The organism is Micromonospora sp. NPDC005205 (genome assembly GCF_040608275.1).
GTDB lineage: Bacteria > Actinomycetota > Actinomycetes > Mycobacteriales > Micromonosporaceae > Micromonospora.
The window spans coordinates 1-55,948 of the sequence record NZ_JBEXHV010000020.1; the positions used below are offsets into that span (position 1 = coordinate 1).

The window sequence follows — 55,948 nt, forward strand, 5'->3', positions numbered from 1 at the left end:
CGGATCTTGGGCGCGGGGCGCGGGGCGCGGGGCGCGGGGCGCGGGGCGCGGGGCGCGGGGCGCGGGGCGCGGGGCGCGGGGCGCGGGGGTGTCCAGACAGAAAGAGCTGACCGGAGGCACCCTCGGGGTGCCTCCGGTCAGCTATGTCGGTTTGCGGATTTAGTTCGCCATCAGATCGGCGCCACGCCAGCTGAAATCGGGCTCCGTTGCGAACCGCTCGGTGATCTTCACGAGATCCTCCGCGTACTTGTTCGCGTGGTGCCCGCAGAACACCAACTCGCTCCCACCCGCCAGAGTGATCCGGAGCTTCCCGGCAGCATTGCAGCGGTCGCACCGTTCATCGGCGGCTGGGGGAGCCGCCGTGACGGGCGGCGGCGTGAGGGTCGGGGTCATCGCCTTCCTCCTCTGGTCGTCACCGATGAACAATCTCTTCGGTCGTTGCTCACCTATCGTGCAACACCCTTACTAGGCACTGCCTTCCCTGTGTGCCCGCGGGGGACCGAGGTCACACCTGGAAGGGACAGTGTGCCGTGCACCCAGGGTGCCACGTCAACGATCACATTCGTGCATCCGGACGATCACCATCTGGTGTTGCACACCAGGTGGTCAAAACGACACGTTCGGTTGACGAAACCTGCTCAGTCCAGGTAATCCCGGAGGACCTGCGACCGGGACGGATGACGCAGCTTGGACATCGTCTTGGACTCGATCTGCCGGATCCGCTCCCGGGTCACCCCGTAGACCTGGCCGATCTCGTCGAGCGTCCGCGGCTGGCCGTCGGTCAGGCCGAAGCGCAGACGTACCACGCCCGCCTCACGCTCGGAGAGCGTCTGCAGCACCTGCTGGAGCTGGTCCTGCAGGAGCGAGAACGAGACGGCGTCGACGGCGACGACGGCCTCGGAATCCTCGATGAAGTCGCCGAGCTGGCTGTCGCCCTCGTCACCGATGGTCTGGTCCAGTGAGATGGGCTCCCGAGCGTACTGCTGGATCTCCAGCACCTTCTCGGGTGTGATGTCCATCTCCTTGGCCAGCTCCTCCGGGGTGGGCTCGCGGCCCAGGTCCTGGAGCAGCTCACGCTGTATGCGGCCGAGCTTGTTGATGACCTCGACCATGTGCACGGGGATGCGGATGGTGCGGGCCTGGTCGGCCATGGCGCGGGTGATGGCCTGTCGGATCCACCAGGTGGCGTATGTGGAGAACTTGTAGCCCTTGGTGTAGTCGAACTTCTCAACGGCCCGGATCAGACCGAGGTTGCCCTCCTGGATCAGGTCGAGGAAGGCCATGCCACGGCCCGTGTAGCGCTTGGCCAGCGACACCACCAGTCGGAGGTTCGCCTCCAGGAGGTGGTTCTTGGCCCGCTCGCCGTCGCGGGAGATCCAGCCCAGGTCACGGACCATCTCCCGGACGAGCTTCTCTTCGCCCTCGTCGGCGGCCCGCAGCCGCTCGGCGGCGTAGAGCCCGGCCTCGATCCGCTTGGCCAGCTCCACCTCCTGCTCGGCGTTGAGCAGCGGAACCTTGCCGATCTGCTTCAGGTACGCCCGGACGGAGTCGGCGGAGGCGGTCAGCTCGGCGTCGCGTCGCGCCTGCTTGAGGGCCTCGGACTCCTCGTCGTCCCACTCGAAGTCGTTGTCGGTCGCCGAGGCGGCGGCGTCGGTCTCGGCTGCCTGGGCCAGCTCGGCCGGCTCCTCGACCACCACGTCCTCGATCGCGGCGGCCAGCTCCTCCGGGTCGATCTCGCCCTCGGCGCCCTCGCCCTTGGCCTTGCCGCCAGCCTTGGTCGGCTTGGCCCCGGCAGCCGCTGCCACCGTCGCCTTGGTGGCTCGGGTCGACTTGGTCGCCTTCGTCGGCGTCGCCATTGCGGCCTCGGCGCCGGTCGCCTTGCGAGCGGCCACCTTGCGCGGGGCCGACGTCGCCGGGGCGTCGTCGCCGGCGGGTGCCTGCTTCGGAGCCGGCGCGGCGGCCTTCTTGGTGGTCTTGGCGGTGGTGGCCCGGGACGCGGGCGTGGTCGAGCGGGCCGCGGCGACGCGGCGGCGGGTGCTCGCCGAGCCGTCCACCACGACGGTCACTCCCGCCTCGGAGAGCGCCCGCAGGATCTTCTTGGCCTGGGCCGGAGTCACCTCGGCGGACTCGACGGTGCGCGCGAGCTGAGCCGACGTGAGCTGACCACCGGCGCTCTGGGCGTGGGCGATCAGGGTGTCGGTGAGCGAGCGAACGTCGGCGCCGGGCTGGCGGGGTTCTGTCACGAATGACCTTCCGGAGGCGAAGAGCGGGCACGGCGGGTTCGTCCAGCGCAGCGAGGGTTACCGTGCCGGGCGATGTGGTTGAGGGACCCTCGTGTCACGGTCCGGCCGGTGGTCGGCGGTCCGTGCCGCGTGGGCAGGGGTGAATTGTAACGCCGTCTGCGGCGATCATCCTGCTCCGCACCGCGTACCGCCGGTGGGGACCGTCGGTGGGGTGGAGATATGGGCTTCGCGGTAATGATAGCCGCGCCTCCGGCGAAGGGCTTCCGTCGTTGCGCCGGGTGGCGCGCAGAACGTGTCCGAACTGCCGTTTGAGCAGGCAGTACGTGGTCGACGTGGCGGTTGCGAGGGTGCGCGTGTGGATCACCGGGGTCGTTGTCGGCCTGGCCGGTGGCGTCCCCACCGGGTCGCGGTTGGGCAACGGTTGTGAGCCGAGCGTGGACGGGGCGGTAAGCACTTAAGCGACATTACCAACCGAAAGGGGCATATTGGCGGAGGTCGGCCGCTCAAGCTTCGAGGGCGGTGCGGTGCGCCCACGTCGCAGCGGATCCCGGCGCCGAAGATCCTGCTCTGGTGCCGTCGTACGGCGTCGGGAACGATGATCTTCCGAGGCTGGGTCGGTAGTTTCACCCACCCACATGCACTCGGAGTGCGGAAAGAGGCGAATCATGACCAACTCGGCTACGACACCGTCGGAGCTGTTGACCATCGCGGTGAAGGTGGCTCGGGACGCGGCGGACACCGCGTACCGGATGCGTGCCGAGGGGGTCGTCGTCGCCGCCACCAAGAGCACCGTCACCGACGTGGTCACCGCCGCCGACCGCGCGGTCGAGCGGCAGATCCTCGCCGCTTTGGCCGCGCTACGCCCCGACGACTCGGTGCTGGGCGAGGAGTACGGCGAGGAAGCCGCCGGTGCGGCGCACAGCGGAGTGCGCTGGATCGTCGACCCGATCGACGGCACTGTGAACTACCTCTACGGGCTGCCGTACTCCGCTGTCTCGTTGGCCGCCGAGGTGAACGGGGTGGTGGTTGCCGGCGTCGTGCGCAACGTGAGTACCGGCGAGGAATGGACCGCCACGGCCGGCGGCGGGGCCTGGCGCGACGGTGCACGCCTGCGCTGCTCCGGCGAGGTGGACCTGGGGCAGGCGCTGGTGGGCACCGGCTTCGGGTACGACGCCGGCCGTCGGGCGCACCAGGCGCAGGTGGTGGCCGGGCTGATCGCACACGTACGGGACATCCGCCGGCTCGGCGCCGCGGCGCTGGACCTCTGCCTGGTCGCCGAGGGGCGGCTCGACGCGTACTTCGAGAAGGGTCTTGCGGCTTGGGACCTGGCGGCTGGCGGGCTGGTGGCCGCCGAGGCGGGGGTCCGGGTCGCTGGCCTGGCCGGTCGGCCGCCGGGGCCGGACCTGGTGGTCGCGGCACCGCCCGCGCTCTTCGCGCCGCTGCACGACCGGTTGGCCGCGCTGGACGCCTCCGGCGGCCCCTGACCGGCGGACCAGGTCGGCCGGCTCTGAGCGGCCGGCTCCGGCCTTCCGGCACCCGGCTCCGGCCGGTGGGCCGGGTTCCCGCCGGTGGGCCGGGTCGCTACCGGTCGCCGGCCTGGCGCCGCGGGGGACCGGTTACGCCGTCACTTGGCGGGTGGGGACGGGCAGGCGCCCTTGGGTGCCTCCGGGGGGCCCGAGTCGCCGAGCGACTGGTTGACCTCGGTAGTGGTGGCGAGCTGCTGGAAGCGGTTGCCCAGCACCACGTCCACGGTGTCGTCGGCGCGCTTCGGGTCGTAGCCCGGCACGGCGTTGTTGAGGAAGTACGCCTGGAGCAGGTGCGCGGAACCGACGCCCTTCGGGCCGTACCGCAGCACCGCGACGCTGTCGACCTTCTTCTCGTTCCCGGTCTTCTTGACCTGGAACTGTCGATTGCTGAACTCGTCGGCGACGGTGTGGGCGAGGCCGGGCTGATCCGTGGCGTTGAAAACGTTGATCTTGACGTCCTTGCGCTCGCGCAGGGTCAGATCCGCCAGCGGCCAGCCCTCGGGGCAACCCGCCGCGGTGCCCACGTTGCCCTGGCTGTCGCGGACCACGGCCACGACGACGAAGACCAGGGCGATGATCGCCAGCAGGCCGACGACGACGAGTGCTCGCACGCGCGCAAAACTCATCAGGGCGCTCCCCGGAACCTCAGTGGGTGATGGCGGCCGGGAACGATCGCTCAGGCCGCCGGCCGTCGAATACGCCGCTGAGGTTAACGGTTGTCCGGCCGTCGCGTGGAAACAGCCCGACATGCCGGCGCGCCGACCGCGAACCGGGTACTACTACCCCTATCTTCGTGTCGCCTGAGTCACATTGGGAACAATCTCGCGTGCGGGGGCGTACATCTCAGCCGCAAGGGCGGTATACATGCCTCGCCCAAGGGGGGGTAAGGTTCCGCGCTCGCAGGGGAGTCTCCCCAGCGAGCTCGACCCGTTCGGTCCTCGGGTCGGGTGCCCGACACAAGTGATGGCCGGCCAGCGGAACCGAAACAGCGTCGTCCGGCGTTACAACCGGAAGCGACAACATCGATATGGGAGAGTGAAACCGATGGCCACCGACTACGACGCCCCGCGTCGCGACGAGGTCGACCTCGGCGAGGACAGCCTGGAAGAGCTCAAGGCACGGCGCGTCGACTCACAGTCGGGCGCGGTGGACGTCGACGAGGCCGAGGTCGCCGAGAGCTTTGAGCTGCCCGGTGCCGATCTGGCCGACGAGGAGCTCACGGTCAAGGTGCTTCCGATGCAGCAGGACGAGTTCCGGTGCGCCCGCTGCTTCCTGGTCCACCACCGTAGCCAGCTGGCAGTCGAGCGTAACGGCGAGCTGATCTGCCGCGAGTGCGTCTGACAAGCACGACAACACCGGCGGCGGCCTCCTGAACGGGGTCGCCGCTGCCGGTGTAGGCATGCGGCTGCGGTGGGTACCTGCTTGACTCGTAGCGGGTAGCCACAGCACCGGGAGGTCCGATGAGCGATCGAGGCGGCACCACCGAAGGCGGCACGGACGGCCTGGGTGCCACCCGTGGCACGGACGACCTCGGTGCCACCCGTGGCACGGACGACCTCGGTGCCACCGTCGCGGCGTTGACCGCGGACGACATCGCGCCGGCCCGACGCCGCCAACTACTGACCCGGATGGTCGGGCAGGCCCGTGCGCGGGGCATCTCCGACCTGTTCAAGCCCCGTGCCGCCGTGCGGTGGATGGTCGACGCCGTGGCCGAGATCGCCCCGCACGTGCCGGTACGGGACCTGGACACGTTGCGCCAGCACTTCCCCGGCCTGGACGACACCGCCCTGGCCGACCGGCTCATCCGTAACGCGTCGAGGACCACCGCCGCCATCGGCGCGGCCGGTGGGGGCGTCGCGGCCGTCGAGTGGACGGTGGCCCCGACCCTGCTCTCCGCGCCGGTGCTGCTCGCCGCCGAGACCGTGGCCGTGGTGGCGGTGGAGCTGAAACTCGTCGGCGAGCTGCACGAGATCCACGGCGTGGCGCTACCGGCCGCTGGCAGCCAACGGGCGGTCGCGCTGGTGCACTCCTGGGCCACTCAACGCGGCGTCAACCCGATGGTGCCCGGCGTGGGAGTTGGAGCGGTGCTCGGCACCGCCGCCCGCAAAGAGTTGCGGGACATGCTGCTGCGGCGCTTCGGTCGCAACCTCACCACGCTCGGGCCGTTCCTGACCGGGGCGGCGGTGGCCAGCTTCCTCAACCGTCGGGCCACCCAGCAGATGGCCGAGCAACTCCAGATGGACCTGCGCCGGCGGGGCATCGCCCGGCCCGCGCCACCGGCGGCCCTCCCAGGCCCGCCGACCGGCACCTGAGCGGGCCCTTCGGCGTCAGACCGGCAATTGAGCGGCTCTTCGCCGTCGGACCGGCACCTGAGCGGCCCTCGGCGTCGGGTCAGCCCGGCTCGCCCGCCGTCGGGTGGGAGACCGACAGGGCGTCCCGTGCGGTCAGCACCGCTTCGGCCAGTTCGACCGGGTGGCGGGTGCTCACCACCCAGAACGGGGTCGGGTCCGCGGGATCGTCGAGGATCACCTGCACGGCGCCGCCGATCCACGGTCGCTGCACCACGAAGGCGAGCGGGTCCGCGCCGACGCCGAGCACCTCACGTCGGCCGGCCACGTCCAGCGGCACCACGTCGGCCACGAAACGGACCGGCAGGCGGGCGTCGTCCACCCGCAGCTCGGCGTCGGCAACTGCGACCCGGATCCGGCCCAGCCACCACAGCCCCACCGCGGTGAGCGGCACCAGCACGGCGAACGGCAGCCAGGAGCGGACGCCGGGGGCGCCCATCCAGATCTCGACGGCCAGCAACGCGGCGGCCACCAGCCCGGCCAGCCACAGCCACCAGGGCAGATTCAACCGCTCGGTGTACGCCGAGCGGGCGGCGACCGGCGGCTGATCGGCGGACGGGGAGGGCGACATGCTCACTCCTGCGAGGGTACGGCGCACGGCGGCTCGACGAACCGGCAGGATGGCAGGGTCACCCCGCGAACCGGACGGAAGAGGGGACCCGTGACCGACGTCGTACCCGTGCCTGTGCAGTTGCTCGACCCGGAGCTGCCGTTGCCCACGTACGCGCATCCCGGCGATGCCGGGGCCGACCTGGTGGCGGCCGCGGACGTGGAGCTGCCACCTGGCGGCCGTGCCCTGGTGCCCACCGGCGTGGCCATCGCGCTGCCGGAGGGGTACGTGGGCCTGGTCCATCCCCGCTCCGGTCTGGCGGCCAGGCTCGGCGTGACGGTGCTCAACGCGCCCGGTACGGTCGACGCCGGCTACCGGGGTGAGATCCTGGTCAACCTGATCAATCATGATCGGGATGTGCCGGCGAAGATCTCCCGCGGCGATCGGATCGCTCAGCTCGTGGTCCAGCAGGTCGCGCGGGCGCGGTTCGAGCCGGTGGTCGAGCTGCCCGCGTCCCGGCGCGGGGCTGGTGGGCACGGGTCCACTGGTGGGCACGCCGGGCTGGTGCCGTCGCCGACGGGCCAGGACCGGGTCGAGCGGCGGCCGAGCGAGCCGGGCCGCGGGCAGACGGAAGAGGTGGCAGGGTGAGTGTGAACAGCGGAGGGCAGGCGCAGTGATCTTCTCCCGAAAGCGGGCCGACGCGGAGCGGCAGACCCGCGACGAGCGAGCCACCCAGGTCCCGGACCAGGGCGATGCGACGCCGACGTTGGAGCGCGGCCCGTACGACATCTCCGAGAGCTACGACGACGTGCAGCGACTCGACCTGGGCAGCCTGCACATCCCGGCGATCGCCGACGTCGAGGTGCGGGTGCAGGCCGACCCCCAGGGTGTGGTCCAGCAGGTGGTGCTGGTGCACGGCGACAACGCGCTCCAGTTGGGCGTCTTCGCCGCCCCCCGATCCGAGGGCATCTGGGACGAGGTGCGCGAGGAGATCCGGCAGTCGCTGCTCCGCGACGGCGCGAGCGCGCAGGAGGTCGCCGGCGAGTACGGCCCGGAGCTGCACGCACAGGTGAATACCCCGGACGGCGCGACGAACCTGCGGTTCGTCGGAATCGACGGGCCGCGTTGGATGGTCCGGGGCGTCTTCCAGGGCCCGGTGGCCACCGACCCGGCCATGGCCGGTCCGCTCGTCGAGTGCCTGGACGGCCTGGTGGTCGACCGTGGGCAGGAGGCGAAGCCGGTCCGCGAACCGCTGCCGCTGCGGCTGCCCCGGGAGATCGCCGACCAGGCCGAGGCCGAGGCCGAGGCGGGCGACGCCGCCGCCGCGCCGCGTCAGGTCTGACCCGCGCGCACCGGCCCGCCGGAACCAGCCCCGTCGGCGTACGCTGGCGGCACGGTTCCGGCGCCGCCGGGGCCGGCCGGGGACGGCGAGCGTGGAGAGGGTGACGCGGAGGTCATGACGACCGACGAGGGCCGGGTGTCGCTGCGGCGCATCCTGCAGAGGTTCACCGCCAGCGAGGCCGAGATCGACGCGCAGGAGCTGCGTCGGGAGAGCGCCCAGTGCGGTGGGATCCCCGCCCAGCAGTGTTCCCGGGGTCAGCTGGTCTCGGTCGCCGGTCGGCTGCGCACGGTGGTCTACACGCCGCGCACCAATCTGCCGACCCTTGAGGCCGACCTGTACGACGGCAGTGACGTGGTCACCCTGGTCTGGCTGGGGCGACGGCACATCGCCGGGATCGAGCCGGGACGGCATCTGACCGCCCGTGGCCGGGTGGCCGTGCGGGACGATCGCAAGGTCATCTACAACCCCTACTACGAGCTGGACTCGCCCAAGTGACGGCACTGCGGACGGAAGGCCGGCGATGACGACGGGACAGGACCGGGCGGCACAGCCGGATACCGACCCTCAGGACGAGGAGCCGCTGCCGACGATCGCCGAGCAGATGGCCGACCAGCTCGGCGGCTGGCGCGGGCTGGTCGAGTCCAGCATCCCGGTCGTGGTGTTCGTCGTCGCCAACGTCATCGGCGAGCTGCGGCCGGCGGTGATCGCGTCGATCGCGGTCGCCGTGTTGATCGCGGGGCTGCGGCTGGCCCAGCGTCGACCGATCCGACACGCCGTCAACGGGCTCTTCGGCGTCGGTGTCGGCGCGGCCATCGCGTGGCGCACCGGCGACGAGCGTGACTTCTACCTTCCCGGCATCCTCTACGGCATCGGCTACGGCATCGCCCTGCTGGTCTCGGCCGCGATCCGGCAGCCGTTGGTGGGCTGGATCTGGTCGGTGTTGGTGGCCAAGGGCCGTTCGGAGTGGCGGTCCGACCCGAAGCTGGTGCGGACGTTCACCCAGCTGACGGTGCTCTGGGGCGTGGTCTGGCTTGCCAAGGTTGGCGTGCAGGCCGGGCTCTACCTGGCCCACCAGGACACCGCGCTGGGCGTGGCCCGGCTGGCGTTGGGCTACCCGCCGTACGCGCTGCTGTTGCTGATCACGGTCTGGACGGTGCGCCGGGTCACCCGGGAGGCGCCGCCGGCCCCGCTGCCCAGCGCCTGAGCGACGTCGGGCGGCCGGCCCGCTCAGCCCCGTGCGGGTCAGCGTGAGCCGCGGGTCCGTTCGACGCTGTCCGGCCCGAGGATCACCGCGCGGACGGCGTCCTCCACCTCGGCGGTGCAGACGAAGATCAGCTCGTCGCCGGCCTCGATCGGGTCGTCCGGGCTGGGCACCAGGACCCGCTTGCCGCGCAGGATCGCCACCAGGGCGGCGTCTCGGGGCAGCGGCACGGCGTGGATCGGTTGACCGACGTATGGGGCGGTCGGCGGCAGGGTGATCTCGACGAGGTTCGCCTCGCCCTGTCGGAAGGTCATCAGCCGGACCAGGTCGCCGACGGTGACCGCCTCCTCGACGAGCGCGGCCATCACCCGCGGCTTGCTCACCGCGACGTCCACGCCCCACTGTTCGGTGAACAGCCACTCGTTCTCGGCCCGGTTGACCCGGGCGACCACCCGGGGCACCGCGAACTCGGTCTTGGCCAGCAGCGACAGCACCAGGTTGGTCTTGTCGTCGCCGGTCGCCGCGACCACCACGTCGCAGCCGGCGACGTCGGCCTCCTCCAGGCTGCTCACCTCGCACGCGTCGGCCAGCACCCACTCGGCGGCCGGCACCCGGTCCGGGCGAAGCATCTTGGGTTGACGCTCGATCAGCATCACCTGGTGGCCGTTGTCGATCAGCTCCTGGGCGATCGAGCGGCCCACGTTGCCCGCGCCCGCGATGGCGACCCGCATGGCTCAGTGCCCTCCTTCCGGCGGCGTCGCCGCCACCGACGTGACAGTCGCCACGATGTCATCGCTGACCAGCATGAACGCCTGGTCGCCCTCCTGAATGACTGTGGAGCCGGTGGGCAGTGTGCCGATGCCGAAGCGGATCAGGTAGGCCACCCGCGCTCCGGTCGCGTCCTCCAGCGTCCGCACCGGTCGGCCGATCCAGTCCTTGTGTACGGGCACCTCGACGATCGACACCGTGCTCGTGGGGTCGCGGAAGATCTCCACGTTGCCCTCCGGGACCAGGTGCCGCAGCATCCGGTCCGCCGTCCACCGCACGGTCGCCACGGTGGGGATGCCCAGCCGCTCGTAGACCTGCGCCCGGCGCTGGTCGTAGATGCGGGCGGCGACCCGGGACACGCCGAATGTCTCGCGGGCCAGCCGGGCCGAGATGATGTTGGAGTTGTCGCCGCTCGACACCGCCGCGAAGGCGTCCGCGCGTTCGATGCCGGCCTGCCGGAGCACCTCGCCGTCGAAACCGGCCCCGGTCACGGTGATCCCGGCGAAGTCGGGGCCGAGCCGGCGGAAGGCGTCGGCATCCTGGTCGATCACCGCCACCGAGTGCCCTCGGGACTCCAGGCTGTGGGCGAGCGTCGACCCGACCCGACCACATCCCATGATCACGACGTGCACGCTGTCCCTCCCAAGGTGCGTACCACTCCCGTTGCCGGTGGCCTTCGAGTGCGAGCCTGCCACGTCCCGGTGGCGAGCGGGGACCGACCGTACCCCGCCCTCGCGAGCAGCGGTGATCGCCCACCCCCGCGCCCCCGCCGTGGTGGTCGTACTCTTGGCGTTCGTGGCCAGTCCCACCTCGCTGCTGAAGCGGCTTCTTCTCGGTCGACCGTTCCGGTCCGACCGGCTCCAGCACACCCTCCTGCCGAAGCGCATCGCGCTGCCCGTGTTCGCGTCCGACGCGCTGTCCAGCGTCGCGTACGCGCCCGACGAGATCCTGCTGACCCTCTCCATCGCCGGTGCCTCCGCGTACGTCTTCTCGCCGTGGATCGCGCTGGCCGTGGTCGTGGTCATGCTCACCGTGGTGGCGAGCTACCGGCAGAACGTGCACGCCTACCCGTCCGGTGGCGGCGACTACGAGGTGGCCACTGTCAACCTGGGGCCGAAGTTCGGCGTCGGGGTGGCCAGCGCGTTGCTGGTCGACTACGTGCTCACGGTGGCGGTGTCGGTCTCCTCCGGGGTGGCCAACCTGGGCTCGGTGGTGCCGTTCGTGGCCACCCACAAGGTCCTGATCGCGGTGAGCGCGGTCGTCCTGCTGAGCGCGGTCAACCTGCGTGGGCTGCGCGAGTCGGGCACGGCGTTCGCCATCCCCACCTACGGCTTCGTGATCGTGATGGCCGGGATGCTGCTCACCGGTCTGTTCCGGGTCTTCGTCATGGGTGACGAGCTGCGCGCGCCGAGCGCCGACCTGGTGATCCAGGCCGAGCACAGTGTGACCGGTTTCGCGCTCATCTTCCTGCTGCTGCGGACGTTCAGCTCGGGCGCCGCCGCGCTCACCGGTGTCGAGGCGATCTCCAACGGGGTGCCCGCGTTCAAGGCGCCGAAGAGCCGCAACGCCGCCACCACCCTCCTGCTGCTCGGCAGCATCTCGGTGAGCATGCTGGTCGGGATCATCTGGCTGTCCCGGCTGACCCACCTCCAGTTCGTGGAGGACCCGGGCCTCCAGATCGTCTCCGGCCCCGAGGGGTACGTGCAGAAGACGGTCACCACCCAGCTCGGCGAGACGGTCTTCGGCTCCGGGTCGATCCTGCTCTACGTGGTGGCCGGGATGACCGCCCTGATCCTCTTCCTGGCCGCGAACACCGCGTTCAACGGCTTCCCGGTGCTCGGCTCGATCCTCGCCCAGGACCGCTACCTGCCCCGTCAGTTCCATACCCGGGGCGACCGGCTGGCCTTCTCCAACGGCATCGTCTTCCTGGCTCTCTTCGCGATCGTGCTGATCGTCGGTTTCCAGGCTGAGGTGACCCGACTCATCCAGCTCTACATCGTCGGAGTCTTCGTCTCGTTCACCGTCTCCCAGGCCGGCATGATCCGGCACTGGAACCGGCACCTGCGCACCGAGCGGGACCCGGAGGCGCGTCGCCGGATGCACCGCTCGCGCGCCATCAACACCTTCGGCGCGGGCCTGACCGGCGCGGTGCTGGTGATCGTCCTGATCACGAAGTTCCTGCTCGGCGCCTGGATCGCCATCGCCGCGATGGCGGTGATCTACGTGCTGATGCTGGCGATCCGCCGGCACTACGACCGGATCGCCGTCGAGCTGACCCCGCCGGACGAGGGCCGGGCCGTGCTGCCCGCCCGCAACCACGCCATCGTGCTGGTCAGCAAGCTGCACCAGCCGACGCTGCGGGCCATCGCCTACGCCCGCGCCACCCGGCCGGACACGCTCACCGCGGTGACTGTCAACGTGGACGAGAAGGACACCCGGGACCTGCAGGCCGACTGGGAGCGACGGGAGATGGCCATCCCGCTCACCGTGATCGACTCGCCGTACCGGGAGATCACCCGCCCGATCCTCGACTTCGTCGCCTCCACCCGCCGCAAGTCGCCCCGGGACGTGGTCACCGTGTTCATCCCCGAGTACGTGGTCGGCCGTTGGTGGGAGAACCTGCTGCACAACCAGAGCGCCCTGCGCCTCAAGGGCCGGCTGCTCTTCGAACCGGGGGTCATGGTGGTCAGCGTGCCGTGGCAGCTCGCGTCGACAGCGAGCAAGAACCTGGACCGGCTGGACGCCACACTGTCCCGGACACCGGCGCGTGGGCCACGGAGCGCCGTGCCACCGCCGGTCGCCGCACCGCCGGTGGCCGCCGCGCCGCCCGGCGAGGGCGGGCCCGAGAACAGCGCAACGATGGGGAACACTCGTGACTGAGCCAGGCGGTCAGCGGACCGCGACATCCGGGACGCCGTTGGCGTCGGCCTCACCGGCGTTCGAGCGGGGCCTGGCCGAGACGGACCGGGTCGAGCTGACCGTCGACGCGGTCGCGCCCGGCGGGCACTGTGTCGCCCGGGTGGACGGGCAGGTGGTCTTCGTCCGGCACGCGCTGCCGGGTGAGCGGGTCGTCGCCGAGGTCACCGAGGTGCACCGGGGGTTCGTCCGCGCCGACGCGGTGACAGTGCTGGACCCCTCACCGGACCGGGTCGAGCCGCCCTGCCCGTACGCGAAGCCGGGTGCCTGCGGGGGCTGCGACCTCCAGCACGTCGCACCGGCCGCCCAGCTGGCCTGGAAGACCGCAGTGGTCCGCGAGCAGTTGGTCCGCCTCGGTGGGCTGACCGACGTCGAGCTGGACCGCCTCGGCGTGCGCGTCGAGGCGTTGCCCGGTGGGCTGCTCGGCTGGCGCTCCCGGGTCCGTTACGCGGTCGACGCCGCCGACCGTGCCGGCCTGCTCAAGCACCGCTCGCACGAGGTGGTGCCGATCGACCGCTGCCGGATCGCCCACCCAGCCATCCAGCAGCTTCCGGTACTCACCCCCACCGGTGCGCGCTGGCCGGCCGCCGAGGCGGTGGAGACCGTCGCCAGCACTGGCGGAGACGTCACCGTCACGGAGATCCGCGACGGGGTGCCCGCCCCGGTCAGTGGCCCGACCGAGGTCCGCGAGGTCGCCGCCGGACGGGACTGGACGCTGCCCGCTTCCGCGTTCTGGCAGGTGCACCCGGCCGCCGCGGACGCCCTCTCCGCGGCCGTGCTGGAGTTGCTGGACCCGCAGCCGGGCGAGGTCGCCTGGGACCTCTACGGCGGCGCTGGGCTGTTCGCCGCCGGGCTGGCCGCACGGGTCGGCGCGACCGGCCGGGTGACAGTCGTCGAAGCGGCGGCGCAGGGTGTCGCCGCCGCCCGGGAGAACCTCGCCGACCAGCCCAGCGTCGAGGTGGTGTCGGCCCGGGTGGAGACCGCGCTGGCCCGCCGACGGATCACCGGCCCGGTCGACGTGGTGGTGCTCGACCCGCCGCGCTCCGGGGCCGGCGCCCAGGTGGTCCGCGCGCTGGTCGCCGCCGGCCCGCGGGCGGTCGCGTACGTGGCCTGCGACCCGGCCGCCTTCGCCAGGGACGTGCGTACCTTCGCCGACCTCGGTTGGCGACTGGCGGCGCTCCGGGGCTTCGACCTCTTCCCGATGACCCAGCACGTCGAGCAGGTCGGGCTGCTGCTTCCCCCGGACGTGCGGTAGAACACCCGCGTCGGCGCCTGACCGGGTGCTCAGCTGCCCACTCCCGGCCCGGCCCGGGTGCGTGCGGCTCGGGCCGGGCTGCGGAGTACCGGGGGGCCGATAGACTCTCCGTTCATGAGTGTTGAAGAGGACACGGCCAACCACGGCCGGCTGCTGGGGACGGTTCGCGGTCCGCAGGACGTCAAGCGGATGTCTGGCGAGGAACTGGACGTCCTCGCCGCCGAGATCCGGGACTTCCTGATCACCAAGGTCTCCCGCACCGGCGGGCACGTCGGGCCCAACCTCGGTGTGGTCGAGCTGACGCTCGCCATGCATCGCGTCTTCGACTCCCCCCGGGACCGGCTCCTGTTCGACACCGGCCACCAGGCGTACGTACACAAGATCCTTACCGGGCGTCAGGCCGGCTTCGACAAGCTCCGCCAGCGCGGGGGCCTCTCCGGCTACCCCAGCCAGGCGGAAAGCGAGCACGACCTCATCGAGAACTCGCACGCTTCCACCGCGCTGTCCTACGCCGACGGCCTCGCCAAGGCGTACGCCCTCCGGGGCGAGGCGCGCAGCGTCGTGGCCGTGGTCGGCGACGGCGCGCTGACCGGCGGCATGTGCTGGGAGGCGCTGAACAACATCGCCACCGCCGGCAACTCCCTCGTGATCGTGGTCAACGACAACGGCCGGTCCTACTCGCCGACCATCGGCGGGCTGGCCGACCATCTCTCCTCGCTGCGGCTCAACCCCGGCTACGAGAAGGTCCTCGACACCGTCAAGGACGCCCTCGGCTCCACGCCGCTCGTCGGCAAGCCGATGTACGAGGTGCTGCACGCGGTCAAGAAGGGCATCAAGGACGCGGTCGCCCCGCAGGCCATGTTCGAGGACCTGGGCATCAAGTACGTGGGCCCGGTGGACGGGCACGACGTGACGGCGGTCGAGGCGGCGCTGCGCGCGGCCAAGAACTTCGGCGGCCCGGTCATCGTGCACGCCGTCACCCGCAAGGGCTACGGCTACCGTCCCGCCGAGGAGGACGAGGCCGACTGCCTGCACGGCCCCGGCAGCGCCTTCGACGTGGAGACCGGCGCGCTGCTGGCGGCCCCGTCGGTGAAGTGGACGCACGTCTTCGCCGACGAGCTGCTGGCCATCGCCGACGAGCGCCCGGACGTGGTGGGCATCACCGCCGCCATGGCCGAGCCGACCGGCATCGCCAAGCTGGCCCGCAAGTACCCCGAGCGGGTGTACGACGTGGGCATCGCCGAGCAGCACGCGGCCACCTCGGCGGCCGGGTTGGCGCTCGGTGGCCTGCACCCGGTGGTCGCGGTCTACGCCACCTTCCTCAACCGCGCCTTCGACCAGGTCCTGCTGGACGTGGCGATGCACAAGCTGCCGGTGACCTTCGTGCTGGACCGGGCGGGCATCACCGGCCCGGACGGGCCCAGCCACTACGGCATCTGGGACATGTCGGTCTTCGGAGTGGTGCCGGGGCTGCGGATCGCCGCTCCCCGCGACGCCGCCACCCTGCGCGAGGAACTGCGCGAGGCGATGGCCGTCGACAACGGCCCGACAGTGGTGCGGTTCCCGACCGGTGCGGTCGCCGCGGACCTGCCGGCGCTGCGCCGGGTCGGCACTGTCGACGTGCTGGCCGAGTCCGCCCGTACCGACGTGCTGCTCGTCGCCGTCGGCTCCTTCGGCCAGTTGGGCATGGAGGTGGCCGCCCGGGTCGCCGAGCAGGGTTACGGCGTCACCGTCGTCGACCCCCGCTGGGTGCGTCCGGTCCCGGCGGAACTGGTCGACCTGGCCGCCCGCCACCGGCTCGTGGTCAGCGTCGAGGACGGCGTCCGAGTCGGCGGGGTGGGCGACGCGCTCGCCCAGGCGATGCGCGACGCCGACGTCCGGGTGCCGCTCAAGGACCTGGGTGTACCGGCCGACTGGCACCCGCACGGCACCCGCGCGCAGATCCTCGCCGACCTGGGTCTGACCGCTCAGGACGTGGCCCGCAACGTCACCGGTTGGATCTCCGGCCTGGACGCCACCCCGGACCGCCTCACCCCCAGCGACGCAGCCGCACAGAACTGACGAGACAAACAACGGCGGGCGTCCCTCGGGACGCCCGCCGTCGCATATCCACCCCAGTCCGCAGTCCGCAGTCCGCAGTCCGCAGTCCGCAGTCCCCAGTCCCCAGTCCGCACCCTCAGGCCGCAGCGCCCAAGCCCTCCGACTGCCCCGCCCCGCCCCAGCCCTGCCCCAGCCCCGCCTCGGCTGCGTCGATCAAGGACTTGTGGTGCCCCGCAAAAGGTGCGTATGGCCAGTAGTTGCCCACCACAACTCCATGATCGACTCTGCGAAGGGGTGGCGGGGGCGGCGGAGCGGCGGGGTGTGGTGCGGCGTGGCGGGGCGCGTTGTGGCGGGGCGCGGTGTGGCGCGGCCGGACGCCCGACGTCTCATATCCGCCCCACCGCCAACGCCCAACCCTTCCCACCCACCGCGCGCCGCCCGCGCCCTTCCCGCGCCGATCTTGCACTTTCGGTCGACGTAATGCGCCTTGAGCCCGTTTTGTCGGCACAGAAAGTGCAAGATCGGCGCGGGGTGAGCGGGGGCGAGGCCGGCTGTCAGCCTGTTCCGGCCCGGCCCGGCCCGGCCCGGCCCGGCCCGGCCCGGTGGGGTGGGCCGGGTGAGGGGTGGGGTGGGTGGGTTAGCGGGGGGAGATTGAGCGGTAGTGGGTCTTGTCGGTGTTGGCGAGGCTGTAGGTCTGGGAACGGGACGGGGTGGGGACTACCACCAGGCCGGGGCGCTCGACCAGCAGGGGAGTGCCCGGCGGAACGGACAGGGAGCTTTCCCGGGTGGCCCGCCAGCTCAGCACCACCAGCGGCTGACCGGGCACCGGCAGTTGGTACGCCTGCAACGGGGTGGCCCGGTCGGCGGGTGAGACGACGGGCGCGCTCCCGTCGGCCGGTCGATAGATCACCGCCGTCATCGCACCGGCGTCGGTGTCCCAGGTGAGCTGTTGCAACTCGGCCGGCTCTCCGCCGCCGAGGGCAACTTCGCCGAGCGAGCGCACGGTGAGTTTCGCCATCGGCCAGGACGTCGGCACCGAGCGCGGGGCGTCCCGGTCCCCGATCCGGCGCGGGATGCTGCCGAAGGGGCCCCGGTCGCCGGACAGCACGCAGGTGTCCAGACCGGTGAGCGCCCGCCGGCCCGTGCCGGACTCGTCGCGGACCAACGGGTAGCGCGGGTCGACGGTGCCGGTGCCCAGGTCGAGCAGCCGGTCGGCGGCCCGACCGCGGGGGAGCGACTCCGTGGTTCGCAGGGTCGCGGTCACGCCGACGGCCGTGCAGGACGGCACGTCGACCGGTGCGCTGAGACCGTCCGCGATGGTCAACGTCCGGTCCTTGGGCCCGAGGAGGCTCTGCACCCGGGCCGAGACCAGGTAACGCCGGCCGCTGGCCGTCTGCACCGGCAGCACGTCGGAGTAGACGAGGTAACCCGGATCGGTGTATTCGGTGGCGCGGGTCACCGTGTACCGGTCGCCCTCGCGAGTCAGTTGCAGAAGCCAGGACGCGCTTTCGCCGGGCACGTCGGCGGCCACCAGCGCCACCGGGGCGCCGTCGACCCGACCGGAGAAGAGGATGCCCGACGAGGGCAGGTGCGCGCGGTCGTCGGCCGGCGACCGCCAGCTCCGGACCGCCGCGGTGACCGCGGACGTCGCCGTGGCGTCGCTGGAGAGGTCGCCCCGGGGCGGCCACACGGCGAGGGTGCCGTCCAGGCTGTCGTACCCGACCCGGAGGTCCTGCGGCTTCCGCTCGGCAACCGGACCGCAGGCCGTGCCGGCCAGCAGCGCGCTCAGCAGGACGGGAAGCGCCCTGCCGTACCGACGGCCTGGAATCACCTGGACCGCCCCCGATCGCCTCGCCGTCGCTGTCGGAAAGCGCCATAGTACGAGATGTCCGATGCGGCCCCTCAGTTGGCCGGCACCCGAAGCACCACAATGGACACCACCGGGGGTTTAGGGCGTTTTGGTTGCTCCGGTAGACTCCGCCGACTGTGACGCCTGCCGAGTCCCGCGCCCTGCCCGCGCCGCACCCGGAGGCGGTAGCCGACTCCGCCGAGCTGGTGAGCTACCGCACACCGGCCGGTCTCTTCGCCGGCCCGCCCGCGCTGGCCGCCCCCACCACAGCGCCGGCCGATCCCGAAGCGCCGGCCGTCCCAGGAGTGCCCGCCAAGCCCGGAGCGCCGTCCGAGCCCGAGGCGCCCGCCGAACCCGGAGCGCCGGCCGAGAGCGCGGTGCCGACGCGAGCACGGTGGCAGCGGTGGACCCGGCGTCGGCAGCATCTGGCGGTGGGCGGGCTGTTTCTGCTCGCCGCACTCTGGGTGACCAGCCGGATCTGGCTGGACCCCTCCGGTCGGGTGGCCTCGCTCTACACCGGTGACCCGGCGCAGGTGCAGTTCTTCCTCGCCCACTCGGTACGCGTGGTGCTGCACGGCGAGTACCCGTTCTACACCGAGCAGTTCAACTACCCCGACGGCGTCAACCTGATGGCCAACACGGCCGTGTTGGCGCTGGGCATTCCGATGGTCCCGGTGACGCTGCTCTTCGGGCCGGCGGTCTCCTTCGTGGTGCTGGTCACGCTCGGTCTCGCCGGCACCGCGATGGCCTGGTACCTGATGCTCTCCCGCCACCTGGTGCGTACCCCGCTCGCGGCGGCGGTCGGCGGTTGGTTCTGCGGGTTCTCGCCCGCGATGCTCTCGCACGCCAGTTGGCACCCGAACATCATCAGCCAGTTCCTGCTGCCGTTCATCGTGTGGCGGGTGCTGGTGCTCACCCGCTCCGGAAGACCGGTTCGGGACGGGGCCCTGCTCGCCCTGCTGGTCACCGCGCAGGCGTTCATCAACGAGGAGATCCTGCTCTTCACGGCGCTGGCCTGCGGCGTCTTCCTGCTGGCGGTGCTGGCCCAGGAGCCGGCCCGGTGGCGAGCGGCCTGGCGGCCTCTGGGCGTCGGCGTGGTGACCTGCGCGCTGCTGGCGGGGGCGCTGCTGGCGTACCCGCTCTACGTGCAGTTCGCCGGACCGATGGCCTACCACGGGCTCAGCGACGCGGTGAAGGACTACGGCAACGACATCGCCGCCTTCTTCGCCCCCGGCTCGCCCACCCTCGGCGGCAACCAGCGAGCCAACATCAACCTGGCGCCGAACTACTCCGAGGAGAACGCCTTCTTCGGCTGGAGCCTGTCGATGCTGGCCATCGGCATCGTGGTCTGGCTGCGCCGGGAGTTGATCGTTCGGGCGCTCGCGGCGACCGGCGTGTTCTTCGCCGTGCTGTCCCTCGGCGAGCGGGTCTCCTGGTGGGACCGTGAGCTGATCACCGGACCGTGGCAGTGGTTGGTCCACCTGCCGCTGCTGGACGCGGTGGTGCCGACCCGGTTCGGGCTCATCACCAGCGTGGTGATCGGCCTGCTGCTGGCGCTCGCCGTCGAGCGGGCCTGGGCGCTACGCCCGGCCGACCGTCGTACCGTCCGGGTGCTGACCGCCGCGGGCCTGGCCTTCGCGCTGCTGCCGATCGCACCGATGCCGCTGCGGATGGTCTCCCGGCCGCCGGTGCCGGACTTCATCACGGCGGACCGGTGGCGGGCGTACGTCGGGCCGGACCAGACGCTGGTGCCGATCCCGGTGCCCAGCATGGGCAACACGCACGGCATGCGCTGGGCGGCGGCCACCAACCTCGACTTCAAGATCCCAGGCGGTTACTTCCTCGCGCCCCGCAACGGCAACACCGGCGACGCGGGCCGGTTCGGCGGTCGTCCCAGCGGGGTGGGTCAGATGCTGGAGGAGGTGGCAACCACCGGGCGTACGCCCAAGCTTGACGACCGGCAGCGTCGGCGCTTCGCCGACGAGCTGCGGCACTGGCGGGCGGCGATCCTGGTGCTGCCGGTGCGGCAGCAGAACGTCGAGCCACTGCGTCGTACTGTCGAGGAGCTGGTCGGTCCGGGTCGCCAGGAGTTGGACGTCTGGGTCTGGGACGTCCGGACGCTCACCGACCGTTCGGTCTGATGACCACCGGGACGACGTCCCCGAACATCTCGCCCCCGGCGACGGTCGGCGCGTCCCGCTCGGCCTGGCTGCGGGACGCGCTGGTGGTGGCCGGCTATCTGGGCCTCGCGGTGCTGGTGACCAGCGGGCAGTGGGGTCACCCGTGGCGGCTGTTCCACCAGGCGGGTGACCAGATCCTCTTCGAGTGGATGCTGGCTCACGCCGCGCATGCGGTGGTCGAGGGGGAGAACCCTCTTTTCAGCACCGGCTTGAACGCGCCCGACGGGGTCAACCTGATGGCGAACACGTCGGTGCTCGGTCTGGGTGTTCCGCTCACTCCGGTCACAGTGCTCTTCGGCTCCCAGGTGGCGTTCTGCGTGGCGGTCGTCTGCTGCCTCGCCGGGACCGCCGTCGCCTGGTACGTGCTGCTGCGCCGCCGGCTGGTCGGCACCCGGGCCCCGGCCGCGGTGGGTGGGCTGATCTGTGGCTTCGCCCCGGGCATGATCGCCCAGGCGGGGGCCCACCTGCACATCGCCGCCCAGTTCCTGGTGCCCGCGATCCTCGCCCTGGTGTTCCGGCCGGCTTCGAAGACGACACGGGACGGCGTGTGGCGGCCCGGCGTCGCCCTGGGGCTGCTGCTCGTCTGGCAGGTCTTCATCGGCGAGGAGGTGCTGGTCTTCCTGGTGCTCGCGGCCGGCGTCTTCGCGTTGGGTTACGCGCTCGCCGACCGGGTGGCCGCACGGCGGCTGGCGCCGGCCCTCCTCGGTCGGCTCGCGGTGGCGGCCGGCGTGGCGGGGGTGCCGCTGGCGTACCCGTTGTGGTTCCAGTTCTACGGCCCGCAGCACTACTCCGGGATGGCGTTCGCCACGCAGGGCTTCCAACTGGACGTCGCCTCGTTCACCGCGTCGGCCCGGCAGACCGTGCTGGGTGACGACTGGCTGCCGGGGCTGCTCTCGCCGAATCCGACCGAGGAGAACTCGTTCTTCGGCCCGGGCCTACTGGTGCTCGCCGTGGTGATCGTGATCTGGCAATGGCGACGACCGCTGATCCGGGCACTGGCCGCCTGCGGCGTGGTCTTCGCCCTGCTCTCGCTCGGCGACGAGTTGCGGGTGGACGGTGCGGCCACCGGCATTCCGGGGCTGTACCGGCTGGTCGGTGGGTTGCCGTTGCTCGATCTCGCGGTGCCGGCCCGGTTCGCGCTGGTCTGCGTACCGGTGCTGGGGGTGCTGGTGGCGCTGTCAGTGGACCGGGTCCGGGCCGCGCGGGGGCCGAATGTGGCGCCGGGCCTGCCGGTGCGGCTGCTGTGGGCCGGCGCGGTCGCCGCCGCGTTGCTGCCCCTGTTTCCGACGCCGATCCGCGTGGTGCCGGTCGCGCCGATGCCGGGGTTCCTCGCCGCCGGTGGCTGGCGTCCACTGGTGCCGCCCGGTCGGACGGTGGTCGCGGTGCCCCCGGTCACCGGTGCCGGGCGCAGCCCGGTGATGCTCTGGTCCGCCCGTACCGGTCTGGGGTTCGCCGCGCCGGGCGGTTACTTCATCGGCCCCAGTGGCCCGGACGACCCGGCGGCCCGTTGGGGCGCGCCGGACCGGCCCACGTCGGTGCTGCTGCGGCAGGTGGCCGAGACCGGCGTGGTGCCGGTGCTCGACGACGCCGACCGCCGCCAGGCGGTCGAGGATCTGCGGCACTGGCGTGCCGCCGTGGTCGTACTCGGGCACCTGGAGCACGGTGACCCGGTCCGCCGAACCGTCGACGACCTGCTCGGCCCGGGCCGACCGGTCGACGGCGGATGGTTGTGGGACGTCCGGGACCGGGTCGGCTGACTAACCCACCAGGGCGCGCACGTCCCAGACCCAGACGTCGTCGACCCGCTGCGGTGGCCCGATCAGGGCGGTGACCAGCTCACGGAGCACCGCCTCGCGGGGGTGCGCCCCGAGCACCACCACCGACGCCCGCCAGAACCGTAGGTCCTCGACGGCCTGGCGGCGGTTCTCGTCGGTCAGCGCCGGAACCGTGCCACTGTCCATTGTCGAGTAGATGAGGGTGCTGGTCGGTCGGTTCGGCGCGCCGAAGACCCCCTCACCCAGCTCGTTCGGGCCGATGAAGTAGCCGCCCGGAACGGGGAACTCCTGCCCGGTCAGCGCACTCCACCGCAGCGTCGGCAGACCGTGCACGTTGCTCGGGATCGGCACCGGCACCAGGGTGCGACCCGCCGGCACGTACGGCCGCCAGCCGCCTGCGGTGATGAAGTGCGGCGGCGGGTCGATCTGCTGAGCGGGCAGCGGGCGGGGGAAGAGCGGCAGCACGGCGAGGGCGACCGCCGCGTACCCCACCGGGCGCAGCCACCGGTGGCGGGAGGCGGTCGGCGCGGCCGGCTCGTCGTCGGTCGTCGCCGGGGTCGCGTCGTCGACGCGCTGGGCCGGCACCCGCGGCCGGTCGGCCACCGCGCGCCCCTGGCGGTGCGCGGCGTCCCAGGTCAACGCGAGCAGTACGCCCACCGCGGCCGCGACCACCAGCGTCAACCGGGTCGGCATCATCATCTCGACCAGCGGCAGGTCGTCCGACACGTACGACCACGGGCCGCGCACGCCGGTCTCCACACCGTTGAAGCGCACGAACGGCCCGATCGCGGCCACGCTGAACACCACGATGAGCACCGCGGCGATCCGGGCGGCCAGCGAGCGGCGTACGAGCAGCACCAGAGCCACCACCGAGAGCAGCACCAGCGGCCAACCGAACCAGGTGTTCTGCTCGGTCAGACCGATCGTCTTCTCCACTGCCGGGTCACCGGCCCAGGTGTCCCTGGCGAACGTGACGAAGGCGACCAGGTCCTCGCCCCAGTTGTGGAACACGCCACCCTGCAGGCCCCGGTAGGACTGCGGGCCGTTGAACTGGAACCAGATCGGGTACGCGGTGAGCACCAGCGCCAGCCCGCCGGCGACGCCGAGTCCGGCCAGGAAGGTGCCGGCGGCGGCCCGGGTGGCCCGCGGCCGCTGCACGGCGTACGCCAGCACGATGACCAGGCAGGCCAGCGCGGTGAGCAGCAGCATCTCCTCGTTGATGAAGATCTGGTACGCCACCAGCGCACCGAGCACGAGGCCGTTGCGGCGCCACCGGCCCGGTTCACCCAGGGTCAGCACCCGCACCACGATCAGCGGGAGCAGGAAGTTGGAGACGAAGTTCGGTTGGCCGTTGGCGTGGTGGATGATTCCCGGCGCGAAGCCGAGGAACGCGCCGCCGACGAACGCCGCCGCCCGGGAACGCACCAGGTGGCGGGAGAGCATCCAGTACCCGGTGCCGGCGGTGGCCGCCAGCGCCGCGCCCAGGTAGACGGCGTACATCACCTGGGGGCCGAGCAGCATGGTCAGCGGGGCCAGCGGCAGGGTCACCCCGAGCAGCGAGGTGTTGGCCATCATGTTCACCCCGTCCGGGGCGTTCTGACGGGCCGTGAACAGCGGGTTCTCCAGGTGCCGCACCGAGTACTCGCCGTGCGCGAACAGCCACTCGAACCAACTGTGGTCGGTGGGCAGGTGCGAGGAGACCCGGCCGTTGACGTCACCCCAGTAGTTGAGGCAGACGAAGACGCCCAGCAGCACATAGGCTCCGAGGGCCAACAGGTCGGCTCGGGCCGGACGGCGTCGAGGCCGCCGTGTCGACTCGGCCTCGACCGGGTCGGCGTCGGTCACGGGAATCAGCGAAGGGTCTACCACCGGCACAGCCACGACGCGCCATCGTACAGGCGGGGTTCCGTCACTTTTGCCGGGCCGGTGCGCTGTCGGTCGGTTTGCCGGACGGTGACTCGTCGGCCAGCCTTACCTGGTGACGGAAGGACGGTCGTTGTCGATCATCGAGCTGGGCGAGATCAGCGACGAGCCCGCGTCGGCACCTCCGGTTCGCCGCCCGCACGCCGTCGGTCGCCCGATGCGCAGCGCGACTGTGTTGCTTCTCAGCCTGGTGATGCTGGCCGGTGCCGCGCCGCCGACGCAGCGCACGGTGAGCGTGGTGCCGGGGTCGCGGATGGCCACCGCGTATCTGGCCGGGGACGGGGTCTACGTGGTCGATCCGCCGGCACCCGACGGGGAGCGGTACCTGACCGCGTACGCCCAGCCGGCACCGACCGGCGTCGGGGTGCGGCGGCGGTGGCAGGCGCCGGTGGCCCGCACGGCCAACTACCTCGAGGTCCGGGTCGAACGGGGTCTGGTGCTGGCGCTGGCGGTCAACGCCCCGAACCGGCGGTTCCAGACCACCGCCTTCGACAGCGCGACGGGCCAGCAACGCTGGCAGCATCCCGGTGCTCCCCAGCCGACCCCCGGCGGTGGCCTGCTGGTGACCAATGGCCGAGAGGACGGGTCGGGCGCGATGAGCGGGGTCGAGCCCGACACCGGCCTGGTGCTCTGGTCGGTGCCGCTCCCGCCGGCCGCCAGCCCCACCTACCACCACACTTCCGAGGGGCAGGTCGACCGGTTCGTGCTCCTGCAACCGACCGGCGAGGTGCAGGTGCACGACGCCGGCACCGGCCAGCTGCTGCGCAGCATCGACACGCTGCCCGGCGACCGGTCGGCGTACCAGCGGGTGCAGATCGTCGACGACCTGCTGCTGCTCGTTCCGCCGGGCAGCACCCGGCTGGTGAGCTTCGGGCTGGCCGAGTTGGAGCCACGGTGGACGGCGGAGGTGACGTTGGTGTCGCATGTGCTCGAATGCGGCGGTCTGCTCTGCGCGGTGCCGCAGACCGGCGGCCTCCAGGTGCTCGACCCGGCCACCGGCTCGGTGCAATGGTCGGAACCGGGCCAGGACGTCCTGGCCGACGTCCGGTACGGTCGGCTGCTGATGGCCAGGCCCGGCCAGGGGTACGCGGTGCGGGACGCGGCCACCGGGCAGGTACGAATCGAACTGGGCGTGTGGAGTCTGATGCCGGTGCTGGGGCCGGACGATCCGCTGGTCGGTGTGCGGCGAAGTGACGACGGTCGGATGGTCGTCGCCGAACTGGACCTGGTGGCCGGTCGGACGCGGATCGTCGACGTGCTGCCGGGTATCGCCGGCAGCTGCCAGGCGTCCCTGCCGGTCCTGCTCTGCCAGCGCCTCGACGGCACCACCGCGCTGTGGCGGTTGACGCGATGACCGGGCCGGTGATCGACCTCGGTGAGCTGCGGCACGACCCGGACCCGGACCCGGTGCCCCGCCCGCCCCGCGCTCATGGTCGTCCGCTGCGCGTGGCGCTGGTCGTGGTGCTCGCGCTCGTCACGCTCGCCGGCTCTGTCGTCACACCATCCCGGCCGGCCCCGGTGACGCTGCCGGTTCGATCCGGGTCCGACGTCATGGTCGACGGTGACCTCCTCCTGGTCCTGGAGCCGACCAACACCACGACCCGACGGGCGCGGGTGTCCGCCTACCGCTTACCCGGCGGCGAGCCGGTCTGGCAGGCGCCGCTGTCGGCGGAGGCCAGGTACTGGGGGATGACCCCGCTGGCCGGGATGCTGCTGGCCACCGGCTACGAGATCGGCCCGGATGGTCGGGACACGATCACCGTCGCGCTGGATCGGGCGACCGGGGCGCACCGGTGGCAGCAGCCAGGCACCGTCTCCAAGCTGACCGACGGCAACGTGCTGCTGCGTAGCGGCGGCGAGACCTTACCGTCCACTCTGCGCGCGGTCGATCCGTGCTGCGGCACCGTGCGTTGGCAGCTCTCCGGCGCCAGCGCCGAGACGACTGTGCGGGGCACCGAGCGCGGGGTGGACCGGGTGGTGCTCAGCGAGGCGGACGGGCCGGTCGAGGTACGCGACGCGATCACCGGCGCGGTGCTGGCCCGCGCCGACCTGCGCCCGCCCGACGGTGGTCGGATCGGCCTGGACCTGACGAAGGACCTGCTGCTGGCCATCGACAGAGGCTCGGGCACTGTCACCGCGTACGGGCTGGACCAGCTTGAGGCCCGCTGGACCCGCGCCCGGCTCCACGTCGACTTCGCGCTGGACTGCGGCCCCGTCCTGTGTGTGCGCACCGGCAACAACGAGCTACAGGCGCTCGACCCGGCGACCGGCGAGGTGCGCTGGAGCAGCACCCAGTGGGGGTGGGCCTGGCCGACCGGCGGCCGGCTGATGGCCAACATCAGCGGAATCGGTCCGCTGGAGCAGTACATCGTGCTCGATGCGCTGACCGGCCAGCAGGTGGCCGACCTGGGCCGGTGGGAGCTGTACCAACTCGGTCCCGGCGGCCGGTTGGTCGGCATACGGCGGCACCCCGACGCAGGGGTGCTCGTCGGTGAGTTGGACGTCGGCGCCGGAGAGGTGCGCATCGTGGACGTGCTGCCCGACGCCACCGGGGAGTGTCAGGCGATCACCGGCTACCTGGTGTGCAGTGCGGCCGGCGGGTACCAGCTCTGGAAACTGACCGACTGATCACCAGTTGGCCTGGGCGGGTGGCGGGGGCAGCGGCACCGACGCGGGTCGCAGCACGTACGCCACCCCACCGCTGCCCCGTTGCCAGACCGCCTCGAACGCCTGCCGGGGCACTGTGCGACGGACCGCGTCGTCGTCCGGGGCGTACGGGTCGTTGAGCACCGGGTCGCCGTCGGCGCTGAAACCGACCAGGACCATCAGGTGCCCACCGGTGTCGTACCCGAGCCCCGGCACCTCGTCGGCGCGGAACGCGGCGGAGACGATCAGGGGGATGCCGGCGACGACGAACTCCTCCGCCTCGACCAGCGACCGCAGCCGGGTGACGAACGCGTCCACCCCGTGCAGACCGGCGTACGCGGTGTTGAACGGCCAGTTGCCGGCCCCGGCGTACGCGTGGTCGTAGCAGTGCCGGGCGGCGTGGACCACCACCGGACGCGGGCCGGACGGCTCCACCCAGGCGTAGCGGTCCGGCGTCGGCTCGGCGCCCCAGTAGGCGAGCACCATCGAGGTGCAGGTGGGGCTGCACCAGGAGTCCCCGCCACCACCCCACTGCGGGTACTGGCCGGCGTGCAGCCGCTGTGAGTAGCGGGGCACGTCCAGCACCCGGCCCCAGGCAGCGGACGAGACAGGTTCCCCCGCGTACCCCTGGTCGACCGTCGCGGGGCCGGTGGCGACAGCGCCGATGCTGCGCAGCACCGGGCCGGTCGGGTTGCCGGCGGGCCGGCACAAGGTCACCCGCGTCTGCCAACCGGTGACCGTCGCTCCGGTCACGATCAGGGTGTCGGTGTCGACCCGGGCGGCACTGTCGCGCTGTCCGGGCAGCGAGGTCCGCCGTACGGTGTCGTCGCCGGCGGCCCAGCGGGCCAGCCGGTACCAGTCGGTGCTGGGCGCGTCGTCGTGCCAGCCGCGCAGGTCGACCTCGATCCAGGAGCCGTCGGGGGTGTCCGCCGTCCAGGACGGCACCACCTCGGCGACGGCGAAGCCGACAGGTACCGGCGGTGACGTCCAGGTGCCCCGTTCGGCGACGCCGTCGAGGACGAGCCCTCGACCGTCGGCGAGCAGGCCGTCGCCGCTGCCGCTGGTCAGGTCGGCCGGCAGGTGGAAACCCCGGTAGGCGATGTCCCGCCGGGTGGGTGGTGCCGCAGTGGTCATGCCAGTCCGTCCGTCGCTCGATACCGCCGGCCAGCATCGCGTACGCCGCGGTGGCCCGCAACGCCGGCCGGCGCGGACGGCGAGGGACGATGGTTGCCCGCCGGCACTAGGTTGTCGGTGGTCAGCAGCGAGGAGGCCGGGATGCGGGTACTGGTGGTCGAGGACGAGCGCAACCTCGCCGACGCGATCGCGCGGGGGTTGCGCAAGCGGGGCATGGCTGTCGACGTGGCGTACGACGGCGACGCCGGCCACGAGGCGGCGTTCGTCACCCGGTACGACGTGGTGGTGCTCGACCGCGACCTGCCGGGTGTGCACGGCGACCAGATCTGCGCCGACCTGGCGTCCTCCGGCGCGTTGACCCGGGTGCTGATGCTCACCGCCAGCGGCACGGTGGCCGACCGGGTGGAGGGCTTGCAGCTCGGCGCTGACGACTACCTGCCCAAACCGTTCGCCTTCGACGAGTTGGTCGCCCGGGTGCAGGCACTGGGCCGGCGGGCCACCCCGGCCGCGCCTCCGGTGCTCGAACTGGCCGACCTGGTGCTCGACCCGGCCCGCCGGGTGGCCACCCGCGCCGGCGTGCCGGTGGACCTCACCAACAAGGAGTTCGGGGTGCTCAGCGAACTTCTCAGGGCGCGTGGCGCGGTGGTCTCCAGCGAGGAGCTGCTGGAACGGGTCTGGGACGCGAACACCGACCCGTTCACCACCATCGTCCGGGTCACCGTGATGACGCTACGCAAGAAGCTCGGCGAGCCGCCGTTGATCGAGACGGTGGTCGGTGCGGGCTACCGCACCGCCGAGGTGAGCGCGTGAGCCGCCGGCTGCGACCCACTCTGCGGTTGCGGCTGACCCTGCTCAACGGGGTGCTGCTGGTCGGGGCCGGAGCGATCCTGGTGCTGCTGGCCTGGCTGCTGGTCCGCGACGCGTTGCGACCCACCGACGAGTTGGTGCCCGGCACGATCGTGCTGCTCTCCGACGGTCGGCGGATGGACGCCGCCGAGTGGCAGCGGCAGTTGGTCGATGCCGCCTCCGGGGAACTGCTGGCCAAGGGCCTGGTCGCGCTGCTGGCGATCAGCGTGGTCGGGGTGGCCGGCGCGTACGCGGTGGCCGGTCGGGCGCTGCGCCCACTGCACCAGGTCACGGCGACCGCCCAGCGGCTGGGCGAGGCGACCCTGGACCAGCGGATCGGCTACTCGGGCGCCGACGACGAGGTGGCCGAGCTGGCCAAGACGTTCGACGCCATGCTGGACCGGATCGCGTCCGCCTTCGAGGCCCAGAAGCGTTTCGTGGCGAACGCCTCGCACGAGCTACGTACCCCGCTCGCGGTGATGCGCACGGAGATCGACGTTACGCTCAGCGACGACGACGCGGATGCCGCCGAGTATCGACGGATGGCGACGGTGGTCCGCGACGCCTCCGAGCGGGCCAACGGCCTGGTGGACGCGTTGCTGGTGCTGGCCCGCAGCGAGGCGCAGGCCGGGCGGCAGCTCGGCAGGCGTACCGAGTGTGACCTCGCCGCGGGCACCGCCAACGCGCTGTCGGCAATGCGCCGCGAGGTGGAACGGATCGGCCTGCGGGTGCAGACGTCGCTGGAGTCCGCGCCGGTCGTCGGCGATCCGGGGCTGCTCGACCGGTTGGCCGGAAACCTGATCGAGAACGCGGTCCGCTACAACCACCTGCACGGTCGGCTCTGGGTGCGTACCGGCACCGACGGTGACCGGTCCTGGCTGGTGGTGGGGAACACCGGTTTCGAGGTGGACCAGGCCGACGTGCCGGGGCTGTTCGAGCCGTTCCGCCGTGGTGGCCGGGAACGCACCGGTGCCCGTGGCTCCGGCCTGGGGCTGTCCATCGTCCGGGCGGTCTGCACCGCGCACGGCGGCACCGTACGGGTGGTCGCGCAGGCCGGCGGGGGCTTGGAGGTCACTGTCACCCTCCCGTCGTCGGACGCCCCGGCCGTGCCCGGAACGGTTTCCGCCGCCGGCTGATCGGGGTTGCGCACCTCGCTCGGCCGATGGCAAGATCGCCGGGTCAGCTCGACAGGGAAGGGGGTGCGTCGATGTCCACCAGTCTCGGCTCCGCGCCCCGGGTCAGCGTCGGCTGACGTCCCGGAGGCGGAGCGCCCCCGCACGGGTCGGGCGCTGATCGCCCACTCGAAGGGGAACCAGTTCCTGCGTGGTGCGCCGGGTACCCGGGGCCGCACCACGTCACCACCGTGGAGGACCACTGTGAGTTCGACGATCCACAACATCAGCATCGACTGTCACGACACGTACGCCCTCGCCGGCTTCTGGTCGCAGGTCTTCGACTGCCCCCGGCAGCCCGACGACTTCCCGGGCGACCCGGAGGCGATGCTTCTGCCCCCGGGTGGCCCCGAGGTGCTGTTCATCGCGGTGCCCGAGGGCAAGACGGTGAAGAACCGGCTGCACCTGGACCTGCAACCCGCCGACCGGACCCGGGCCGAGGAGGTCGAGCGACTGCTCGGCATCGGCGCGAGGCTCGTCGCCGACCACGTCAGCCCGACCGGTGGAGGTTGGGTGGTGCTCGCCGACCCCGAGGGCAACGAGTTCTGCGTGCTCGGCAACGCCGCCGAGCGGGCGGCAGCGGCGGCGGCGCGGGCAGCGGCGGCGGCGCTCGCCACGTCGGAGGTTGCCGAACCGGCCTGATGGTCGACGTACGGCACCGGGGCACCGGCCACCTTCGCGTGGCCGGTGCCCCGGCTTCCCGCTGTCGGGGCGGGACCTGATCGCGAGATTCGGGCGGTGGCCGGGCCGTGTCGTGTCGCGGTGACTAGACGAAGGCTGTCGCGCCTTCGTACTGCGCCGTCGGGGCGGCGCCGACATGCTCGTACTCGAGCAGGAGCAAGCCCTTCGCCGTAGCTTCGTGGTGAACCAGTCGGAGGCCGACGGGTGCGTTCGGGTGGTCGAGCAGCCGCCGCCCGGAGCCGGCCACGGTGGGGGCCATGACGAGTCGGAGGGTGTCGACGAGGCCAGCTGACAACAGAGCCTTGCCAAGTCGTGCGCTTCCGTGAATCTGGAGCTCCCGTCCTGGCTGCGCCCTGAGCTCCCCGACGCTGTGGATCGGGTCGCCGTGGAGCACTGTCGTCGGGTGCCAACCACCCTCCGTCAGGGTGTTGGTCACGACGTACTTCGGTAGTGAGTTCATCCGTTCAGTGAACGGATCGTTCGGGTCGGTGATCTGCGGCCAGTCGCGAGCGAACGCCTCGTAGGTCCGCCGTCCGAGCAGCAGACCGTCGGCGAGACCCAACCACTCCGAGGTACGGCGGACGAAGACCTCGTCCAGGTAGGGCACGAGCCAGCCGCCCAGGGCGAAGCCGCCGCTCGTGTCCTCGGTCGGCGAGCCGGGCCCCTGGCTGACGCCGTCGAGAGTGACGAACTCGGTAAGGACGATCTTCACAGCGCCTCCTGGCCCTCGGCGAGCCCGGCGAGTTGTTCGGTGACCGAGCCCCAGCCGTCCGCGAAGCCGATCTTCTCGTGAAGGTCACGAGCGGCGGGATCACCGTGGCGGACGATGATCCGGTAGTCGGTGCCGTCCGGATGGTCCTTCATGGTGATCTCCGCCGTCATCGGGACCGGGGTGGGGTTCGCGGGCCGCCAGGCGCTGTCGATCACGTTGGTGAACACGATCCGTTCGAGGTCGTCGACGACGAGGAAGCACGCGTCGAGGTGCGGGACGAACTCCACCCCGTCCTCGCTCAGTCGGGTCACGAGTGCGCCACCGGGCCGGACGTCCAAGCGGTCGACGCGGCACAGGGCCGGCGCCGGTACCCACCACTTCTCGAAGCGGGACGGGTCGGTCCAGGCGGCCCACACGGTGGCGCGAGGGGCGCGGATGACCCGCGTCATGGTCAGGTCCAGGTCGGGATTCATTGCTGGTTCTCCTGCTGATCGGTGACGAGGCGTTCCAGGCGATCGGTGCGCTCTTCCCAGACCCTGCGCTGCTCCGCGAGCCAGTCGTCGACGACAGCGAGGCGCTCGCGGTTGAGCACGCAGGTGCGCACCCGGCCGGACTTGGTCGTGTGGATCAGTCCGTTCGACTCGAGCGTCCGCACGTGCTTCATGAACGAGGGAAGGGTCATCGGAAGCTCGCGGGCGAGGTCGCCGACGCTTGTCGGACCGTGGCCGAGGCGTCGGATGACCCAGCGCCGGGTCGGGTCGGCGAGGGCGACGAACACGCCGTCGAGATGCGCCGAATACTGTGCCATGCGGCTAAGTATTTCGGGAGATGATACTTAGCGCAAGGGCAAAGTATTGGCGGCCGCAGGGAGTGCGCTGACGCCCCGCCGGTCGGTTGGCGTGCTTCAGGAGAAGCAATCGGGGCCCCGGCCACCCGAAGGTGGCCGGGGCCCCGGTCGCGTACGGATCAGGACTGCTGCTCGACCTGGCCCCGGATCGTGGTGAACTCGGCCTTCGCCTGGTCGGCGGACTTGAAGTACATCACCACCATGCCCAGGCTGCCCCGGTCGGCCCAGACGCAGATGCCCAGCGGCACGGTCTTGGCCTTGCCGTCGCCGCAACGCGCCTCACCGCCGAGCGGGCCGGCGTCGACGGCCGTCATCGTGTCCACCGTCAGCTGCTTGGACAGGCCGTCCACATAGGCGTCCAGCTCCTTCTTCGGGTCCGACAGCAGCCCGGACACGCCCGCGATCATGACGAGGTCCTGCTTGGTCGGGTCGCCGTAGAAGGCGGCGACCGTGCTCGTCTCGTTCCCCGCCGCCGTCTTCATCCCGGCGACCGCCTGCTCGGCGGCCCTCAGGAGCTCCGGGTTGGTGAGCTTCGGCCGGCCGGCGAGGGTGGTCGGTGCGACGACCCGGGTCTTGCTGGCGTCCACCACGGCGCCCACGTCGTCCTTGACGACGAGCCAGGTGATCGCCGCGCCGCCGACGCAGAGCACCAGCACCACTGCCAACACGATCAGCACGATCTTGCCGACGTTCGACTTCTTCGCCGGGGGAGGACCGCCGGCAAAGTTCGGGTCACCGTACGGCTGGCCAGGCTGGGCCTGTGGGAAGCCAGGCTGGGCCGGCGGGAAACCGGGCTGCGCGGGCGGGAAGCCCTGCTGCGCGTACGGCTGACCCGACTGCGCGGGCGGGAAACCACCGGGCTGCTGCGGCTGTCCCTGCTGCTGCGGCGGCGGCCACCCGCCAGGCTGCTGGCCCGGCTGCTGCGACGGGTCGGGGGAATCGTGCGGCGGGCCGTAGGGATTGGCCGGCGGCTGAGACATCAGTCAGCTCCAAGATGGGGTTGCAAAACGCGTGATCCTAACCCGGCGCGATGCCCGCCGCCGTCCCCGCGAAAACCCGCATCCCGCAATCGTCTGATCACAAACGGTCGCGGTGGCCGGTCCGTCCGATAGGGACGGTCCGACCACCGCGACCGTGGTGCTGCGATCTGTCAGGCGGGCAGGCTCGCCGCGCCGCGCGGCAGGAACCGCTGGCCGGTGACCCGCTCGGAGGTGCCGGTCCGGTCCAGGTACGGCGTGACACCGCCCAGGTGGAACGGCCAGCCGGCGCCCAGGATCATGCACAGGTCGATGTCCTGCGCCTCGGCGACCACGCCCTCGTCCAGCATCAGCCGGATCTCCTGCGCGAGCGCGTCGAGGGCGTTCTGGCGTACCTGCTCGGCGGTCAACGGCTGGTCACCCACCACGAGCAGCTTGGCGACCTCCTCGTTGACCTGGTCGTCGACCACGATCGGCTGACCGGAGTCGGCGATCCGCTTGAGGTTCTCGCTGACCCCGAACCGGTCCGGGTACGCGGTATGCAGGGTGCCGCCCACGTGGTACGCGACGGCCGGCCCGACCAGCTGGAGCAAGGCGAGCGGACGCATCGGCAGGCCCAGCGGGTCCAGTGCGCTGTTCGCCACGTCCAGCGGGGTGCCGGCGTCGACGGCGGCGAAGACGGTGCCCAGGAAGCGGGTGAGAAGCCGGTTCACCACGAACGCCGGAGCGTCCTTGACCAGCACGCTCGACTTCTTGAGCTGCTTGCCGACCGCGAACGCGGTAGCGAGGGTGACGTCGTCGGTGCGTTCACCCCGGACGATCTCCAGCAGCGGCAGCACCGCCACCGGGTTGAAGAAGTGGAAGCCGACCACCCGCTCCGGGTGCTCCAGCTCGGCGGCCATCTCGGTGATCGACAGCGAACTGGTGTTGGTGGCGAGCACCGCCTCCGGGGAGACGATCTTCTCCAACTCGGCCCAGACCTGCTTCTTGACACCCAGGTCCTCGAAGACCGCCTCGATGACGAAGTCGGCGTCCGCGAAGGCGCTCTTGTCGACAGTGCCACTGACCAGGCCGTACAGCTTGGCGGCGGTGCCCTTGTCCATCCGGCCCTTGGTGACGGCCTTCTCGATCTGGGTGTGCACGTAACCGACGCCCTTGTCCACCCGGGACTGGTCGAGGTCGGTCATCACCACCGGCACCTGGAGGCGGCGCGCGAACAGCAGCGCCAGCTGACTGGCCATCAGACCCGCGCCGACGATGCCGACCTTGGTGATCGTGCGAGCCAGGCCCTTGTCCGGTGCGCCGGCCGGGCGCTTGGCCCGCCGCTGCACCAGGTCGAACGCGTACAGGCCGCTGCGCAGCTCCTCGGAGAAGACCAGATCCGCGAGGGCCTCGTCCTCGGCGGCGGTGCCGGCGGCGAAGTCGCCGTCCTTCGCCGCCTCCAGCAGGTCGAGCGCCTTGTACGCGGCCGGGACCGCACCGTGCAGCCGCTGGTTCAGCGTCTCCCGGGCGAAGTAGAGCACGCCCGCCCACATGTCCTTGTCGACCTCGGGTCGGGTCACTGTGACCTGACCCCGGACCACGCCGGCAGCCCACTCCAGGGACCGCTCCAGGAAGTCCGCCGGCTCCAACAGGACGTCCGCGATGCCCAGCTCGGCGGCCTGCTTGGGCTTGAGCATCTTGTTCTGCATCAGCGGGTTCTGGATGATCACCTGGGTCGCGGCGGGGATGCCGATCAGGTTCGGCAACAGCTGGGTGCCGCCCCAGCCCGGGACCAGACCGAGGGACACCTCGGGCAGCGCGAGGGCCGCCGCGCCCCCGGAGAGCGTCCGGTAGTGGCAGTGCAGCGCCAGCTCCAGGCCACCGCCCATCGCCGCGCCGTTGACGAACGCGAAGGTCGGAACGGTGCTGTCCTTGAGCCGGGCGAAGACCCGGTGGCCGAGCCGGCCGATCTCCAGCGCCTGCGCGCGGTCGGCGAGCTGCGGCAGGCCGACGATGTCCGCGCCCACGCAGAAGATGTACGGCTTGCCGGTGACCGCGATGAACGCCGGGTCGGCGGCGAGCGCGGCGGTGATCGCCTCGTCCAGGCTGGCCAACCCACCCGGGCCGAAGGTGTTCGGCTTGGTGTGGTCGAAGCCGTTGTCGAGCGTGATCAGGGCGGCGGGCCGGTCCAGCCCCGGCACGTTCACCTGACGCAGCAGCGCCCGGGTGACGACCTCGTTCGGTGCGTCCAGTGCGCTCACTTGTCGCCCTCCGTCCAGTGCGGGTTCTCCCAGATGACCGTGCCGCCCATGCCGATGCCGATGCACATCGCCGTGAGGCCGTAGCGGACCTCCGGGTGCTCGGCGAACTGGCGGGCCAGCTGCGTCATCAGCCGTACGCCGGAGGACGCGAGGGGGTGACCGATGGCGATCGCACCGCCCCACGGGTTGACCCGCGCGTCGTCGTCGGCGATGCCGAAGTGGTCGAGGAAGGCGAGCACCTGCACGGCGAAGGCCTCGTTCAGCTCGAACAGGCCGATGTCGTCGATGCTGAGCCCGGCGAGGCGCAGCGCCTTCTCCGTCGACGGGATCGGGCCGACGCCCATCACCTCCGGCTCGACTCCGACGAAGCCGAACGACACCAGCCGCATGGCGACCGGCAGACCCAGCTCGCGGGCGGTGGCCTCGTCGGCCAGCAGACTCGCGGTGGCGCCGTCGTTCAGGCCGGCCGCGTTGCCCGGGGTGACCTTGCCGTGCGGGCGGAACGGGGTCTTCAGGGTGGCCAACTTCTCCAGCGAGGTGTCCCGCGGGGCCTCGTCCACGGTGGCCAGGCCCCAGCCGCCCTCCGCGTCGCGGATCGACATCGGCACCAGGTCGTCCTGGAGCTTGCCGTTGGCGTACGCCTTGGCGGTCTTCTGCTGCGAGGCGAGCGCGAACGCGTCGGTGCGGGCCTTGGTGATGTGCGGGACCAGGTCGTGCAGGTTCTCCGCGGTGGAGCCCATCACCAGCGCGGACGGGTCGACCAGCTTCTCCGCGATGATGCGCGGGTTGGGGTCGACGCCCTCACCCATCGGGTGGCGGCCCATGTGCTCGACGCCACCGGCGATGGCGATGTCGTACGCGCCCATGGCGATGCCGCTGGCCACGGTGGTGACCGCTGTCATCGCCCCCGCGCACATCCGGTCGATGGCGAAGCCGGGAACGGTCTTGGGCAGCCCGGCCAGCAGGGCGGCGGTGCGGCCGATGGTGAGGCCCTGGTCGCCGATCTGGGTGGTGGCCGCGATGGCGACCTCCTCGACCCGCTCCGGGGGCAGCTGCGGGTTACGACGCAGCAGTTCCCGGATGCAGCGGATCACCAGGTCGTCGGCGCGGGTGTTGGCGTACATGCCACCCGCCTTGCCGAACGGGGTACGGACGCCGTCGACGAAGACGACATCGCGAACTTCACGGGGCACTTGAGCCTCCTAGCCGAGGGGCACGTTGCCCCGAATGCTACTCGTCAGTAACCAACCCCGTCCCCCACCCCCCGCTGTGGCCCACCCCACACCGGCGCGCGCCAACGCCCCGTTGATCATGAAGTTGTTGCCATCGGCATCGGCGTGTCCTGGCAATAACTTCATGATCAACGGGCGGGGGCGGGGGCGGGGCGGGGCGGGGCGGGGCGGGGTGGGGGTGTTAGGGGGTTGGGGTCTTTGGGGTCAGGGCTTCGGCCAGGTCGGGGGTGAGGAGGGCGATCTGCCACTCGCGGGCGTTGAGGCCGCGCAGGGTCTCCGCCACCGACTCCTCGGTGATCTCCTCCGGCGGGGTCCAGGCCAGCCGGCGGACCGAATCCGGAGTGATCAGGTTTTCCGGCGGCAGGTTGTGCTCGCCGGCGATGCGGATCACGACCTCCCGGCAGCGGGCCAGCCGACCGGCCGCCACCGGGTCCCGCTCGGCCCATCGGTGCGGCGGGGGCGGGCCCTCCACGGCCGGCGAGACCGGCAGGGAATCCTCCGGTAGCTGCCGGGCGTCGTCGAGCGCGGCGAGCCAGGTGCGGGCCAGCCGACGGACCGACCGACCGCCGAAGCCGGGCAGGGTCAGCAGGGTCTTCTCGTCCTTCGGGTCCAGCTCGGCCGCGGCGATGATCGCCGAGTCGGGCAGCACCCGACCGGGAGCGGCGTCGCGCCGGGACGCGATCTGGTCCCGGGCGTACCACATCGAGCGGACCCGGGCCTGCGCCCGCGCCCCCCGCAGCCGGTGGATGCCCGAGGTGCGCCGCCACGGCTCCGCCCGAACCCGGGGCGGGCGTGCCCCGGTGCGGACCAGCGCCGCGAACTCCTCCGCGGCCCAGGCCGACTTGCCCTGCCGGGTCAACTCGGCGTCCAGCGCGTCGCGCAGGTCGGTGAGCAGCTCCACGTCGAGGGCGGCGTACGTCAACCACGACTCGGGCAGCGGTCGGCTCGACCAGTCGGCCGCCGAGTGGTGCTTCTCCAGGGTGAACCCGAGCAGCTGTTCGGTGAGCGCGGCCAGCCCGACGCGTTCGAACCCGGCCAGCCGAGCCGCCAGCTCGGTGTCGAACAGTCGGCGTGGACGCAACCCCACCTCGGCCAGGCAGGGCAGATCCTGGCTGGCCGCGTGGAGGACCCACTCGGCCTCACCGATCACCGCGTCCAGTGCGCTGAGGTCGGGCAGTGGCAGCGGGTCGATCAGCGCCGTGCCCGCACCAGCCCGGCGAAGTTGCACGAGGTAGGCCCGTTGGCTGTAGCGGTAGCCGGAAGCCCGTTCGGCGTCCAGCGCGACCGGGCCGGTGCCCGCCGCGAAGCGGGCCACGACCTCGGCAAGCTCGGCCGGGGCGGCCACCGGATCGGGGGTGCCGTCACGCGGGGCGATCAGCGGAACGGGCCCACCGTCGGCCGGGTCAGCCCCCACGCCCGCCGGCTGCGGCTGGGCCGACGGCGGGTGCTGGGGTGCGTTTCCCGGAAGGTCTTCGGTGGGCCGACGGCGCAGGGGTGGTTCGTCGGTCACCTGCCAACCCTAGTGCGCGCGGAGATCCGGCGGGTGCAGCCGGTCCGGCGTGTGTCGATCAGGTGTCCGCAAGGTGTCCTCCCGAGGGCCGAACGTCAGGCTGCGCCAGCCGGGCGGCGGTCGGCGAGGGCGGTGACGCCCGGTGGGGGGAGACCGGCGGTGGAGGCGAGCAGGACGCACCAGCCGAGCAGGTGCGGTGTCAGGTCGTCGTCGACCGGCGTCCAGGACGCGCGGATCTCGATGTCGCCGATGGTCGGTGGCCCGGCGAGATCGCCGAACCGGGTCGACATGGTCTGCGTCACCGTTCCACCGATCGCCCGGTGGCCGGCGTCCTGGGCGTCCAACGCGTCGGTCAGCCACGTCCAGCCGACCCCGGGCAGCAGCGGGTCGGCGGCCAGATCGACCTCCAACTCGGCTGTCACGTAGGTGACCAGCCGCAGGGTGCCCTGCCACGCCTCGTGCCCGACCGGGTTGTGCAACAGGATCAGCCGACCGGTCGCCACCTCGTCGTCGTCGCGCAGCACTGTCGCGGCGAGCGCGAACGCGTACGGGGCCAGTCGCTGGGGGGCACCGACCTCCTCCAGGGTGATCTCCGGCCGGGGGGCGGCCGACCGCAGCCCGGCGACCGCGCGGGCGAACGTCTCCGGGAGCGCGATCGGGGGGGCCATGTCGGCAGCCTATGCCGCCGTCCGTCGCCCGCTTCGACGGCGCGCCGACGCTCGGAAGGGCGCCGGGCGTAAGGAACGGTGCCCTTCCTCTCACCCCCACCCGGTTTCCGGTGGTGGGCGTGGCACGATTGCGGCGATGACCACGGACACCACGGGCACTGTCGCCCGAGACGGAGAATCCCGCCCCGGCGGACCGGCCGACTCGCCCTTCATTCGGGCCTGCCGACGTCGGCCCGTCCCGCACACCCCGGTCTGGTTCATGCGCCAGGCCGGCCGCTCCCTCCCGGAGTACCGGGAGATCCGGGCGAGCGTGCCGATGCTGGAGTCCTGCCGGCGCCCGGAGCTGGTCACCGAGATCACCCTCCAGCCGGTTCGCCGCCACGGCGTGGACGCGGCGATCCTGTTCAGCGACATCGTGGTGCCCGTCGCCGCCGCCGGGATCGACCTGGACATCGTGCCGGGCACCGGCCCGGTGGTCGCCGAGCCGATCCGCACCGCCGCCGACGTGGAGCGCATCCGCCGGATCACCCGCGACGACGTCTCGTACGTCGACGAGGCCGTCCGGCAGTTGGTGGTCGAGCTCGGCGACACCCCGCTGATCGGTTTCGCCGGTGCGCCGTTCACGCTGGCCAGCTATCTGGTCGAGGGCGGGCCGTCGCGCACCCACGCGAAGACCAAGGCCCTGATGTACGGCGATGAGGAGCTGTGGCACGCACTGTGCGCCCGGCTGGCCGACGTGACGCTTGCCTTCCTGCGGGTGCAGATCGAGGCCGGCGTCTCCGCCGTGCAGCTGTTCGACTCGTGGGCCGGCGCGCTCTCCGAGGCCGACTACCGCCGTTTCGTGCTGCCGCACTCGACCACCGTGCTGAGCGGGCTCGTTGACGCCGGGGTGCCCCGGATCCACTTCGGGGTGGGCACCGCCGAGCTGCTCGGCGCGATGGGCGAGGCCGGGGCCGACGTGGTCGGCGTCGACTGGCGTACGCCGCTGGACGTGGCCACCGGCCGGATCGGCGCGGACAAGGCGGTGCAGGGCAACCTGGACCCGTGCGTGCTGCTCGCGCCGTGGCCGGTCGTGGAGGCCGAGGTGCGCCGCATCCTGGAGCAGGGCCGGGCAGCCCCCGGGCACGTGTTCAACCTCGGCCACGGGGTCATGCCGGAGACCGACCCGGAGGTGCTGACCCGGGTGGTCGCGCTGGTGCACGAGCTGTCCAGCCGCCGAGCCGACCAGGGCTGACCGGGAATGCGGCGGCCCTGGCGGGTGGCGGTGGTCGGCGGCGGGATCGCCGGGCTGGCCGCCGCGGTCCGCCTGCGCGACCGAGCACCCGCCGGCACCGAGATCACTGTGTACGAGCAGTCCGGCGCGCTGGGCGGGAAGCTGCGCACCGGGGACCTGGCCGGTCAGCCGGTGGAGTTCGGCGCGGAGTCTTTCCTGATGCGCGACCCGACCGGCGCCGAGAGCGCGGCGGTGGCCCTCGCCCGCCGGCTCGGGCTGGCCGAGAAGATCGTGCACCCCACTGTGGGGCAGGCCGCGCTGGTCATCGACGGAGGGCTGCGCCCCATCCCGGGCGGCACCCTGGTGGGCGTACCCGGGGATCTGGATCGGGTGGCCACTGTCGCCCGCCCGGCCGCGGACGCCGACACCGACGGCGGTCGGCCGCTGGTCGGGCCGGACGCTGACGTCTCGGTGGGCGCGCTGGTCCGGTCCCGTTTCGGCGACGAGGTGGTCGAGCGGCTGGTCGACCCGATGCTGGGCGGCGTGTACGCGGGCCGCGCCGACGATCTTTCCCTGGTCACGACGATGCCGGCGCTGGCCCGCACGGCCCGGGTGGAGCACACCCTGGTCGGTGCGGTCCGGGCCGCGCAGGCCGCCGCGCCGCGTGCGCCCGGCGCCCCGGTCTTCGGCACCCTCGCCGGTGGGCTCAGCACCCTGGTCGAGGCCGCCGTGACGGCCAGCGGCGCGACGGTACGGCGGGACGCCGCCGTGCGCGAGCTGACAGCGACCGACACGGGTTGGCGGCTCACCGTCGGCCCGACCCGCGACCCGGAGTTCGTGGACGTGGACGCGGTGGTGCTGGCCGTGCCGGCGCGACCGGCGGCGCGGCTGCTCGCCGGCCCCGCGCCGGCGGTGGCGGCGGGCGTCGGCGCGCTGGATTACGCGAGCGTCGCGCTGGTCACCATGGCGTTGCCGCAGCCGCGACTACCCGAGCTGTCCGGCTTCCTGGTGCCGAGCACCGAGGGCCTGCTGATCAAGGCGGCGACCTTCTTCACCACGAAGTGGGGGCACCTGCGCCAGCCGGACGGGTTGGCAGTGGTGCGCGCCTCGGTGGGCCGGTACGGCGAGGAGGCGCACCTGCAGCGCCCCGACGCGGACCTGGCGGCCACAGTGCACCGGGAGTTGTCGGCGGTGCTCGGCACCTCGCTGCCCGCCCCGGTCGACGGGCACGTGCAGCGGTGGGGCGGTGCGCTGCCGCAGTACGCGCCGGGGCACGCCGACCGGCTCGGGGCCGCGCGGACGGCGCTGCGGGCCGCGCACCCCACACTGGTTCTCGCCGGCGCCGGCTACGACGGCGTCGGCATCCCGGTCTGCGTCCGCTCCGGCGAGACGGCGGCCGAAGAGATCATCACAGCACTGGGAGGATCGGCGAGATGACCGAGCAGACCAACGCGGCCCGGTTGCGGGAGCTGAACGACAGCATCCGCTACACCATGTGGTCGGTGTTCCGGGCCAGCTCCCCGCTGCCGTCGCTGCGGGACAACGTCACCGGCGAGGTGGTGTCCCTCTTCGACGAGCTGGCCGGTAAGGACGTGGTGGTCCGGGGCGTGTACGACGTCTCCGGGCTGCGCGCCGACGCGGACGTGATGATCTGGTGGCACTCCGCGTCCCCCGACGCGCTCCAGGACGCCTACCTGCGGTTCCGCCGCACCACGCTGGGCCGGGCGCTGACTCCGGTGTGGTCGCAGATGGCGCTGCACCGACCGGCGGAGTTCAACAAGAGCCACATTCCGGCGTTCCTGGCCGGTGAGGAGGCTCGCCCCTACATCTGCGTGTACCCGTTCGTCCGCTCCTACGAGTGGTACCTGCTGCCCGACTCCGAGCGGCGCGAGATGCTGGCCGAGCACGGCAAGATGGCCCGCGGCTACCCGGACGTGCGAGCCAACACCGTCGCCTCGTTCGCGCTCGGCGACTACGAGTGGATGCTCGCCTTCGAGGCCGACGAACTGCACCGGATCGTCGACCTGATGCGGGACCTGCGCGCCTCCGGCGCCCGCCGGCACGTCCGCGAAGAGGTCCCGTTCTACACCGGCCGCCGCCGCTCGGTAGCCGAAATCGTCAACTGCCTGGTCTGACGGCCCCCGCCCTCGCCCTCGCCCCCGCCCCCGCCCCCCGCCCCCGCGATCTTGCACTTTCTGTCCCAGCGAAAGGGGCGTAAGCCGCGATCTGGCAACCGGAAGTGCAAGATCGGCGCACCGGCTGCCCCGAACTGGCCGATCATGGAGTTGTGGTGCCTGGTTTGGGAACCCGCGGGTGCTTTGTCGACCACCACAACTCCTTGATCGACGAGGGGCACGGGGGTTGGGCGAGCCGGGACGGGGTTGGCTCGGCGGCATGGAGGGTGACGGGGCGTCTCGCTCAGCGTGACGGGGTGAGGTGTGCTGGTCGGAGGGGGCGGAGCATGATCTGTTCTGGGCGTACGCCGTCGGGCATGAGGTCGCCTGGCTCGTCGGTCAGGCGGAAGCCGGCGCGGTGGTAGAGGGCCTTCGCCGCCGCGTTGTCCGGCATGACGGTGAGCCGTAGCCGATCGGCGCCGCGCTCCTGGGCCCAGCGCGCCACCTCGTCCACCAAACGGTCTGCGACACCCTTGCCGCGAGCGTCGGGGTGTACCCACATCGAGATCAGGTCCACCATGAGCGGGTCCGACGTGGGTACGCCGCTCGACATCCCGACCGGACGCCCGGCCAGGACGGCCACCAGGTTGTGTGAGCCCGGGATGCTCAGCCGGTCGCGCCAGCGTTGCTCACGGTCGCCGTCGCCCTGCCAGTCGGTGAGTCGGGAGCTGAACGCTCCCGGTGCCTCGGTGAGGGCGGCCAGCCGCAGTTTGCGCCAGGTCTGCCAGTCGTCGGGGGTGAGCACCCTGATGTCGATCATGCGGCGATGGTGCCCGGACGGATCGCCGGGCACCACCGCATTCCACCGGCCGGCGCCGCACCCCCGCCCGGGTGCGGCGCCGGCCGGGGATCAACTGGTCGTCGTACAGGAGACCAGCGGAACCGGGTTGCTGCCGTTCCACGAGCCGAGGAATCCGAACGTGGTGCTCGCTCCGGCGGCAAGGGTGCCGTTGTGGTTGACGTTACGTGCGGTGACGAGCGTGCCGCTGGTGCTGACCGTCGCGTTCCACGACGAGGTGACCTGCTGGCCGTTGCCGTAGTTCCAGCTCACCGACCAGCCCCGGGTCGGTGAACCGCCGGCGGTCACCTTCACGTCGGCCTGGAAGCCACCGGACCACTGACCGGTGACCTGGTACGTCGCCGTGCAGGCACCGGCCGGCGGCGGAGTGCTCGGCGGGGGAGTGGTGGGCGGCGGCGTGGTGGGCGGCGGGGTCGTCGGCGGGGGCGTGGTGGGCGGTGGGGTGGTCGACCCGCCGCCGAAGTCGACGTCGCTGCACAGGTAGTACGACTGGTCCAGGTGGCTGGCCTGCCAGACGGTGTAGACGATGTGCCGTCCGGTGCGTCCCGGCGCGCTCACCGGGATCTGGATCGAGACACCACCGGTGTCCGGGTTCCACTGGGAGGCCGGGGTGTTGCCGATCTGGCCGGCCAACTCCAGGTTGCCCCAGCCGAGCGGTTGGGTGGCCGAGTTGAAGCCCTGCTTCGTCACGTACACCCGGATGTAGTCGGCGCCGTGGCTGGCCTGGTCGAAGAAGCGGAGCCGGAAGTTGTTCGACACCGACGTGGTCTTCCAGGCGCCGACGGTGTCCAGCGCGTTGTAGCGGGGGCTCTGGGTGCGTCCGCCGCTGCACAGTTGGCCGTCGGGGACGGCGGCCTGGTGGTTACCGCCCACGCCCTCGCGGAACAGGCCGTTCCAGTTCCACATGGCGGCCGGGTCGGACTGCCAGGCCTGCCAGCACATCGGGTCCTCGGTGGCCATCCGAGGGTTCTGGAAGTCGGCGCCCCAACGTTGCCAACAGCTGTAGTTGCGCGACGCCGGGTCGACCACCGAACCGTGCGCCGAGGCGGGCTTGGTCAGGATGGTGGTCAGTGCGGTCGTCAACAGGAGCGCGGTGGCCGCCACGATGGCGAACAGCCAGAGCACGCGTCGTGATCGGGTGAGTGTGGACATGGAGCCCCCGGGGGGATGAGGTGGGACGTCGACACCCGGATCGCCGGGAGTTGCCCACTCCCGTGCCTGTCGCTGGCTCCCGCGACGGCTCTACCCGGCACCATGCCAGCTCGATAGTCAGCCGTCAATGGCATCGCGCCGCATCGGGGTGTGCGGGATGCCGTCCTCGACGTACTCGGGGCCGCTGACCGTGAAGCCGTGCCGGCTGTAGAACGCGACCAGGTGCGACTGGGCTTCCAGCACGCAGGTCCGGTTGCCCACCACCTCCAGCGCCGCCGTCATCAGCCGGCCGGCGTGTCCGCCGCCGCGCGCCGCCGGGGCCACCACGACCCGACCGATCCGGGCGACACCGTCCGGGTCGGCCAGAATCCGCAGGTACGCCAGCGGCGCGCCGCCGTCGGTGAGCCAGACGTGCCGGGTGCCCGGCTCGACGTCCCGCCCGTCCAGCTCCGGGTACGGGCAGTTCTGCTCCACAACGAACACGTCGATGCGCAGTTTGAGCAGGTCGTGGAGGGTGCGGGCGTTCAGGTCGGCGAAGGAGGCCGTCCGGAGTTCGGTGGTCTGCTGGGGCATCCACCGATGGTAGGTCGGGCGGGTTCACCTGAGATCCGCCCGGTCGGGCGCGAGGTGGGTGGCGTCGGCCGGGCGGGCGCGGTCAGGCCGGGCGGGCGCCGACGGCGTCGCGGATCTCGGCACCCACCGCTCCCTCGACGGCGCGGGCGCAGTGTGCGCAGCAGAAGAAGCGGCCGTTGACCTCGACGCCGTGCCCGGAGATCTTGACCTGGCAGTGCTCGCAGATCGGTGCCATGCGGTGGATCGCGCACTCGAACGAGTCGAAGGTGTGCACGTCGCCGCTGACGGTGTGCACCTCGAACGCCATCCAGTAGTCGTTGCCGCAGACCTCGCAGGTTGCCACCGAAAACCTCCGTTAAATGGACAAGTGCCTACAGAATCCTCCAGGTGGCACCGAGGTGGGGGCGGAACGTCGACGCCCGACCGTGGCGGCGGCGTGTCGGCGTCGGCGTGTTGCCCGTTGTGCCTGGTGAACCGCCGCAACCCCCGGAGGATCACCGTGATCAAGCGCAACAGGCTCTTCGGCAACCAGACCCGGGTCACCTTCTGCCTGCCCCGCGATGTCCCGCCCGGCCCGGTGAGCGTCGTCGGCTCGTTCAACGGCTGGCAGCCCGGTCGACACGAGTTGATGACCCGCCGCGACGGCACCCGGACGGTGACGGTGAAGCTGCCGCCGGGGGAGTACCGGTTCCGCTACCTCGGCACCGGCGGTGTCTGGTTGGACGACGAGTCGGCCGACGAGGTCGACGACGGGGGCAGCCTGCTCCGGCTCTGAGAAGAAAACTGCCATCATCGATGGATTTATCGATGAGAGTCTTTACTGTTAACAATGTTTAAATTACTTTGAGGGGCACCTCACCGGACCTGGAGAAGGAGCTGCCCCGATGCGTCGAAGAATCACCGTCCCGCTGGTGGCGGCGGGCGCTGTCGCCGCCACCCTCACCGTCGCCGCCCCCGCGCAGGCGCACGGCTACGTCTCCGCCCCACCGAGCCGGCAGGCGCTCTGCGCGCAGGGCCGGGTGCCCGACTGCGGGCAGATCAGGTACGAGCCGCAGAGCGTCGAAGGGCCCAAGGGCCTGCGCAGCTGCAATGCCGGAATCTCCCAGTTCGCCGTCCTCAACGACGACAGCCGGGGCTGGCCGGCCACCTCGGTGGGCAGCTCGCTGACCTTCACCTGGGTGAACACCGCCCGGCACGCCACCAGCAACTGGGAGTACTGGATCGGCAACACCCGCGTCGGTGTGGTCAACGGCAACAACCAGCAGCCGGGCGCCACGGTGTCGCACAACGTCAACCTCGGCGGCTTCTCGGGCCGGCAGAAGATCCTCGCGGTGTGGAACATCTCCGACACGGCGAACGCCTTCTACTCCTGCATCGACGTGCAGATCGGTGGCGGCGGGTCGAACCCGACCCCGACCCCGACCCCGACCCCGACCGCCACCCCACGGCCGACCCCGACCCCCACCCCGACCAATCCGCCCACCCAGGGCGGCACGTGGGCGACAGGCCGGGCGTACCAGGTCGGCGACCAGGTCACCTACGGCGGAGCGACGTACCGCTGCCGGCAGGCGCACACCGCGATCCCGGGCTGGGAGCCGCCGAACGTACCGGCGCTCTGGCTCCAGGTCTGACCGCACGGGTGCGGCCCCTGGTCGCACCCGTGTCGCCACTCTCGCGCGAACGGAGGCAACCGGCATGCCCCGCCGTACCCCGCTGGCCTTCCTCGTCGCGGCTCTGCTGCTCACCGGAGCCTGCGCCGGACCGCCCACGTCGAGCCCGTCGACAGTGCCGCAGCCGACACCCACGTCCCCGGCCGGCTCGGCGGCGGCCGGGTCCGCGGGTGCCGGGTCCCCGATCGGGGCGGACTCGATGAGCGGGATCGACGTGGTGTTCCTGAGCACCATGGTCGGGCACAGCGAACGCACCCTGCAGATCGTCCGGCTGGCCCGGGACCGGGTACGCGACGACGCGCTGCGCACCCTGGCCGCCGCCGTCGAGGCGACCGAGGCCGACGAGCTGGCCGCCATGCGCGGCTGGCTGCCCACGGCAGGGCCGGGCGCCAGCGCGGCCGCACACCATCACGACGGGCACGGCGACGACGCCGCGCTCGACCGGCTGCGGACCGCGCCGGACGCGGACGTCGACCGCGTGCTGCGCGAGGTGCTCGCCGACCACCAGCGATGGGCCGCCGACCTGGCCAGATCCCAGGTCGGTGTCGGCCGCAACGAGCAGGTCCGCGACCTGGCCCGCCGGATCGAACAGTCCCGGACCGCCGAGGTCGAAATGCTCAGGGGTACGCCCTGAGCGGCTCCTCGCTCAGCGGGGTTCCAGCTTGATGGAGACCGAGTTGACGCAGTGCCGGGTGTCCTTCGGGGTGAAGCCCTCGCCGTGGAAGACGTGCCCGAGGTGACTGTCGCAGCGGGCGCAGCGGATCTCCGTACGGGCCATGCCGAGGGTGCGGTCCTCGATCTCCTTGACCCGGCCCGGGATGGCGTCGTCGAAGCTCGGCCAGCCGCAGTGCGAGTCGAACTTCGTGTCGCTGGAGAACAGCTCCAGCCCGCAGGCGCGGCAGTGGTAGACCCCCTGGGTCTTCGTGTCCACGTACTCGCCCGTCCACGGGCGTTCGGTGCCGGCCTCCCGGAGAACGTGGAACTCCTCGGGGGTCAGTCGGACCCGCCACTCTTCGTCGGTACGGGGCAGCTCGTTGTCGTCAAGACTCACCCGTCAACGGTACGTCGAACGTCGGGGGCGTGGCATAAGGTCGCGGGATGGGTGGCACCAAGGCTGCGGCCGCCGAGGTCGAAGTAGCCGGGCACACCGTCCGGTTGAGCAGTCCGGATCGGGTGATCTTCCCGCAGCGGGGGTTCACCAAGGCGGATGTCTTCCACTACTACCTCGCGGTCGGCGACGGGATCATGCGCGCCCTGCGGGACCGCCCGACCACCCTGCAACGCTTCCCCGAGGGCGTCGAGGGCGAGGCCTTCTTTCAGAAGCGGGTGCCCACCCGGGGGGTGCCGCCCTGGGTGACGACCGCCCAGATCACCTTCCCGAGCGGTCGGAGCGCCGCGGAGCTCTGCCCGGCCGACCTGGCGCACGTGGCCTGGGCGGCGCAGATGGGCACGATCGTCTTCCACCCGTGGCCCGTGCGATCCGCCGACGTCGACCGTCCCGACGAGCTGCGCATCGACCTGGACCCGCAGCCCGGCACCGACTTCGCCGACGCGGCGCGGGCCGCCGGCGAGGTCCGCGCGCTCCTCGACGAGCTGGGCGCGACCGGCTGGCCGAAGACCTCCGGCGGCCGGGGCGTGCACGTCTACCTGCGCATCCAACCCCGCTGGACGTTCACCGAGGTGCGCCGGGCCACCATCGCGCTGGCCCGGGAGGTGGAACGCCGCAACCCCGACCTGGTCACCACCGCCTGGTGGAAGGAGGAGCGCGGCACCCGGGTCTTCGTCGACTTCAACCAGATGGCGCGCGACCGCACGATCGCCTGCGCGTACTCGCTGCGGGCCAACGCGCGGGCCACCGTCTCCACCCCGGTCACCTGGGACGAGCTACCCGACGTCGACCCGGACGACTTCGACCTGCGCACCGTGCCGGCCCGGCTCGCCGAGCGAGGTGACCCGCACGCCGGGATCGACGACGCACCGTGGGACATCACCCCGCTGCTCGAGTGGGCCGAGCGCGACGCCGCCGCCGGCCAGGGCGACCTGCCGTACCCGCCGGACCACCCGAAGATGCCCGGCGAACCCAAGCGGGTCCAGCCCAGCCGCGCCAAGCGCACCCCCGACGAGAGCTGACCGGCCGCTGTTGTCACAGCTACGGCTTGGCCGTCCACGCCAGGAACCTGTCGAACAGCTCCCGTGGGTCGGGTCCCGGCTCGGGGTTGAGCGTGAACAGGTCGGCTGTCGCGTCGAAGAGTTGGCTCGCCATGTAGATCGACAGTGCCACACGGTCGGTGCCGTACTCCACCCGTAGCAACATCCGGGCAAATGCACACGGCCAGGCGGCGGCGCACACCCGACAGAGCCACGACGGCCGGCGTGGTAGGTGCTGGTGCACCGGATGCAGGGCTTCCAGTGGGTGAGGGCAGTGACGGCTATTCGGCGTGGTCATACGTCAATCGTGGCGTCAGCTATTTCCTGTGTCAACAGTCTGCGTAGTTGTCGCCGTCTAGCGACTGTGCCACTGTCATCGTCAATGTGTGGACCTTGTTGGCGTGTCGGAGATTCGGGAGATGCTGGGAAGTGTGTCCCGGCAGCGCGCGTCCGTGATCGCCAACCAACGGAACTTCCCCGAGCCGGTCGCCGTGCTCGCAATGGGCAAGGTCTGGCGGAGGTCGGACGTGGTGGCCTGGATCCGGGAGCACCGGCCGGAGTTGGCCGAGGGCTGACCGGGCCTGATTGGGTCGCCCAGGGCGCTCCGCGCGGCCGTTTTTTGTCGTACACCTGTTCTAGAGTTTGCTCGTGATCGATGAGTTGGCGCGGGCGGAGAATGCGGTGGCGAGCTGCGCCGACGCCGCTGCCTGGGCTCTCTCCGAGCGCGATCTGATCGCGGTGCTCGACGCCACCCACCGGCTGCAGCAGCGGCTGGCGGCGGTGCAGTTGGCGGCGGTCCGCGAGTTGGACGGTCGGGGCACCGCGGTCGCGCAGGGCGCGTCCTCGACGACCGCGTGGCTACGGCATCGCCTGCGACTCGACGTCTCGGCCGCGCGCCGGCTGGTCGGCCTTGCGGCCTCGGTCGACGTTGCCCCGCCCGGTGTGCGGGAGGCGCTGGCGAGCGCGGCGGTCAGCGTGGAGCAGGCCCGGGTCATCGCCGACACGGCCGCCACGGTGACGGCGTCGGCGGGTCCCGAGGTGGCCGAAAAGGCTGTCGGAGTGCTCGTCGAGTGGGCCAGGCAGTTCGACCCCACCCTGCTGCGTCGGCTGGGCGCCCGCATCCTCGACCACGTCGCCCCGGACCTCGCCGACGCCGCCGCTGCGGCGGCGCTGGCCGCCGAGGCCGCCCGAGCGGCGCGCGACCGGCACGTCACCATCTCCACCCAGACCGACGGCCGCCTGCGACTCAGCGGCACCCTCGACGCCGAGTCCGCCGCCCTGCTGCGCGCCGTCATCGACCCGCTGAGCGCACCCACCGACCCGGAAGACACCCGCTGCGCCGGGCAGCGTCGCCACGACGCCCTCGCCGACGTCTGCCGGCTCGCCCTGCGCACCGGTGAGCTGCCCGAGAACGGCGGTGACCCGGCCCAGATTGTCGTCACCACCGGCTATGACGGGTTGACCCGCCAGTTGGGCGCCGGCGCCCTCGACGTCGGTCTGCGGCTCACCCCCGACACGGTGCGCCGGCTCGCCTGTGACGCCGCCGTCCTACCCGCCGTGCTCGGCGGCGCCGGCCAGGTCCTCGACGTGGGCCGGCAACGCCGCCTGATCACGGGGCCGCTGCGGCGGGCACTGGTGTTGCGCGACGGCGGCTGCGCCTTCCCCGGCTGCGACCGGCCGGCGCGCTGGTGCGCCGCGCACCACATCCGGCACTGGGCCGACGGTGGCCCGACCAGCCTCGACAACGCCGTGCTGCTCTGCGGCCATCATCACCGGCACGTCCACCAGAGCGACTGGGTCGTCCGGCTCGGCGACGACGGGCACCCGGAATTCCTTCCACCGGCCTGGCTCGACCCCGACCAACTCCCGCGCCGCAATCACTACCATCGACGGACGTAGACCGATCAGACGTCGCATCGTCACCACCCACCACCCGGCCCCGGCCCCGGCCCGGTTCAGGCTTGCGCGCGACGGTTGATTTCCGCGCCTCGTCCATGCCCCGGCCCACCGGGAGATCAGTGGTGGCCGGCACGGCGGCGGGCCATCGCCGAGGCGTTGACCCCGGACGGCGTGGACTGCACGCCCGACGGGGCGAGGGACGGCGTGCTGCGGGTCGGCTCGCACACCACGGCGGTCGTCAGTGACTTCGGGTCCCGTGCGGGCCTGCTGTTGTCGCGGTTGACCGGGGTTCAACATCTTCGCCATCGTGCTCGCCGCCCTGACCTTCGTGGCGCTGCCGAGCCCGACGCGGGGCTCTTGGCCTCGATGATCGGGCTGGCGATGCTCCTCGTGAACCTGAGCGCGTACCTCGCCTTCCGGCGGAAGATCAACGACCCGGGGCGAAACCTGCGTGCCTGAGCTGGACAGCACCGCCGGCTGTCGGACCCGGGGGTTAGCCTGCCGGCATGACGAGCGCCGAGCTGGATGAGCTGATCGTCGCGGACGCCGACGCCCTGCGCGTGTGGTTGTCGGCCCACCACGCCACGTCGCCCGGCGTCTGGCTCGCGTTGACCAGGAAGGGTGGCACGGTCACGACGCTGACCTGGCAGCAGACGGTCGACGAGGGCCTGTGCTTCGGCTGGATCGACGGGCAGGCCCGCAAGCGGGATGAGGAGTCCTCCTGGATCCGGTTCACTCCGCGCCGGGCGCGCAGTTCCTGGTCCCAACGCAACGTGGCGAACGTGGCCCGGCTGGAGGAGCAGGGGCGGATGCAACCGTCGGGCCGCGCGGCGGTGGACGCCGCGAAGGCGGACGGGCGGTGGGCCGCCGCCTACGCCCCGCCGTCCGAGGCCGAGGTGCCGGCCGACCTGCTCGCTGCCATCGCCGCCGAGCCCGCCGCCCAGGCCATGCTCGACGTGCTCACCAAGGCCAACCGGTTCGCTCTCATTCATCGGCTCAACGCCGTCAAGCGCATCGAGACCCGCGAACGCAAGATCGGCGAGTTCGTCGCCATGCTGGCCCGGCACGAGACCTTCTACCCCCAGAAGGCCAGGCCGTCCGCCGGGCCGACGCTGCCGTCAGTCGGCGCGGGCCTCGAGGGAACCGATTGACTTTCGATAGGTAGCAAGCGAAACTCGATGCATGGTTACTGAGCATCGAGCGGTTGCCGCTCTCCGAGTCTTCCTCGTGGTGCTGTTCGGGGTCCTGGTGGTGTTCCAGACCCTCTCGCTGCCCGGGCAGTTCAGGTACATGGCCGAGCAGTCGCCGCAGGACGCCCACCTCAGGTGGCCGGCGACCGCCGTGACGGTCTTCTGGGTGCTCTGCGTCCAGGTGGTCATCGTCGCGACCTGGCAGCTGCTCAGCCTGGTCAAGAACGACCGCATCTTCACCGAGGCGTCCCTCAAGTGGGTGGACGCGATCGTCTGGGCCATCGCCGCCGCCTGGGTGGTGCTGGTGGCGGTCTTCCTCTGGGTCGGGTTCAACGCGGACGACCCCGGGGTGCCACTGCTGCTGTTCCTGCTGACGGTGGGCGTCACCGTGCTGGGGCTCCTCATGGTGGTCATGCGGGCGCTGCTGCGGCAGGCCACCACCCTGCGGACCGACATGGAAGCGGTGATCTGATGCCCATCGTCGTCCGCATCGACGTGGAGTTGGCCAAGCGAAAGATGAGCGTCGGAGAGTTCGCCGAGCGCGTCGGGCTCACCCCTGCCAACGTGGCGGTGCTGAAGAACGGCCGCGCCAAGGCGGTCCGCTTCAGCACCCTCGAAGCGATGTGTCGAGTGCTCGACTGCCAACCCGGAGACCTGCTGGAGTGGGTCGAGGAAGAAACCCCATGAGGTACGTCCTGATCGTCGGCGTCGTCCTCTCGGTAGCGCTCGGCATCACCGTCGTAGTGCTCGGCGGGGCCGACGACTCCCCGGGACTGCAGCTCATCGGCGTCGTGCTGGTGCTCTGCGCGGTGGTCTTCGGCATCCGCAACCGTCGAGGCCGCAACTAGCCGTCCCACCCGACAACTCTCTCCGTAATAACGATCATGTAACGGGCGCGAACCTTTCCCGGTAGGTGGCCTGTCTTGATGGTCGTCGGCCCACCAGGGCCAGGGGAGGCGTCGGATGAAGCTGGTGTGGAGGCGGGCCCGCGAGGCGCGAGGGTTGCTGGTCGCGGCGGTGATCGCTGCCCTCGTCGCCGTCGCGTTGGTCACTGGGCTGTCCGACTACAACCGTCGGGCGGTGGACGCCGGGCAGCGGGCACTGGTCGCCGCCTCACCCGCCGAGGAGCGCGGCCTTCTGGTCAGCGGCTCGGGTGGGCGGGACGCGGCCGAGTTCGCCACCCGGGACAAGGCGGTCCGAGCCGAGTTCGCCACCGGGCTCGGCGGCGTCCCGGTCAGTGTCACCGCCGCCCGTTACGGCACCGGCCGGGAACTGACCGGCGACCTCGGGCAGATCCCGCGTACGGCCGACGAACCGGTCTTCGCGAACCTGGCCACGTTCGCCGACCTCGCCGGCCACGCGGAGCTGACCAGCGGAGCCTGGCCCAGCCCCGGGGCGAACCCCGTGCAGGTGAGCCTGCCCGAGCGGGTCGCCGGCGCTCTCGGCCTGACCGTCGGCGAACGCGTCCCGGTGCGCGACCGGGCCACCGAACGACGCGGGGAGTTGGTGCTCGCCGGCACCTGGCGGCCCCGCGACCCGGCGGACGCGTACTGGCTGCTGGCCCCCGGTGTGGGGGCGGGCAGCGCCGGTTCCGGCACCTCGTACGGGCCGTTCACGCTCGACCCGGCCGACTTCGCGGCCATCTTCCCGGGCTCGGTGTCGGCGTCCTGGCTGGCCCAACCGGACCTCGGTGCCGTCGACACCGCCGACCTGCCCGCCGTTCGGAAAGCCCTCACCGAGGCGGTCACCGCAGTGCCCGAGGCCGCCCAACTGGGCAGCTCCGGGCAGACGGTGACCAAGATGCCGCAGCTGCTGGACCGGATCGGCCGCGCCGACCTGGTGGGTCGCTCGTCGCTGGCCACCCCGCTGCTGCTCATCCTGGTGCTCGCCGGGTACGCGCTGGTGCTGGTCGCCGCGCTGCTGCACGAGGACCGCCGCCCACAGACCGCGCTGCTGCGCGCCCGCGGCGCCGCCCGTAAGCAGTTGGCCGGCCTGGCCGCCCGCGAGGCGACCCTGGTGGTCGCCCCGGCCGCCGTGCTCGGTCCGCTGATCGCCGGTGAGGCGTTGCGGTACATCCGACCCGGCGGGTCGGGTGACCTCTACACCGCCGGCGGCAACACCACACTGGTCTGGGCGGCGGCAGCGGCCACCGCGGCCGGCTGCCTCGTCGCCATGGTCCTTCCGACGCTGCGCGGCGCCGGGACGTACGTCGCCGACATGGCGGCCCGATCCCGGCCGAACCGGGCCGCGAGCGTCCAACGCGCCAGCGTCGACCTGGTGCTCGTGGCGCTCGCCGTGCTCGCCTGGGTGCAGCTACGCCGGTACGCCTCCCCGCTGGCCGGCTCGGGTGGACAGCTCGGGCTCGACCCGCTGCTGGTCGCCGCCCCGACGCTCGGCGTGCTGGCCGGTGCCGTGCTGGCGTTGCGGGTGCTCCCGCCGCTCACCCGGTTCGCGGAGCGGTTCGTCGACCGACGTCCCTGGACCGCCACCATGTTCGGCATGTGGCAGGCCGGTCGGCGTCCGCACGCCGGCCCGGTGCTGCTGCTCGCCCTCGCCGTCGGCGGCAGCACTCTGGCCTGGTCGCTGATCAGCACCGGCGAGCGGTCCCAGGTCGAGCAGGCCGGCCACACGGTCGGCGCCGACCTCCGGGTGACCGAACGGACCGGGGGTGCCCCACCGACCCGGGTCGGTGAACTCGCCGCGCTGCCGAGCGTGGACCGGGTGCTGCCGGCGTGGCGGGACGAGATCCGGGTCGGACGGGAGAACCTGCCGGCGACAGTGATCGGTGTCGACCCGGCCAGCGCCCCGGGCGTCGTCCGGCTCGCCGACCGCCTCGGCGACGGATCGGCGGCGGAGCAGTACCGGAAGATGGTCGACGCGCGGGGAGAGCGCGCCGGCGTCGAACTGCCCGCCGGAGCGCGGGCGATCACCGGCACGGTCCGTACCCCGGTGAGCAGCGCCGCCCGGTCGGTGAAGGTCGCGGTGACGCTGCTGTTCACCACCCCCGACGGGCTCGCTTTGCGGCTGCCGGTGGCCAACGCCGACGGCGACGGCCGGGTCACCCCGTTCACCGCGCGACTGCCCGACATGGGCGGGGCGCGGCTGCGGCTGGCCGGCTTCGAGGCCGACGGTGGGTTGGCCGCCGGCAACTCCTACGAGCTCCAGGTGGACGGGCTGACGGTGGTCAAGGCCGACGGCACGAAGCAACCAGCCGAACTGGGCGGCGACTGGGTCGTGACCGCCCTCGGGCTGCAGCCCATGCCGGTACGGACCACCGGCGCCGGGTTCGCCGCAGCCCGCTCGGTCGACGTGATCCCCGGCGGGCAGTTCAGGTACCAGCCACCCACCCGGTTCACTGTCGTGCCGGGCGGAGACAACAAGCCCATACCGGTGTTGATGACCCCTGCGGTCCGCAACGCGCTGAGCCTGCGCATCGGCGACACCGTCGACCTGACCCTCTCCGGGGCGACGCTGCCGGTGCACCTGGTCGGCGAGCTGGACTCCGTACCGGCCACCACCGGCGAGGGCGTCCTGCTGGACCTGCCGGTCGCGGTCGACGCGATGATCCGGAGTAGCGGCGCGGTGCGACCCGTACCGGAGTGGTGGGTCGGCGCCAGCGACGCGAACGCCGCCGCCCAGGCGGCCAGAGCGCTACCCGGCGTCACGGTGCTCAACCGGGAGGCGGCCATCGAGGCGGCCGCCGACGACCCGTACTGGCGCGGCTCGCGTACCGGCATGCTCGCCGCCGCGCTCGGCGCGGTGCTCCTCGCCCTCGTCGGCCTGGTGGTGGACGTCTGGGCCACCGCCCGGCGTCGGCTCGGCGAGTTCGCGGTCCTGCACACCCTCGGCGCCACGCCCCGGCTGATGGCCCGGGCGCTGCTCGCCGAACAGACGTTCCTCGCCGGCATCGGCGTGGGCGTGGGGTTGTTACTCGGCACCGCGGTCAGCGCGACGATGGCCCCACTGGTCATCCTCACCCCGGCCGCCGGCCGGCCGACACCCCCGGCGGCGTTCGTGCTGCCCTGGGTGCCGATCGGCCTGACCGCTGTCGGTCTGCTGCTGGCGGCGCTCGCCTTCAGCGCGTTCATCGCCGCAGGCATCCGTCAGCGGGTGGCGGCGGTTCAGCTGCGAATCGGGGGAGAACGATGAGCGTCGGGGCGGCCGTCCGGCGGGTCCGGGCGTACGGGGGGCAGTTTCTCCTGCTGGCGGTGCTGACCCTGGTGGTCACGCTGCTGATCAGTGGAGTGCCCCGGCTGGTCAACCGGCTCGCCGAACAGGGGCTGCGAGCACAGCTCAACAGCGAGCCGGCCGCGCGCCGGGACATCTCGTACACCACCAGCCTGGAGCCCGCGACGTCGCGGCGGACGGCGATGGGCGACGCCGCCGAGCGGTTCGACGCCCTGGCCGCGGAGATGCCGCCGCCGGTGCGTTCGGCGGTGACCGAGCGGTGGTACAGCGTCGAGACCGCGCAGGCCCGCGTGGTCGGGCCGGACCTGGCGGCCCGCAACCTGCTGGTCGACATGGGCCTGCGGGCCATGCCCGACAT

56 protein-coding genes (1 of these 56 cut by a window edge) are annotated in these 55,948 nt (G+C 72.0%); 33 read left to right on the plus strand and 23 right to left on the minus strand.

The genetic code is table 11. The features are described from left to right. Nucleotides 1-159: 159 nt before the first annotated feature. The gene (locus tag ABZU43_RS27475) at nt 160-393 is read right to left on the minus strand and encodes a hypothetical protein (protein WP_091402071.1); all 234 of its coding nucleotides are present in this window, start codon (nt 391-393) and stop codon (nt 160-162) included. A gap of 245 nt (nt 394-638) precedes the next feature. Then, nucleotides 639-2,243 (minus strand): RNA polymerase sigma factor, encoded by a 1,605-nt coding sequence (locus ABZU43_RS27480; protein ID WP_355009337.1) that lies wholly within the window; start codon nt 2,241-2,243, stop codon nt 639-641. Nucleotides 2,244-2,908: 665 nt separating this feature from the next. On the opposite strand from ABZU43_RS27480, the gene ABZU43_RS27485 reads away from it, so the two are divergent. After that, nucleotides 2,909-3,727: an inositol monophosphatase family protein gene (locus ABZU43_RS27485; protein WP_355009338.1), complete on the plus strand. Its 819-nt coding sequence runs from the start codon at nt 2,909-2,911 to the stop codon at nt 3,725-3,727. A gap of 140 nt (nt 3,728-3,867) precedes the next feature. Here the strand turns inward: ABZU43_RS27485 and ABZU43_RS27490 are convergent, their stop codons facing one another. Further along, entirely contained in the window at nt 3,868-4,380 is a 513-nt protein-coding gene (locus ABZU43_RS27490) for a LytR C-terminal domain-containing protein (protein ID WP_355009418.1), read from the minus strand. A 433-nt stretch (nt 4,381-4,813) separates the two neighbouring features. On the opposite strand from ABZU43_RS27490, the gene ABZU43_RS27495 reads away from it, so the two are divergent. Then, the gene (locus tag ABZU43_RS27495; protein ID WP_007075406.1) at nt 4,814-5,110 is read left to right on the plus strand and encodes a DUF4193 domain-containing protein; all 297 of its coding nucleotides are present in this window, start codon (nt 4,814-4,816) and stop codon (nt 5,108-5,110) included. 119 nt (nt 5,111-5,229) lie between these two features. Next, nucleotides 5,230-6,081: a hypothetical protein gene (locus ABZU43_RS27500; RefSeq protein WP_355009339.1), complete on the plus strand. Its 852-nt coding sequence runs from the start codon at nt 5,230-5,232 to the stop codon at nt 6,079-6,081. A gap of 79 nt (nt 6,082-6,160) precedes the next feature. Here ABZU43_RS27500 and ABZU43_RS27505 read toward each other — a convergent pair whose 3' ends face one another. After that, nucleotides 6,161-6,688: a DUF3093 domain-containing protein gene (locus tag ABZU43_RS27505; protein WP_355009419.1), complete on the minus strand. Its 528-nt coding sequence runs from the start codon at nt 6,686-6,688 to the stop codon at nt 6,161-6,163. Nucleotides 6,689-6,778: 90 nt separating this feature from the next. Here ABZU43_RS27505 and dut point away from each other — a divergent pair, with 90 nt between their 5' ends. From dut to ABZU43_RS27525, 4 genes are all read left to right on the plus strand, one after another. Then, nucleotides 6,779-7,315 (plus strand): dUTP diphosphatase, encoded by a 537-nt coding sequence (dut, locus tag ABZU43_RS27510; protein ID WP_355009340.1) that lies wholly within the window; start codon nt 6,779-6,781, stop codon nt 7,313-7,315. Nucleotides 7,316-7,340: 25 nt separating this feature from the next. Beyond that, nucleotides 7,341-8,009 (plus strand): DUF3710 domain-containing protein, encoded by a 669-nt coding sequence (locus tag ABZU43_RS27515; RefSeq protein ID WP_355009341.1) that lies wholly within the window; start codon nt 7,341-7,343, stop codon nt 8,007-8,009. A 114-nt stretch (nt 8,010-8,123) separates the two neighbouring features. Continuing rightward, nucleotides 8,124-8,504 (plus strand): OB-fold nucleic acid binding domain-containing protein, encoded by a 381-nt coding sequence (locus ABZU43_RS27520; protein ID WP_238671853.1) that lies wholly within the window; start codon nt 8,124-8,126, stop codon nt 8,502-8,504. Nucleotides 8,505-8,529: 25 nt separating this feature from the next. After that, nucleotides 8,530-9,213 carry a DUF3159 domain-containing protein gene (locus ABZU43_RS27525; protein WP_355009342.1) on the plus strand — a complete coding sequence of 228 codons (684 nt, stop codon included), beginning with the start codon at nt 8,530-8,532 and terminating at the stop codon, nt 9,211-9,213. Nucleotides 9,214-9,251: 38 nt separating this feature from the next. Here ABZU43_RS27525 and ABZU43_RS27530 read toward each other — a convergent pair whose 3' ends face one another. Then, complete coding sequence (locus ABZU43_RS27530; protein WP_355009343.1) at nt 9,252-9,941, minus strand: TrkA family potassium uptake protein; 690 nt, start codon at nt 9,939-9,941, stop codon at nt 9,252-9,254. Between the two features lie 3 nt (nt 9,942-9,944). Continuing rightward, nucleotides 9,945-10,610: a TrkA family potassium uptake protein gene (locus ABZU43_RS27535; RefSeq protein ID WP_355009344.1), complete on the minus strand. Its 666-nt coding sequence runs from the start codon at nt 10,608-10,610 to the stop codon at nt 9,945-9,947. A gap of 163 nt (nt 10,611-10,773) precedes the next feature. On the opposite strand from ABZU43_RS27535, the gene ABZU43_RS27540 reads away from it, so the two are divergent. The 3 genes from ABZU43_RS27540 to dxs all read left to right on the plus strand — a co-directional run bounded on the left by ABZU43_RS27540 (nt 10,774) and on the right by dxs (nt 16,210). Further along, a complete protein-coding gene (locus tag ABZU43_RS27540; protein ID WP_355009345.1) occupies nt 10,774-12,858 on the plus strand; it encodes an APC family permease in 2,085 nt (694 codons plus the stop codon). A 37-nt stretch (nt 12,859-12,895) separates the two neighbouring features. Beyond that, complete coding sequence (locus tag ABZU43_RS27545; RefSeq protein ID WP_355009420.1) at nt 12,896-14,149, plus strand: TRAM domain-containing protein; 1,254 nt, start codon at nt 12,896-12,898, stop codon at nt 14,147-14,149. Nucleotides 14,150-14,263: 114 nt separating this feature from the next. Beyond that, nucleotides 14,264-16,210: a 1-deoxy-D-xylulose-5-phosphate synthase gene (gene dxs / locus ABZU43_RS27550; protein WP_355009346.1), complete on the plus strand. Its 1,947-nt coding sequence runs from the start codon at nt 14,264-14,266 to the stop codon at nt 16,208-16,210. Nucleotides 16,211-16,826: 616 nt separating this feature from the next. Here the strand turns inward: dxs and ABZU43_RS27555 are convergent. After that, nucleotides 16,827-17,981, minus strand: a complete 1,155-nt coding sequence (locus ABZU43_RS27555) for a hypothetical protein (protein ID WP_355009421.1) — start codon at nt 17,979-17,981, stop codon at nt 16,827-16,829. Nucleotides 17,982-18,415: 434 nt separating this feature from the next. Between ABZU43_RS27555 and ABZU43_RS27560 the strand changes: the two genes are divergently transcribed. Beyond that, nucleotides 18,416-20,179: a hypothetical protein gene (locus tag ABZU43_RS27560; RefSeq protein WP_355009422.1), complete on the plus strand. Its 1,764-nt coding sequence runs from the start codon at nt 18,416-18,418 to the stop codon at nt 20,177-20,179. After that, entirely contained in the window at nt 20,179-21,975 is a 1,797-nt protein-coding gene (locus ABZU43_RS27565) for a hypothetical protein (RefSeq protein WP_355009347.1), read from the plus strand. Before ABZU43_RS27560 ends, ABZU43_RS27565 begins: the two co-directional genes overlap by 1 nt. On the opposite strand, the gene ABZU43_RS27570 is transcribed toward ABZU43_RS27565, so the two are convergent. Beyond that, a complete protein-coding gene (locus tag ABZU43_RS27570) occupies nt 21,976-23,838 on the minus strand; it encodes a hypothetical protein (RefSeq protein WP_355009348.1) in 1,863 nt (620 codons plus the stop codon). A 133-nt stretch (nt 23,839-23,971) separates the two neighbouring features. On the opposite strand from ABZU43_RS27570, the gene ABZU43_RS27575 reads away from it, so the two are divergent. Further along, nucleotides 23,972-25,270 carry a PQQ-binding-like beta-propeller repeat protein gene (locus tag ABZU43_RS27575; RefSeq protein WP_355009349.1) on the plus strand — a complete coding sequence of 433 codons (1,299 nt, stop codon included), beginning with the start codon at nt 23,972-23,974 and terminating at the stop codon, nt 25,268-25,270. Next, complete coding sequence (locus ABZU43_RS27580) at nt 25,267-26,544, plus strand: PQQ-binding-like beta-propeller repeat protein (protein ID WP_355009350.1); 1,278 nt, start codon at nt 25,267-25,269, stop codon at nt 26,542-26,544. The genes ABZU43_RS27575 and ABZU43_RS27580 overlap by 4 nt, the downstream gene beginning before the upstream one ends. On the opposite strand, the gene ABZU43_RS27585 is transcribed toward ABZU43_RS27580, so the two are convergent. Next, on the minus strand, nt 26,545-27,696 hold the full coding sequence (locus ABZU43_RS27585; protein WP_355009351.1) for a peptidase C39 family protein: 1,152 nt from the start codon (nt 27,694-27,696) through the stop codon (nt 26,545-26,547). Between the two features lie 141 nt (nt 27,697-27,837). Here ABZU43_RS27585 and ABZU43_RS27590 point away from each other — a divergent pair, with 141 nt between their 5' ends. From ABZU43_RS27590 to ABZU43_RS27600, 3 genes are all read left to right on the plus strand, one after another. Beyond that, a complete protein-coding gene (locus ABZU43_RS27590; RefSeq protein ID WP_355009352.1) occupies nt 27,838-28,506 on the plus strand; it encodes a response regulator transcription factor in 669 nt (222 codons plus the stop codon). After that, a complete protein-coding gene (locus ABZU43_RS27595; protein WP_355009353.1) occupies nt 28,503-29,678 on the plus strand; it encodes a HAMP domain-containing sensor histidine kinase in 1,176 nt (391 codons plus the stop codon). The genes ABZU43_RS27590 and ABZU43_RS27595 overlap by 4 nt, the downstream gene beginning before the upstream one ends. A gap of 240 nt (nt 29,679-29,918) precedes the next feature. Continuing rightward, entirely contained in the window at nt 29,919-30,356 is a 438-nt protein-coding gene (locus ABZU43_RS27600; RefSeq protein WP_355009354.1) for a VOC family protein, read from the plus strand. 124 nt (nt 30,357-30,480) lie between these two features. Here ABZU43_RS27600 and ABZU43_RS27605 read toward each other — a convergent pair whose 3' ends face one another. From ABZU43_RS27605 to ABZU43_RS27640, 8 genes are all read right to left on the minus strand, one after another. Continuing rightward, nucleotides 30,481-31,107, minus strand: coding sequence for a dihydrofolate reductase family protein (locus ABZU43_RS27605; protein ID WP_355009355.1), 627 nt, complete (start codon nt 31,105-31,107; stop codon nt 30,481-30,483). Continuing rightward, on the minus strand, nt 31,104-31,580 hold the full coding sequence (locus ABZU43_RS27610; protein WP_355009356.1) for an SRPBCC domain-containing protein: 477 nt from the start codon (nt 31,578-31,580) through the stop codon (nt 31,104-31,106). The genes ABZU43_RS27605 and ABZU43_RS27610 overlap by 4 nt, the downstream gene beginning before the upstream one ends. Beyond that, complete coding sequence (locus tag ABZU43_RS27615) at nt 31,577-31,915, minus strand: metalloregulator ArsR/SmtB family transcription factor (protein ID WP_355009357.1); 339 nt, start codon at nt 31,913-31,915, stop codon at nt 31,577-31,579. The genes ABZU43_RS27610 and ABZU43_RS27615 overlap by 4 nt, the downstream gene beginning before the upstream one ends. A gap of 158 nt (nt 31,916-32,073) precedes the next feature. Next, complete coding sequence (locus ABZU43_RS27620) at nt 32,074-32,934, minus strand: hypothetical protein (RefSeq protein ID WP_355009358.1); 861 nt, start codon at nt 32,932-32,934, stop codon at nt 32,074-32,076. Nucleotides 32,935-33,104: 170 nt separating this feature from the next. Then, complete coding sequence (locus tag ABZU43_RS27625; RefSeq protein WP_355009359.1) at nt 33,105-35,174, minus strand: 3-hydroxyacyl-CoA dehydrogenase NAD-binding domain-containing protein; 2,070 nt, start codon at nt 35,172-35,174, stop codon at nt 33,105-33,107. Then, nucleotides 35,171-36,367, minus strand: a complete 1,197-nt coding sequence (locus ABZU43_RS27630) for a thiolase family protein (protein ID WP_355009360.1) — start codon at nt 36,365-36,367, stop codon at nt 35,171-35,173. The genes ABZU43_RS27625 and ABZU43_RS27630 overlap by 4 nt, the downstream gene beginning before the upstream one ends. 220 nt (nt 36,368-36,587) lie before the next feature. Then, nucleotides 36,588-37,916 (minus strand): ribonuclease D, encoded by a 1,329-nt coding sequence (locus ABZU43_RS27635; RefSeq protein WP_355009361.1) that lies wholly within the window; start codon nt 37,914-37,916, stop codon nt 36,588-36,590. Between the two features lie 95 nt (nt 37,917-38,011). Then, complete coding sequence (locus ABZU43_RS27640; protein ID WP_355009362.1) at nt 38,012-38,584, minus strand: DUF3000 domain-containing protein; 573 nt, start codon at nt 38,582-38,584, stop codon at nt 38,012-38,014. Nucleotides 38,585-38,720: 136 nt separating this feature from the next. Between ABZU43_RS27640 and hemE the strand changes: the two genes are divergently transcribed. From hemE to hemQ, 3 genes are read left to right on the plus strand one after another with little or no spacing between them, the layout of a single operon-like run. Then, a complete protein-coding gene (hemE, locus tag ABZU43_RS27645; RefSeq protein WP_355009363.1) occupies nt 38,721-39,818 on the plus strand; it encodes a uroporphyrinogen decarboxylase in 1,098 nt (365 codons plus the stop codon). A gap of 6 nt (nt 39,819-39,824) precedes the next feature. After that, complete coding sequence (gene hemG, locus ABZU43_RS27650) at nt 39,825-41,234, plus strand: protoporphyrinogen oxidase (protein ID WP_355009364.1); 1,410 nt, start codon at nt 39,825-39,827, stop codon at nt 41,232-41,234. Further along, nucleotides 41,231-41,932, plus strand: a complete 702-nt coding sequence (gene hemQ / locus ABZU43_RS27655; protein WP_355009365.1) for a hydrogen peroxide-dependent heme synthase — start codon at nt 41,231-41,233, stop codon at nt 41,930-41,932. The genes hemG and hemQ overlap by 4 nt, the downstream gene beginning before the upstream one ends. 283 nt (nt 41,933-42,215) lie before the next feature. Here the strand turns inward: hemQ and ABZU43_RS27660 are convergent, their stop codons facing one another. The 4 genes from ABZU43_RS27660 to ABZU43_RS27675 all read right to left on the minus strand — a co-directional run bounded on the left by ABZU43_RS27660 (nt 42,216) and on the right by ABZU43_RS27675 (nt 44,838). Next, entirely contained in the window at nt 42,216-42,731 is a 516-nt protein-coding gene (locus ABZU43_RS27660; protein ID WP_355009366.1) for a GNAT family N-acetyltransferase, read from the minus strand. Nucleotides 42,732-42,821: 90 nt separating this feature from the next. Then, nucleotides 42,822-43,922, minus strand: a complete 1,101-nt coding sequence (locus ABZU43_RS27665; RefSeq protein ID WP_355009367.1) for a lytic polysaccharide monooxygenase — start codon at nt 43,920-43,922, stop codon at nt 42,822-42,824. Nucleotides 43,923-44,039: 117 nt separating this feature from the next. Next, nucleotides 44,040-44,495 carry a GNAT family N-acetyltransferase gene (locus ABZU43_RS27670; protein WP_355009368.1) on the minus strand — a complete coding sequence of 152 codons (456 nt, stop codon included), beginning with the start codon at nt 44,493-44,495 and terminating at the stop codon, nt 44,040-44,042. Between the two features lie 82 nt (nt 44,496-44,577). Then, a complete protein-coding gene (locus ABZU43_RS27675) occupies nt 44,578-44,838 on the minus strand; it encodes a Prokaryotic metallothionein (RefSeq protein ID WP_355009369.1) in 261 nt (86 codons plus the stop codon). Between the two features lie 156 nt (nt 44,839-44,994). Here ABZU43_RS27675 and ABZU43_RS27680 point away from each other — a divergent pair, with 156 nt between their 5' ends. The 3 genes from ABZU43_RS27680 to ABZU43_RS27690 all read left to right on the plus strand — a co-directional run bounded on the left by ABZU43_RS27680 (nt 44,995) and on the right by ABZU43_RS27690 (nt 46,799). Further along, nucleotides 44,995-45,270, plus strand: coding sequence for an isoamylase early set domain-containing protein (locus ABZU43_RS27680; protein ID WP_355009370.1), 276 nt, complete (start codon nt 44,995-44,997; stop codon nt 45,268-45,270). A 109-nt stretch (nt 45,271-45,379) separates the two neighbouring features. Then, the gene (locus ABZU43_RS27685; RefSeq protein ID WP_355009371.1) at nt 45,380-46,126 is read left to right on the plus strand and encodes a lytic polysaccharide monooxygenase; all 747 of its coding nucleotides are present in this window, start codon (nt 45,380-45,382) and stop codon (nt 46,124-46,126) included. 64 nt (nt 46,127-46,190) lie between these two features. After that, nucleotides 46,191-46,799 (plus strand): DUF305 domain-containing protein, encoded by a 609-nt coding sequence (locus ABZU43_RS27690; RefSeq protein ID WP_355009372.1) that lies wholly within the window; start codon nt 46,191-46,193, stop codon nt 46,797-46,799. Nucleotides 46,800-46,811: 12 nt separating this feature from the next. Here ABZU43_RS27690 and msrB read toward each other — a convergent pair whose 3' ends face one another. Beyond that, nucleotides 46,812-47,216 (minus strand): peptide-methionine (R)-S-oxide reductase MsrB, encoded by a 405-nt coding sequence (gene msrB, locus ABZU43_RS27695; protein ID WP_091400676.1) that lies wholly within the window; start codon nt 47,214-47,216, stop codon nt 46,812-46,814. 47 nt (nt 47,217-47,263) lie between these two features. Here msrB and ligD point away from each other — a divergent pair, with 47 nt between their 5' ends. Beyond that, complete coding sequence (gene ligD / locus ABZU43_RS27700; protein WP_355009373.1) at nt 47,264-48,295, plus strand: non-homologous end-joining DNA ligase; 1,032 nt, start codon at nt 47,264-47,266, stop codon at nt 48,293-48,295. A 19-nt stretch (nt 48,296-48,314) separates the two neighbouring features. Here ligD and ABZU43_RS27705 read toward each other — a convergent pair whose 3' ends face one another. Beyond that, on the minus strand, nt 48,315-48,575 hold the full coding sequence (locus ABZU43_RS27705; protein WP_355009423.1) for a hypothetical protein: 261 nt from the start codon (nt 48,573-48,575) through the stop codon (nt 48,315-48,317). Between the two features lie 157 nt (nt 48,576-48,732). Here ABZU43_RS27705 and ABZU43_RS27710 point away from each other — a divergent pair, with 157 nt between their 5' ends. The 9 genes from ABZU43_RS27710 to ABZU43_RS27750 form a co-directional block, all read left to right on the plus strand. Beyond that, entirely contained in the window at nt 48,733-48,888 is a 156-nt protein-coding gene (locus tag ABZU43_RS27710; RefSeq protein ID WP_355009374.1) for a hypothetical protein, read from the plus strand. Nucleotides 48,889-48,961: 73 nt separating this feature from the next. After that, entirely contained in the window at nt 48,962-50,212 is a 1,251-nt protein-coding gene (locus ABZU43_RS27715; protein ID WP_355009375.1) for a DUF222 domain-containing protein, read from the plus strand. Nucleotides 50,213-50,416: 204 nt separating this feature from the next. After that, nucleotides 50,417-50,671 (plus strand): hypothetical protein, encoded by a 255-nt coding sequence (locus ABZU43_RS27720; RefSeq protein ID WP_355009376.1) that lies wholly within the window; start codon nt 50,417-50,419, stop codon nt 50,669-50,671. 47 nt (nt 50,672-50,718) lie between these two features. After that, entirely contained in the window at nt 50,719-51,363 is a 645-nt protein-coding gene (locus ABZU43_RS27725) for a YdeI/OmpD-associated family protein (protein WP_355009377.1), read from the plus strand. 31 nt (nt 51,364-51,394) lie between these two features. Further along, nucleotides 51,395-51,874: a DUF2975 domain-containing protein gene (locus tag ABZU43_RS27730; RefSeq protein ID WP_355009378.1), complete on the plus strand. Its 480-nt coding sequence runs from the start codon at nt 51,395-51,397 to the stop codon at nt 51,872-51,874. After that, nucleotides 51,874-52,089: a helix-turn-helix transcriptional regulator gene (locus tag ABZU43_RS27735; protein WP_030336216.1), complete on the plus strand. Its 216-nt coding sequence runs from the start codon at nt 51,874-51,876 to the stop codon at nt 52,087-52,089. The genes ABZU43_RS27730 and ABZU43_RS27735 overlap by 1 nt, the downstream gene beginning before the upstream one ends. Then, nucleotides 52,086-52,250: a hypothetical protein gene (locus tag ABZU43_RS27740; RefSeq protein ID WP_355009379.1), complete on the plus strand. Its 165-nt coding sequence runs from the start codon at nt 52,086-52,088 to the stop codon at nt 52,248-52,250. Before ABZU43_RS27735 ends, ABZU43_RS27740 begins: the two co-directional genes overlap by 4 nt. A 115-nt stretch (nt 52,251-52,365) precedes the next feature. Then, nucleotides 52,366-55,551: an ABC transporter permease gene (locus tag ABZU43_RS27745; RefSeq protein WP_355009380.1), complete on the plus strand. Its 3,186-nt coding sequence runs from the start codon at nt 52,366-52,368 to the stop codon at nt 55,549-55,551. Further along, nucleotides 55,548-55,948, plus strand: the 5' portion of a protein-coding gene (locus ABZU43_RS27750) for an FtsX-like permease family protein (RefSeq protein WP_355009381.1). 2,308 nt of this gene lie beyond the right edge of the window; the window shows 401 of its 2,709 coding nt (coding positions 1-401); the start codon lies at nt 55,548-55,550; the stop codon falls past the right edge of the window. The genes ABZU43_RS27745 and ABZU43_RS27750 overlap by 4 nt, the downstream gene beginning before the upstream one ends.

What these genes read in the sequence shown, in the direction of transcription:
- ABZU43_RS27500 (WP_355009339.1), top strand. Translation starts at nt 5,230, where the DNA reads ATGAGCGATCGAGGCGGCACCACCGAAGGCGGCACGGACGGCCTGGGT.
- hemE (WP_355009363.1), top strand. Translation starts at nt 38,721, where the DNA reads ATGACCACGGACACCACGGGCACTGTCGCCCGAGACGGAGAATCCCGC.
- ABZU43_RS27485 (WP_355009338.1), top strand. Translation starts at nt 2,909, where the DNA reads ATGACCAACTCGGCTACGACACCGTCGGAGCTGTTGACCATCGCGGTG.
- ABZU43_RS27640 (WP_355009362.1), bottom strand. Translation starts at nt 38,584, where the DNA reads ATGGCCCCCCCGATCGCGCTCCCGGAGACGTTCGCCCGCGCGGTCGCC.
- ABZU43_RS27495 (WP_007075406.1), top strand. Translation starts at nt 4,814, where the DNA reads ATGGCCACCGACTACGACGCCCCGCGTCGCGACGAGGTCGACCTCGGC.
- hemG (WP_355009364.1), top strand. Translation starts at nt 39,825, where the DNA reads ATGCGGCGGCCCTGGCGGGTGGCGGTGGTCGGCGGCGGGATCGCCGGG.
- ABZU43_RS27725 (WP_355009377.1), top strand. Translation starts at nt 50,719, where the DNA reads ATGACGAGCGCCGAGCTGGATGAGCTGATCGTCGCGGACGCCGACGCC.
- ABZU43_RS27685 (WP_355009371.1), top strand. Translation starts at nt 45,380, where the DNA reads ATGCGTCGAAGAATCACCGTCCCGCTGGTGGCGGCGGGCGCTGTCGCC.
- ABZU43_RS27565 (WP_355009347.1), top strand. Translation starts at nt 20,179, where the DNA reads ATGACCACCGGGACGACGTCCCCGAACATCTCGCCCCCGGCGACGGTC.
- ABZU43_RS27475 (WP_091402071.1), bottom strand. Translation starts at nt 393, where the DNA reads ATGACCCCGACCCTCACGCCGCCGCCCGTCACGGCGGCTCCCCCAGCC.
- ABZU43_RS27660 (WP_355009366.1), bottom strand. Translation starts at nt 42,731, where the DNA reads ATGATCGACATCAGGGTGCTCACCCCCGACGACTGGCAGACCTGGCGC.
- ABZU43_RS27730 (WP_355009378.1), top strand. Translation starts at nt 51,395, where the DNA reads ATGGTTACTGAGCATCGAGCGGTTGCCGCTCTCCGAGTCTTCCTCGTG.
- ABZU43_RS27580 (WP_355009350.1), top strand. Translation starts at nt 25,267, where the DNA reads ATGACCGGGCCGGTGATCGACCTCGGTGAGCTGCGGCACGACCCGGAC.
- ABZU43_RS27710 (WP_355009374.1), top strand. Translation starts at nt 48,733, where the DNA reads ATGCTGGGAAGTGTGTCCCGGCAGCGCGCGTCCGTGATCGCCAACCAA.
- ABZU43_RS27745 (WP_355009380.1), top strand. Translation starts at nt 52,366, where the DNA reads ATGAAGCTGGTGTGGAGGCGGGCCCGCGAGGCGCGAGGGTTGCTGGTC.
- ABZU43_RS27690 (WP_355009372.1), top strand. Translation starts at nt 46,191, where the DNA reads ATGCCCCGCCGTACCCCGCTGGCCTTCCTCGTCGCGGCTCTGCTGCTC.
- ABZU43_RS27665 (WP_355009367.1), bottom strand. Translation starts at nt 43,922, where the DNA reads ATGTCCACACTCACCCGATCACGACGCGTGCTCTGGCTGTTCGCCATC.
- ABZU43_RS27670 (WP_355009368.1), bottom strand. Translation starts at nt 44,495, where the DNA reads ATGCCCCAGCAGACCACCGAACTCCGGACGGCCTCCTTCGCCGACCTG.
- ABZU43_RS27530 (WP_355009343.1), bottom strand. Translation starts at nt 9,941, where the DNA reads ATGCGGGTCGCCATCGCGGGCGCGGGCAACGTGGGCCGCTCGATCGCC.
- hemQ (WP_355009365.1), top strand. Translation starts at nt 41,231, where the DNA reads ATGACCGAGCAGACCAACGCGGCCCGGTTGCGGGAGCTGAACGACAGC.
- ABZU43_RS27620 (WP_355009358.1), bottom strand. Translation starts at nt 32,934, where the DNA reads ATGTCTCAGCCGCCGGCCAATCCCTACGGCCCGCCGCACGATTCCCCC.
- ABZU43_RS27590 (WP_355009352.1), top strand. Translation starts at nt 27,838, where the DNA reads ATGCGGGTACTGGTGGTCGAGGACGAGCGCAACCTCGCCGACGCGATC.
- dxs (WP_355009346.1), top strand. Translation starts at nt 14,264, where the DNA reads ATGAGTGTTGAAGAGGACACGGCCAACCACGGCCGGCTGCTGGGGACG.
- ABZU43_RS27520 (WP_238671853.1), top strand. Translation starts at nt 8,124, where the DNA reads ATGACGACCGACGAGGGCCGGGTGTCGCTGCGGCGCATCCTGCAGAGG.
- ABZU43_RS27505 (WP_355009419.1), bottom strand. Translation starts at nt 6,688, where the DNA reads ATGTCGCCCTCCCCGTCCGCCGATCAGCCGCCGGTCGCCGCCCGCTCG.
- ABZU43_RS27735 (WP_030336216.1), top strand. Translation starts at nt 51,874, where the DNA reads ATGCCCATCGTCGTCCGCATCGACGTGGAGTTGGCCAAGCGAAAGATG.
- ABZU43_RS27740 (WP_355009379.1), top strand. Translation starts at nt 52,086, where the DNA reads ATGAGGTACGTCCTGATCGTCGGCGTCGTCCTCTCGGTAGCGCTCGGC.
- ligD (WP_355009373.1), top strand. Translation starts at nt 47,264, where the DNA reads ATGGGTGGCACCAAGGCTGCGGCCGCCGAGGTCGAAGTAGCCGGGCAC.
- ABZU43_RS27615 (WP_355009357.1), bottom strand. Translation starts at nt 31,915, where the DNA reads ATGGCACAGTATTCGGCGCATCTCGACGGCGTGTTCGTCGCCCTCGCC.
- ABZU43_RS27525 (WP_355009342.1), top strand. Translation starts at nt 8,530, where the DNA reads ATGACGACGGGACAGGACCGGGCGGCACAGCCGGATACCGACCCTCAG.
- ABZU43_RS27585 (WP_355009351.1), bottom strand. Translation starts at nt 27,696, where the DNA reads ATGACCACTGCGGCACCACCCACCCGGCGGGACATCGCCTACCGGGGT.
- ABZU43_RS27610 (WP_355009356.1), bottom strand. Translation starts at nt 31,580, where the DNA reads ATGAATCCCGACCTGGACCTGACCATGACGCGGGTCATCCGCGCCCCT.